The sequence below is a fragment of the Lentzea sp. NPDC037011 genome, assembly GCF_055607425.1.
In genome coordinates, this window is the sequence record NZ_JBVJRT010000026.1 from 1 (window position 1) to 47,467 (window position 47,467).

Annotated in this window: 51 protein-coding genes; 25 read left to right on the forward strand and 26 right to left on the reverse strand. The window is 71.5% G+C overall.

The window, feature by feature from the left end; all coding sequences use genetic code 11:
- Window positions 1–145: 145 nt before the first annotated feature.
- From meaB to ACZ7CH_RS40205, 4 genes are all read left to right on the forward strand, one after another.
- Complete coding sequence (gene meaB / locus ACZ7CH_RS40190) at window positions 146–1,138, forward strand: methylmalonyl Co-A mutase-associated GTPase MeaB (RefSeq protein WP_470376368.1); 993 nt, start codon at window positions 146–148, stop codon at window positions 1,136–1,138.
- 56 nt (window positions 1,139–1,194) lie between these two features.
- The gene (locus tag ACZ7CH_RS40195) at window positions 1,195–1,488 is read left to right on the forward strand and encodes a hypothetical protein (protein ID WP_360401648.1); all 294 of its coding nucleotides are present in this window, start codon (window positions 1,195–1,197) and stop codon (window positions 1,486–1,488) included.
- A 214-nt stretch (window positions 1,489–1,702) separates the two neighbouring features.
- A complete protein-coding gene (locus tag ACZ7CH_RS40200) occupies window positions 1,703–2,875 on the forward strand; it encodes a M20 family metallopeptidase (protein ID WP_360401651.1) in 1,173 nt (390 codons plus the stop codon).
- Window positions 2,872–4,146 (forward strand): amidohydrolase, encoded by a 1,275-nt coding sequence (locus tag ACZ7CH_RS40205; RefSeq protein ID WP_360401654.1) that lies wholly within the window; start codon window positions 2,872–2,874, stop codon window positions 4,144–4,146. Before ACZ7CH_RS40200 ends, ACZ7CH_RS40205 begins: the two co-directional genes overlap by 4 nt.
- A gap of 64 nt (window positions 4,147–4,210) precedes the next feature.
- On the opposite strand, the gene ACZ7CH_RS40210 is transcribed toward ACZ7CH_RS40205, so the two are convergent.
- Window positions 4,211–5,650 carry an alkaline phosphatase D family protein gene (locus ACZ7CH_RS40210; protein WP_470376369.1) on the reverse strand — a complete coding sequence of 480 codons (1,440 nt, stop codon included), beginning with the start codon at window positions 5,648–5,650 and terminating at the stop codon, window positions 4,211–4,213.
- A 28-nt stretch (window positions 5,651–5,678) separates the two neighbouring features.
- Window positions 5,679–7,376 carry a glycerol-3-phosphate dehydrogenase gene (gene glpD / locus ACZ7CH_RS40215; RefSeq protein ID WP_360401723.1) on the reverse strand — a complete coding sequence of 566 codons (1,698 nt, stop codon included), beginning with the start codon at window positions 7,374–7,376 and terminating at the stop codon, window positions 5,679–5,681.
- Between the two features lie 293 nt (window positions 7,377–7,669).
- Between glpD and ACZ7CH_RS40220 the strand changes: the two genes are divergently transcribed.
- Window positions 7,670–8,413, forward strand: a complete 744-nt coding sequence (locus tag ACZ7CH_RS40220; protein WP_470370107.1) for an MIP/aquaporin family protein — start codon at window positions 7,670–7,672, stop codon at window positions 8,411–8,413.
- Window positions 8,414–8,427: 14 nt separating this feature from the next.
- Entirely contained in the window at window positions 8,428–9,936 is a 1,509-nt protein-coding gene (gene glpK, locus ACZ7CH_RS40225) for a glycerol kinase GlpK (RefSeq protein ID WP_458430279.1), read from the forward strand.
- A 49-nt stretch (window positions 9,937–9,985) separates the two neighbouring features.
- Here the strand turns inward: glpK and ACZ7CH_RS40230 are convergent, their stop codons facing one another.
- The 5 genes from ACZ7CH_RS40230 to ACZ7CH_RS40250 form a co-directional block, all read right to left on the reverse strand.
- Window positions 9,986–10,513, reverse strand: a complete 528-nt coding sequence (locus ACZ7CH_RS40230; RefSeq protein ID WP_360401666.1) for a sortase domain-containing protein — start codon at window positions 10,511–10,513, stop codon at window positions 9,986–9,988.
- A gap of 64 nt (window positions 10,514–10,577) precedes the next feature.
- Window positions 10,578–11,276 (reverse strand): hypothetical protein, encoded by a 699-nt coding sequence (locus tag ACZ7CH_RS40235; RefSeq protein WP_360401669.1) that lies wholly within the window; start codon window positions 11,274–11,276, stop codon window positions 10,578–10,580.
- An 87-nt stretch (window positions 11,277–11,363) separates the two neighbouring features.
- Window positions 11,364–11,972 carry a class F sortase gene (locus ACZ7CH_RS40240; protein ID WP_470376370.1) on the reverse strand — a complete coding sequence of 203 codons (609 nt, stop codon included), beginning with the start codon at window positions 11,970–11,972 and terminating at the stop codon, window positions 11,364–11,366.
- Complete coding sequence (locus ACZ7CH_RS40245) at window positions 11,969–12,625, reverse strand: hypothetical protein (protein ID WP_360401675.1); 657 nt, start codon at window positions 12,623–12,625, stop codon at window positions 11,969–11,971. Before ACZ7CH_RS40245 ends, ACZ7CH_RS40240 begins: the two co-directional genes overlap by 4 nt.
- Before the next feature lie 80 nt (window positions 12,626–12,705).
- Window positions 12,706–14,109, reverse strand: coding sequence for an NAD(P)H-quinone dehydrogenase (locus tag ACZ7CH_RS40250; RefSeq protein ID WP_360401678.1), 1,404 nt, complete (start codon window positions 14,107–14,109; stop codon window positions 12,706–12,708).
- 109 nt (window positions 14,110–14,218) lie between these two features.
- Here ACZ7CH_RS40250 and ACZ7CH_RS40255 point away from each other — a divergent pair, with 109 nt between their 5' ends.
- Window positions 14,219–14,668 (forward strand): gamma-glutamylcyclotransferase family protein, encoded by a 450-nt coding sequence (locus ACZ7CH_RS40255; RefSeq protein WP_360401681.1) that lies wholly within the window; start codon window positions 14,219–14,221, stop codon window positions 14,666–14,668.
- Between the two features lie 118 nt (window positions 14,669–14,786).
- Here ACZ7CH_RS40255 and ACZ7CH_RS40260 read toward each other — a convergent pair whose 3' ends face one another.
- The 8 genes from ACZ7CH_RS40260 to ACZ7CH_RS40295 all read right to left on the reverse strand — a co-directional run bounded on the left by ACZ7CH_RS40260 (window position 14,787) and on the right by ACZ7CH_RS40295 (window position 21,473).
- Window positions 14,787–15,602, reverse strand: a complete 816-nt coding sequence (locus ACZ7CH_RS40260) for an ESX secretion-associated protein EspG (protein ID WP_470376371.1) — start codon at window positions 15,600–15,602, stop codon at window positions 14,787–14,789.
- Window positions 15,602–16,837, reverse strand: a complete 1,236-nt coding sequence (locus ACZ7CH_RS40265; protein WP_470370109.1) for a PPE domain-containing protein — start codon at window positions 16,835–16,837, stop codon at window positions 15,602–15,604. Before ACZ7CH_RS40265 ends, ACZ7CH_RS40260 begins: the two co-directional genes overlap by 1 nt.
- 1 nt (window position 16,838) lies before the next feature.
- A complete protein-coding gene (locus ACZ7CH_RS40270) occupies window positions 16,839–17,204 on the reverse strand; it encodes a transcriptional regulator (protein ID WP_360401690.1) in 366 nt (121 codons plus the stop codon).
- 97 nt (window positions 17,205–17,301) lie between these two features.
- Window positions 17,302–17,898, reverse strand: a complete 597-nt coding sequence (locus tag ACZ7CH_RS40275; RefSeq protein ID WP_470376372.1) for a DUF3558 domain-containing protein — start codon at window positions 17,896–17,898, stop codon at window positions 17,302–17,304.
- Window positions 17,899–17,904: 6 nt separating this feature from the next.
- On the reverse strand, window positions 17,905–18,471 hold the full coding sequence (locus ACZ7CH_RS40280; RefSeq protein WP_360401696.1) for a GNAT family N-acetyltransferase: 567 nt from the start codon (window positions 18,469–18,471) through the stop codon (window positions 17,905–17,907).
- Between the two features lie 10 nt (window positions 18,472–18,481).
- Complete coding sequence (locus ACZ7CH_RS40285; RefSeq protein ID WP_470376373.1) at window positions 18,482–19,279, reverse strand: HAD-IA family hydrolase; 798 nt, start codon at window positions 19,277–19,279, stop codon at window positions 18,482–18,484.
- Window positions 19,258–19,644, reverse strand: coding sequence for a DUF1707 SHOCT-like domain-containing protein (locus ACZ7CH_RS40290; RefSeq protein WP_360401702.1), 387 nt, complete (start codon window positions 19,642–19,644; stop codon window positions 19,258–19,260). The genes ACZ7CH_RS40285 and ACZ7CH_RS40290 overlap by 22 nt, the downstream gene beginning before the upstream one ends.
- Before the next feature lie 53 nt (window positions 19,645–19,697).
- Window positions 19,698–21,473 carry an acetyl/propionyl/methylcrotonyl-CoA carboxylase subunit alpha gene (locus tag ACZ7CH_RS40295; protein WP_360401705.1) on the reverse strand — a complete coding sequence of 592 codons (1,776 nt, stop codon included), beginning with the start codon at window positions 21,471–21,473 and terminating at the stop codon, window positions 19,698–19,700.
- Between the two features lie 134 nt (window positions 21,474–21,607).
- Between ACZ7CH_RS40295 and ACZ7CH_RS40300 the strand changes: the two genes are divergently transcribed.
- A complete protein-coding gene (locus tag ACZ7CH_RS40300; RefSeq protein ID WP_360401708.1) occupies window positions 21,608–22,264 on the forward strand; it encodes a hypothetical protein in 657 nt (218 codons plus the stop codon).
- Between the two features lie 3 nt (window positions 22,265–22,267).
- Here the strand turns inward: ACZ7CH_RS40300 and ACZ7CH_RS40305 are convergent, their stop codons facing one another.
- From ACZ7CH_RS40305 to ACZ7CH_RS40315, 3 genes are all read right to left on the reverse strand, one after another.
- Window positions 22,268–23,551, reverse strand: a complete 1,284-nt coding sequence (locus tag ACZ7CH_RS40305) for a dicarboxylate/amino acid:cation symporter (protein ID WP_360401711.1) — start codon at window positions 23,549–23,551, stop codon at window positions 22,268–22,270.
- Window positions 23,552–23,731: 180 nt separating this feature from the next.
- Window positions 23,732–24,331 carry a Maf family protein gene (locus ACZ7CH_RS40310; protein WP_470376374.1) on the reverse strand — a complete coding sequence of 200 codons (600 nt, stop codon included), beginning with the start codon at window positions 24,329–24,331 and terminating at the stop codon, window positions 23,732–23,734.
- A complete protein-coding gene (locus tag ACZ7CH_RS40315; protein ID WP_458430287.1) occupies window positions 24,291–25,724 on the reverse strand; it encodes an MFS transporter in 1,434 nt (477 codons plus the stop codon). The genes ACZ7CH_RS40310 and ACZ7CH_RS40315 overlap by 41 nt, the downstream gene beginning before the upstream one ends.
- Window positions 25,725–25,804: 80 nt before the next feature.
- Here ACZ7CH_RS40315 and ACZ7CH_RS40320 point away from each other — a divergent pair, with 80 nt between their 5' ends.
- Window positions 25,805–26,191, forward strand: a complete 387-nt coding sequence (locus tag ACZ7CH_RS40320) for a hypothetical protein (RefSeq protein ID WP_360401720.1) — start codon at window positions 25,805–25,807, stop codon at window positions 26,189–26,191.
- A gap of 58 nt (window positions 26,192–26,249) precedes the next feature.
- On the opposite strand, the gene ACZ7CH_RS40325 is transcribed toward ACZ7CH_RS40320, so the two are convergent.
- Together ACZ7CH_RS40325 and ACZ7CH_RS40330 are read right to left on the reverse strand one after the other, a co-directional pair.
- Window positions 26,250–26,486, reverse strand: coding sequence for an acyl-CoA carboxylase subunit epsilon (locus ACZ7CH_RS40325; RefSeq protein ID WP_360394872.1), 237 nt, complete (start codon window positions 26,484–26,486; stop codon window positions 26,250–26,252).
- Entirely contained in the window at window positions 26,483–28,129 is a 1,647-nt protein-coding gene (locus ACZ7CH_RS40330; RefSeq protein WP_360394875.1) for an acyl-CoA carboxylase subunit beta, read from the reverse strand. The genes ACZ7CH_RS40325 and ACZ7CH_RS40330 overlap by 4 nt, the downstream gene beginning before the upstream one ends.
- Before the next feature lie 117 nt (window positions 28,130–28,246).
- Between ACZ7CH_RS40330 and ACZ7CH_RS40335 the strand changes: the two genes are divergently transcribed.
- From ACZ7CH_RS40335 to ACZ7CH_RS40345, 3 genes are read left to right on the forward strand one after another with little or no spacing between them, the layout of a single operon-like run.
- Window positions 28,247–29,065 carry a biotin--[acetyl-CoA-carboxylase] ligase gene (locus ACZ7CH_RS40335; RefSeq protein WP_360394877.1) on the forward strand — a complete coding sequence of 273 codons (819 nt, stop codon included), beginning with the start codon at window positions 28,247–28,249 and terminating at the stop codon, window positions 29,063–29,065.
- A gap of 13 nt (window positions 29,066–29,078) precedes the next feature.
- Complete coding sequence (locus ACZ7CH_RS40340) at window positions 29,079–29,603, forward strand: PH domain-containing protein (RefSeq protein ID WP_360394880.1); 525 nt, start codon at window positions 29,079–29,081, stop codon at window positions 29,601–29,603.
- The gene (locus ACZ7CH_RS40345) at window positions 29,590–30,519 is read left to right on the forward strand and encodes a hydroxymethylglutaryl-CoA lyase (RefSeq protein ID WP_360394883.1); all 930 of its coding nucleotides are present in this window, start codon (window positions 29,590–29,592) and stop codon (window positions 30,517–30,519) included. Before ACZ7CH_RS40340 ends, ACZ7CH_RS40345 begins: the two co-directional genes overlap by 14 nt.
- Before the next feature lie 9 nt (window positions 30,520–30,528).
- Here ACZ7CH_RS40345 and ACZ7CH_RS40350 read toward each other — a convergent pair whose 3' ends face one another.
- A complete protein-coding gene (locus ACZ7CH_RS40350; protein WP_360394885.1) occupies window positions 30,529–30,966 on the reverse strand; it encodes a MaoC family dehydratase in 438 nt (145 codons plus the stop codon).
- 98 nt (window positions 30,967–31,064) lie between these two features.
- On the opposite strand from ACZ7CH_RS40350, the gene ACZ7CH_RS40355 reads away from it, so the two are divergent.
- The 4 genes from ACZ7CH_RS40355 to ACZ7CH_RS40370 are packed head-to-tail and all read left to right on the forward strand — an operon-like array spanning window position 31,065 to window position 34,753.
- The gene (locus tag ACZ7CH_RS40355) at window positions 31,065–31,547 is read left to right on the forward strand and encodes a YbaB/EbfC family nucleoid-associated protein (RefSeq protein WP_470376375.1); all 483 of its coding nucleotides are present in this window, start codon (window positions 31,065–31,067) and stop codon (window positions 31,545–31,547) included.
- Window positions 31,544–31,858 carry a WXG100 family type VII secretion target gene (locus tag ACZ7CH_RS40360; protein WP_360394889.1) on the forward strand — a complete coding sequence of 105 codons (315 nt, stop codon included), beginning with the start codon at window positions 31,544–31,546 and terminating at the stop codon, window positions 31,856–31,858. Before ACZ7CH_RS40355 ends, ACZ7CH_RS40360 begins: the two co-directional genes overlap by 4 nt.
- Window position 31,859: 1 nt before the next feature.
- On the forward strand, window positions 31,860–34,505 hold the full coding sequence (locus ACZ7CH_RS40365) for a TNT domain-containing protein (RefSeq protein WP_470376376.1): 2,646 nt from the start codon (window positions 31,860–31,862) through the stop codon (window positions 34,503–34,505).
- The gene (locus ACZ7CH_RS40370) at window positions 34,502–34,753 is read left to right on the forward strand and encodes a hypothetical protein (RefSeq protein ID WP_360394894.1); all 252 of its coding nucleotides are present in this window, start codon (window positions 34,502–34,504) and stop codon (window positions 34,751–34,753) included. Before ACZ7CH_RS40365 ends, ACZ7CH_RS40370 begins: the two co-directional genes overlap by 4 nt.
- Here the strand turns inward: ACZ7CH_RS40370 and hisN are convergent.
- A complete protein-coding gene (gene hisN / locus ACZ7CH_RS40375) occupies window positions 34,734–35,513 on the reverse strand; it encodes a histidinol-phosphatase (protein WP_360394896.1) in 780 nt (259 codons plus the stop codon). The two genes, ACZ7CH_RS40370 and hisN, sit on opposite strands and share 20 nt — an antisense overlap.
- 32 nt (window positions 35,514–35,545) lie before the next feature.
- On the opposite strand from hisN, the gene ACZ7CH_RS40380 reads away from it, so the two are divergent.
- Both ACZ7CH_RS40380 and ACZ7CH_RS40385 read left to right on the forward strand, forming a co-directional pair.
- The gene (locus ACZ7CH_RS40380) at window positions 35,546–36,220 is read left to right on the forward strand and encodes a response regulator transcription factor (RefSeq protein WP_360394899.1); all 675 of its coding nucleotides are present in this window, start codon (window positions 35,546–35,548) and stop codon (window positions 36,218–36,220) included.
- Window positions 36,220–37,494 carry an ATP-binding protein gene (locus ACZ7CH_RS40385; protein ID WP_458430292.1) on the forward strand — a complete coding sequence of 425 codons (1,275 nt, stop codon included), beginning with the start codon at window positions 36,220–36,222 and terminating at the stop codon, window positions 37,492–37,494. Before ACZ7CH_RS40380 ends, ACZ7CH_RS40385 begins: the two co-directional genes overlap by 1 nt.
- 1 nt (window position 37,495) lies before the next feature.
- Here ACZ7CH_RS40385 and ACZ7CH_RS40390 read toward each other — a convergent pair whose 3' ends face one another.
- The 3 genes from ACZ7CH_RS40390 to ACZ7CH_RS40400 form a co-directional block, all read right to left on the reverse strand.
- The gene (locus ACZ7CH_RS40390) at window positions 37,496–38,029 is read right to left on the reverse strand and encodes a GtrA family protein (protein ID WP_360394904.1); all 534 of its coding nucleotides are present in this window, start codon (window positions 38,027–38,029) and stop codon (window positions 37,496–37,498) included.
- Window positions 37,959–38,558 (reverse strand): GtrA family protein, encoded by a 600-nt coding sequence (locus ACZ7CH_RS40395; protein ID WP_360395657.1) that lies wholly within the window; start codon window positions 38,556–38,558, stop codon window positions 37,959–37,961. Before ACZ7CH_RS40395 ends, ACZ7CH_RS40390 begins: the two co-directional genes overlap by 71 nt.
- Before the next feature lie 89 nt (window positions 38,559–38,647).
- Entirely contained in the window at window positions 38,648–40,861 is a 2,214-nt protein-coding gene (locus ACZ7CH_RS40400) for a sigma-70 family RNA polymerase sigma factor (RefSeq protein ID WP_470376377.1), read from the reverse strand.
- Window positions 40,862–41,000: 139 nt separating this feature from the next.
- Here ACZ7CH_RS40400 and ACZ7CH_RS40405 point away from each other — a divergent pair, with 139 nt between their 5' ends.
- From ACZ7CH_RS40405 to ACZ7CH_RS40435, 7 genes are all read left to right on the forward strand, one after another.
- Window positions 41,001–41,768: a GGDEF domain-containing protein gene (locus tag ACZ7CH_RS40405; protein ID WP_470376378.1), complete on the forward strand. Its 768-nt coding sequence runs from the start codon at window positions 41,001–41,003 to the stop codon at window positions 41,766–41,768.
- 184 nt (window positions 41,769–41,952) lie between these two features.
- Complete coding sequence (locus ACZ7CH_RS40410) at window positions 41,953–42,333, forward strand: GntR family transcriptional regulator (protein ID WP_470370121.1); 381 nt, start codon at window positions 41,953–41,955, stop codon at window positions 42,331–42,333.
- Window positions 42,330–43,124 carry an ABC transporter ATP-binding protein gene (locus tag ACZ7CH_RS40415; RefSeq protein ID WP_360394914.1) on the forward strand — a complete coding sequence of 265 codons (795 nt, stop codon included), beginning with the start codon at window positions 42,330–42,332 and terminating at the stop codon, window positions 43,122–43,124. Before ACZ7CH_RS40410 ends, ACZ7CH_RS40415 begins: the two co-directional genes overlap by 4 nt.
- On the forward strand, window positions 43,121–44,041 hold the full coding sequence (locus ACZ7CH_RS40420; RefSeq protein ID WP_470376379.1) for a hypothetical protein: 921 nt from the start codon (window positions 43,121–43,123) through the stop codon (window positions 44,039–44,041). Before ACZ7CH_RS40415 ends, ACZ7CH_RS40420 begins: the two co-directional genes overlap by 4 nt.
- Before the next feature lie 99 nt (window positions 44,042–44,140).
- Window positions 44,141–45,340 (forward strand): 5-(carboxyamino)imidazole ribonucleotide synthase, encoded by a 1,200-nt coding sequence (locus ACZ7CH_RS40425; RefSeq protein ID WP_360394920.1) that lies wholly within the window; start codon window positions 44,141–44,143, stop codon window positions 45,338–45,340.
- A complete protein-coding gene (gene purE, locus ACZ7CH_RS40430) occupies window positions 45,337–45,831 on the forward strand; it encodes a 5-(carboxyamino)imidazole ribonucleotide mutase (RefSeq protein WP_470376380.1) in 495 nt (164 codons plus the stop codon). The genes ACZ7CH_RS40425 and purE overlap by 4 nt, the downstream gene beginning before the upstream one ends.
- Window positions 45,832–45,909: 78 nt before the next feature.
- On the forward strand, window positions 45,910–47,073 hold the full coding sequence (locus ACZ7CH_RS40435) for an acyl-CoA dehydrogenase (protein ID WP_470376381.1): 1,164 nt from the start codon (window positions 45,910–45,912) through the stop codon (window positions 47,071–47,073).
- A 70-nt stretch (window positions 47,074–47,143) separates the two neighbouring features.
- Here ACZ7CH_RS40435 and ACZ7CH_RS40440 read toward each other — a convergent pair.
- Window positions 47,144–47,467 (reverse strand): hypothetical protein (locus ACZ7CH_RS40440; protein ID WP_470376382.1); only part of this gene is annotated, 324 nt, incomplete at its 5' end.

Genomic DNA, 47,467 nt, shown 5'->3' on the forward strand with positions numbered 1-47,467 from the left:
ATGATCGTCGTCGGCGGCGTCATCCCGCCACAGGACTTCGACGAACTGCACGCCGCGGGAGCGGCGGCGATCTTCCCACCCGGCACCGTCATCGCCGACGCCGCCAAGGACCTCCTGGTCAAGCTCGCGGACCAGCTCGGCCACCATGGCTAGGGCGATCGACGTCGCCGAGTACGCGAAGGGTGTGCTCGGCGGCAACCGCAGCGTGCTCGCCAGGGCCATCACGCTGGTCGAGTCGACCCGCGCCGACCACCGCGCGCAGGCCCAGGAGCTGCTCGTCGAGCTGCTGCCGAAGTCCGGCGCGGCGGTCAGGGTCGGCATCACCGGTGTCCCCGGCGTCGGCAAGTCCACGTTCATCGACGCACTCGGCACGATGCTGGTCGAGCGGGGCCACCGGGTCGCGGTGCTCGCCGTCGACCCGTCGTCCACCCGCACCGGCGGCAGCATCCTGGGCGACAAGACGCGGATGGCGCGGTTGTCGGTGAGCCCGGACGCGTTCATCCGGCCCTCGCCGACCTCCGGCACGCTCGGCGGCGTCGCCCAGGCCACCCGCGAGACGATCGTGCTGGTCGAGGCGGCCGGGTTCGACGTGGTGCTGGTCGAGACGGTCGGCGTCGGGCAGTCCGAGGTGGCCGTCGCCAACATGACGGACTGCTCGCTGTTCCTCACCCTCGCCCGCACCGGCGACCAGCTCCAGGGCATCAAGAAGGGCATCCTGGAGCTCGCGGACGTCATCGCGGTCAACAAGGCCGACGGCGAGCACGAGCTGGACGCCCGCAAGGCCGCACGTGAGCTGGCGGGCGCGCTCAAGCTGCTGCGCGCGCCGGACGCGGTGTGGCACCCGCCCGTGCTCACCTGCTCCGGCCTCACCGGGGTCGGTCTCGACGAGCTGTGGTCCCGCGTGCTGGAACACCGGACGACCCTGAGCGAGGCCAGGGAGCTGGACGAACGCCGGCGGCGCCAGCAGGTCGACTGGACCTGGATGATGGTCCGCGACTCGCTGTGGCGGCAGGTGCGCGAGAGCCCGGCCGTGCGCGCGTCGGCACCCTCCCTGGAGGAGAAGGTCCGCAGCGGGGAACTCACCGCGACACTCGCCGCGGAGCAGATCCTGAAAGCCTTCCAGGCCGACGCTGGGTGAGTGCGTAACTAGTTTGGGTGACCTTCGATCGTGGTATTCGTTGTAGAGTTCAGGGCATGTCGAGGTTGCTGCTGGCCTGCGTGTTCGCGCTGATGGGCGTCTTCGGGATCGCCGGGACATCGGTCGCCGACGAGGGTGCGAACGCCCCCGCGGTGGTGGTGGCGCAGACGACGGCGAACCCCGGTCCGGCCCTCGACTCGCCGCAGGAGCCGTCCCCGGAGGTGCGGCAGGAGACCAAGCAGAAGCTGTGGATCGGCGGCATCGCGCTGGTGCTGTTCACGATCGTCTACTACCGCAACAAGAAGCGGTGGGCGGCGTGGAAGAAGGCGCGAGCGGCCAAGAAGGGCTGACTCGAGGACGTTCGAGGTGTGTTCGCCTGAGACGCCGCGTCCCATCTGATGGGACGTAATAGTCAAAGTTAAGCGTGCTTCTCGGCCATTTGCGTCATCGTTGATCGGTCAGACCGAAACTCGCTCGCCGCTCGGCGCAGCGCTGCGACCGGCCAGCCGGTTGATCATCATCAGCGCGTCGCGTCCTGGGGGCGGTGATGCAGGATGGTGGCAAATGGGTACCGACTTGAAGATCAGCACACGCTCGACCGTCGAGCGGTACTCCGACGCGCTGGTGGACCTGTCGCACTCGATCCACGCCGAACCGGAGCTGGCGTTCGAGGAGCACCGCAGCGCGGAGAAGATCACCTCCCTGCTGGCCCGCGAGGGTTTCAAGGTCGAGTCCGGTGTCGCCGGCCTGGACACGGCGTTCGTCGCGACGTTCGGCGACGGCGAGCTCGTGCTGGGACTGTGCGCCGAGTACGACGCGTTGCCCGAGGTCGGGCACGCGTGCGGGCACAACGTCATCGCTGCCGCTTCGGTGGGAACCGCTCTTGCGCTGCGTGACGTCGCCGACCGCCTGGGTGTCACCGTGAAGGTGATCGGGACGCCCGCGGAGGAGGTCGGTGGCGGCAAGGTGCTGATGCTGGAGCGGGGCGTGTTCGACGACGTCTCGTTCTCGATGATGGTGCACCCCGCGCCGTACGAGTCGTGCGCCGCGCGTTCGCTCGCCATCACCGACCTGGAGGTGCACTACAGCGGCAAGCCGTCACACGCGGCCGCCGCCCCGCACCTGGGCATCAACGCCGCCGACGCGGTCACCGTCGCGCAGATCTCGATCAGCCTGCTGCGGCAGCACCTCGAGCCCGGCCAGATGGTGACCGGCATCGTGACGAACGGCGGTACGGTCCCGAACGTAATACCCGCCCGCGCATCGGCGATGTTCGATGTGAGGGCGGAGAACCTGGAATCGTTGCAGCGCCTGGAGAACCGGATCCGGGACTGCTTCGGGGCCGGAGCGCTGGCGACCGGCTGCACCCATGAGGTCGTGCAGGTCTCGCCGATCTACGCCGAGCTGACCCCCGACCCGTGGCTCGCCGATGCCTACCGGCACGCGGCCACCGAGCTGGGGCGACGGCCGCTCTCCCGAGAAGAGGAAGCGGGCAGGAAGATCGGAAGCACCGACATGGGCAACGTCACCAGAGTGTTGCCCGCAATCCACCCGACCATTGCCATCGACTGCGGAGACGCGGTGAACCACCAACAAGAGTTCGCGACCGCCTGTGCGTCGGCATCGGCCGATCGCGCGATGCTCGACGGAGCACTCGCCATGGCCTGGACGACGATCGCGACAGCCACCGACCCCCAGCAGCGGGAACGCCTGCTGGCCAGCGGAGGTGCCGCATGACGGTCCTGGACTCCCGCCTTTCCGGCGCTGCGGTTTCTTCCTCCCCTGAGATGCTCGTCGACCCCACCGGGGTGAGCATGTCTCCTGTGGATGATCTCGGAGAGGGCCGCGGCCCCGCCTGGCTCGACGACTGGCTGAAGGCACACGCCTCGGACGTCGTCGCGTGGCGCCGCCACATCCACGCCCACCCCGAGCTCTCCCGGCGCGAGTACAACACCACCGAGCTGGTGGCGAAGCTGCTGCGCGAGGTGGGCCTCAAGCCCCGCGTGCTGCCCGGCGGCACCGGCCTGATCTGCGACATCGGCCGCGGTCCCCGCATCGTGGCCCTGCGCGCCGACATGGACGCCCTGCCGCTGCACGAGAACACCGGCTCGCCGTTCTCGTCCACTGTGGACGGTGTGTCGCACGCGTGCGGTCACGACGCCCACACCACGGTCCTGCTGGGCGCTGCGCTGGCACTGGCCTCCGCCACCGAGCTGCCAGGACGGGTGCGGCTGGTGTTCCAGCCGGCCGAGGAGGTCATGCCCGGCGGAGCGCTCGACGTGCTCGCCGCGGGTGGCCTCGACGGTGTGGAGCGGATCTTCGGCCTGCACTGCGACCCGCGCCTGCAGGTCGGCCGCATCGGCACGCGCATCGGCGCCATCACCTCCGCCTCCGACCTGCTGGAGCTGCGGCTTTCGTCACCGGGCGGCCACACGTCGCGGCCGCACCTGACCGCCGACCTGGTGCACGCGCTGGGCACGGTGATCACCGGCCTGCCGACGATGCTGTCCCGCCGCGTCGACCCGCGTTCCGGCACCGTGCTGGTGTGGGGTGCCGTCCACGCCGGTGAGGCGCCCAACGCGGTGCCGCAGGACGGCTTGGTGCGCGGCACCCTGCGCACCGGCGACCGCGACATCTGGGCCGAGCTGGAACCGCTGGTCAAGGACCTGGTGACCGGTCTGCTGCTGCCGACCGGCGTCGGGTTCGACCTGCACCACCGCCGCGGCGTCCCGCCCGTGGTCAACGAGCGGGAGTCGACGCAGATCCTGCGCGCCGGCATCGAGGCCGCACTCGGCGACGACGCGCTGGCCGGCACCGAGCAGTCCTCCGGCGGTGAGGACTTCGGCTGGTACCTGGAGCACGTTCCCGGGTCGTTCGCGCGGCTCGGCGTGTGGAACGGGGTGGAGAAGCAGCGGGACCTGCACCAGCCGACGTTCGACCTGGACGAACGGGCCCTGCTCGTCGGGGTGCGCGTGCTGGTCCACACGGCCCTGGCCGCCCTCGCCTAGCTGTGAAGGCGTCCGCAAGTACCTCCAACCACGTGGTTGGTGGTACTTGCAGACGCCGTTCGTGTCAGAGGACCTGGTCCACCTGAGCGGTGTCGTGCAGCGTCCGCCACGAGTGCGCGAGAGTCACCGCCGTGTTCGGGTCGCGCTTGTCGGTGAGGTAGTGCCAGTCCATCCGCACCTGCTCCGGCGTCACGGTCAGCACCTGCGCGCCGTGCGAGTCGAGCTCCACGAACTTCACGTGCGGGTTCAGGGCGCGGAACTGGGCCTCGATCTGCAGTGACGCGGAACGCGGCGGCACGCCGATGCGTTCGTCGAAGTTGTCCGAGGTCACCGAGGTCGAGACGAACTCCGTGGCGACCGTGCCCTCGCCGAACGGCACGTCGATCGCCCACGACGAGTGGATGTCGCCGGTCAGGAACACGGCGTTCTTCATGCCCGCGCGGTCGAGGGCGCGCAGCACGACCTCGCGGTCCGCGGGGAAGCCGTCCCACTGGTCGGTGTTCGTCGGCGGCAGGCCGGGCAGGGGCGGGATCTTCAGCGGGGCCAGCATCACCGAGTTGCCGACGAGCTTCCAGCGGGCGCGGCCGTCGGTCAGCGCGGACGTGAACCAGGCGCGCTGGGCGGTGCCCAGGATGGTCGTGTCGGTGCGGTAGCTGCGCAGGTCGAGCATGGTGAGGTCGGCGAGGCGGCCGAAGTGCAGGCGGCGGGTCAGCTTGCCCTCGCGGACCGGCATCCACTCGAAGTAGGCCTGCGTGGCCGCGGCCAGGCGGGCGCCCCAGGGGCCCTCGGTGGCCGGGTCGTGGACAGGGGAGCCGATGGACGAGGAATTTTCCGCCGACTCGTGGTCGTCCCAGGTCGCGATGACCGGGTGCGCCGCGTGCAGGGCCTGCAGGTGCGGGTCGGTCTTGTACTGGGCGTGGCGGGTGCGGTAGTCGTCGAGCGTCTCGCACTCGTGCTGCGGTTCGGTGACGCGGACGCCGGGCTCGAAGTACTCGTAGACGTAGTCGCCGAGGTGGATCACGGCGTCCAGGTCGTCACGGGTGGCGAGGTAGCCGTAGGCGCCGAAGTGGCCGGCGATCCAGTTCGCGCAGGAGACGACGCCGAACGTCAGCGAGCCGCAGTCGGCGGACGGGCGGGGAGCGGTCTTGGTGCGGCCGACGGGGGAGACCACGTCGGCGGCGGTGAAGCGGTAGTAGTAGCGGGTGGCCGGGCGCAGGCCGGAGACCTCGACCTTCACGGTGTGGTCGCGGTGGGCGCCGGTGAGGGTGCGGCCGCGTGCCACGACGTGCGTGAACGACGCGTCGCGGGCCACCTCCCAGCGGATCGGCCCGTCGGTGACCACGCGGGTCCACAGCAGCACGCCGTCCGGGTGCGGGTCACCGGAGGCGACGCCGTGCTCGAAGACGGGTGCGGTGGTGGCGTGCGCGGTGCCGGTGACGGCGGCACCAGCGGCACCGGCGGCGGCAGTGGCTTTCAGGAACGTTCGACGATCGACCCCGGGCATGCCGCCCAGCATGCCCGAGGCCGGCTCGTCAGCTCACGGGTTCGGTCAACTGCGGACGGGCCTCGGGAGCCGCGGCACGAACGGCGTCCGCAGCTTGGTCGTCCGCCTTCGTCTGCGAGGTGCGCTCGGACTCGACCCGCGCGTTGTAGACCTCGACCTCGCGCTTCACCGCGTCGTCGTCCCAGCCGAGGACCGGGGCCACCAGGCGGGCCACGGCCTCCGCGCAGTCCACGCCGCGGTGCGCGTACTCGATGGAGATGCGGGTGCGGCGGGTCAGGACGTCCTCCAGGTGCAGGGCGCCCTCGTGCGACGCCGCGTAGACGGCCTCGACCTGGAGGTAGTCGGGGGCCGCGGTGATCGGCTTGAGCAGCTCCGGGTTGCCCGCGGCCAGGCCGAGGACCTCGTGCACCAGCGAGCCGTAGCGGTCCAGCAGGTGGCGGACGCGGTACGGGTGCAGGCCGTGCCTGGCCGCGAGCTGGTCGGCCTGGTTGACCAGGGCGTGGTAGCCGTCGGCACCCACCAGCGGCACCTTGTCGGTGATTGACGGCTGAATGCGGCCCGGCACGTCGACCTGCGCCGCGTCCACGGCGTCGGCGCCCATCACGCGGTACGTCGTGTACTTGCCGCCCGCGATCGCCACCAGACCGGGCGCGACCCGTGCCACGGCGTGCTCGCGCGACAGCTTCGACGTCGAGTCGGACTCACCGGCCAGCAACGGGCGCAGACCCGCGTAGACGCCCTCGATGTCGTCGTGCGTCAACGGCGTCGCGAGCACGGAGTTCACGTGTTCGAGGATGTAGTCGATGTCGTGCTTGGTCGCGGCGGGGTGCGCGAGGTCGAGGTTCCAGTCGGTGTCGGTGGTGCCGACGATCCAGTGGTTGCGCCACGGGATCACGAACAGCACGGACTTCTCGGTGCGCAGGATCATGCCCGCCTCGGCCACGATCCGGTCGCGCGGGACGACGATGTGCACGCCCTTCGACGCCCGCACCCGGAACCGGCCGCGCGAACCCGAGAGCCGTTGCAGCTCGTCGGTCCACACACCGGTCGCGTTGATCACCGCGTGCGCCCGCACGTCGACCTCACGGCCGTCCTCGACGTCGCGGACCCGCACGCCGGACACGCGGTCCGCCTCCCGCAGGAAGCTGATCACCTGGGTCGACGTGCGCACGACGGCGCCGTAGTGCGCGGCGGTGCGGCCGACCATCATCGTGTGCCGGGCGTCGTCGGCCTGGGCGTCGTAGTAGCGGATGCCGCCGATCAGCGCGTCGCGCTTCAACGCGGGCACGAGCCGCTGGGCACCCGCACGGGTGAGGTGCTTCTGCCCCGGCACGGACCGGGCCCCGCCCATCGTGTCGTAGAGGAACAGGCCGGCCGCGGTGTACGGGCGTTCCCAGATCCGGTTGGTCAGCGGGTAGAGGAACGCGACGGGCTTCACCAGGTGCGGCGCGATCCGGGTCAGCATCAGCTCGCGCTCCCGCAGCGCCTCGCGGACCAGGCCGAACTCCAGCTGCTCCAGGTAGCGCAGGCCACCGTGGAAGAGCTTGGACGACCGGCTCGACGTGCCCGACGCCAGGTCACGGGCCTCCACCAGGGCCACCCGCAGGCCGCGCGTGGCCGCGTCCAGTGCCGCGCCGACGCCGACCACGCCACCGCCGACCACGACGACGTCGAACGTCTCGGACCCCAGGCGCTGCCACGCCTCCTCGCGTTCGGCGGGGCCCAGCCCGCCGGTGACCGGAGGGGCGACGGGGGTCTGCGGTGCTTCAGCTGCGTCCTTGCTCGTGGCCACGACGGATGCCTCCCCTGTGCCGACTCGCGGATCACGTTACCTGCAGTCACCGACCTCCGCCCACGGGCGAGCGCACCGGGTCCCAACGGCCTGAAAACGGCCGGCGAACCCACCTCGCGTGGACAACTGATCAGCCCGGTAATAGCGTCCGAGCACGTTGCAGGCGGGCAGCGCGGCCTGACCTCCGGGTGTGCGCTCCTCCTGGCCGCAGACGAAGGAGGCCGACGGTGGGTGCAGGCTCGATCTTCGTGTGGGAGGTGCTGGGGACGGCGGTCCTCATCCTCCTGGGCACCGGTGTGGTCGCGAACCAGGTGCTCAAAGACACGCTCGGCAACAGCACGGGGTTCCTGTTCGTCAACGTCGGCTGGGCGTTCGCGGTCTTCGCGGGTGCGAGCATCGCGAACCCGAGCGGTGCGCACCTCAACCCCGCCCTCACGTTCGGGCTCGCCATCGCGGGCAAGACGCCGTGGGGTGACGTCCCGTTCTACGTCCTCGGGCAGATGGCCGGTGCGATCATCGGCGCGATGCTCTGCTGGGCGACCTACAAGCTGCAGTTCGACACCCACGACGAACCGCAGAACACCCTGGGCATCTTCGCCACCGGGCCGACCGTGCCGAACGCGCTGTGGAACACGGTCTCCGAGGTCATCGGCACGTTCGTGCTCGTCGCCTGGGTCCTGCTGTCCCCGTCCGCGAAGGCCGCCGAGGGCGGACTGCCGCAGTTCGGCAACTCGGCGCTCGGCTACGCGGGCGTGGCGTTCGTGGTCCTGGTCATCGGCACGTCGCTCGGCGGCCCCACCGGGTACGCCATCAACCCCGCTCGCGACCTCGGTCCGCGCATCGCCTACGCCTTCCTCATGCCCATCCGCAACAAGGGTGGCGCAAACTGGGGCTACTCGTGGGTGCCCGTCGTCGGCCCGCTGGTCGGCGGCGCACTCGCGGCGTTGCTCTACCTGGTTCTCCCGGTCTGAAAGGACACACGCGCATGACCCAGTACGTGGCCGCGATCGACCAGGGCACCACGTCGACCCGCTGCATGATCTTCGACCACTCCGGGCGGGTGGTGTCGGTCGACCAGAAGGAGCACGAGCAGATCTTCCCGAAGGCCGGGTGGGTCGAGCACGACCCGAAGGAGGTCTGGCAGAACACCCGCCAGGTCGCCGCCGGCGCGCTCGCGAAGGCCGACCTGACCACCGCGGACATCGTCGCCGTCGGCATCACCAACCAGCGCGAGACCGCGGTGGTGTGGGACCGCAACACCGGTGAGCCCGTCTACAACGCCATCGTCTGGCAGGACACCCGCACCGACCGGATCGTCACCGAGCTCGGTGCGCTGGGCGGCGGCCAGGAGCGCTACCGGGCCAAGGTCGGCCTGCCGCTCGCCACCTACTTCTCCGGCCCCAAGGTCCGCTGGATCCTCGACAACGTCGAGGGCGCCCGCGAGAAGGCCGAGGCGGGCGACCTGCTGTTCGGCAACATGGACACCTGGGTGCTGTGGAACATGACCGGCGGGGTGAACGGCGGCGTGCACGTCACCGACCCGACCAACGCCTCCCGCACCATGCTGATGGACCTCGACACGCTGCAGTGGGACTCCTCCATCGCATCCGACATGGGCATCCCGATGTCGATGCTGCCGGAGATCCGGTCCTCCTCCGAGGTCTACGGGCAGGTGCGGGAACGCGGCGCGCTCGCCGGCGTGCCGATCGCGGGCATCCTCGGCGACCAGCAGGCGGCGACGTTCGGGCAGGCCTGCCTCTCGCCCGGCGAGGCCAAGAACACCTACGGCACCGGCAACTTCATGCTGCTCAACACCGGCACCGAGAAGGTGATGAGCGAGAACGGCCTGCTGACCACGATCTGCTACAAGATCGGCGAGGCGGCACCCGTGTACGCGCTGGAGGGCTCGATCGCCGTCACCGGCTCGCTGGTGCAGTGGCTGCGCGACAACCTCGGCATGATCGGCGACGCGGCCGAGGTCGAGCGGCACGCGCGGTCGGTCGAGGACAACGGCGGCGCGTACTTCGTGCCCGCCTTCTCCGGCCTGTTCGCGCCCTACTGGCGCTCCGACGCCCGCGGCGCGATCGTGGGCCTCACCCGGTTCGTCAACAAGGGTCACCTGGCGCGCGCGGTGCTGGAGGCGACCGCGTTCCAGACGCGCGAGGTGCTCGACGCGATGAACGCCGACTCGGGCGTGGACCTCACCGCGTTGAAGGTCGACGGCGGCATGGTCGTGAACGAGCTGCTGATGCAGTTCCAGGCGGACATCCTGGGTGTGCCGGTGATCCGGCCGGTCGTGGCCGAGACGACCGCGCTGGGCGCCGCTTACGCGGCCGGGCTCGCCGTCGGGTTCTGGAAGACCGAGGACGACATCCGCGAGAACTGGGCGATGGACAAGCAGTGGGAGCCGCAGATGGACGACTCCCGCCGCACGTCGGAGTACGCGAACTGGAAGAAGGCCGTCACGAAGACCTTCGACTGGGTCGAGGACTAGGAGTCACGGCACGGCGAGTTCGTGCCGGACGACCGGCACGAACTCGCCGTCAAACAGCGTGCACGATCACGTTGTCGCGGGTGCCGCACGTGATCAGCCGCAGCCCCTGCTGGTCCGCGTCCTTCGCCACGGCCTCGGCGAAGTAGTCGTCGCGGATGACCCGCTCGGTGCGCGTCACCGTGAACCGCGCCACCGAACCGTCCTTCTTGGACACCTCGACGACGTCGCCCTCTGCCAGGTCGTTCAGCCGGTAGAACACGCCGCGGGCCCCGTTGCTCTCGATCCGCCCGACGATGATCCACTGCTTCGGTTGCGTCTGGTGCCAGCCGGCCTGCATGCCCTCGTTGGCCGGGGGCATCTGCACGGCGCCGTCCGCGCCGAGGGGCAGCTGGATCAGCGAGGACCGCACGCCGATGCGCTCGACTCTCAGCTCCATCGGATCCGAGTTGCCGAGCGGCGACACCACCGGCGGCGGTGCGCTCTCGCTCGTCGCAGCCGTCGGCTTCGGCGCCGGCTGCGAGCAGGCGGTGCCGGCCAGGGCCACGCTCAGCACCGCGATCAAGACACGAGTCCCCACGAACCCATTGACGCACATCCGGTGGTCAGGTTGCTCGTCCGGCCAGGACAGTGCCGAACTGTGATCAGGCCGTGCCGCCTCCACCGGTCTGCGGCGCGCCCTTGGGCTTCACGATGGGCGGCTTGGGCTTGGCCGTGGGTGCTGCCGGAGGCGTCGTGGAGGTCGTCGGGGTGGTCGGCGGGGCCTTGACGGTGAACGTGTTCACGAAGGTCTGGTTCTTGTAGCAGTGGACCGTCGCTTCGTACGTTCCTGGCGTGCCGGTCGCCTTGCCTTCGCCGTGCGCGCTGCCCCCGGGGTTGTTCGGGAGGCTGATCGGTGCGACGAAGCCGTTCGACTCGGCGGTGGGGCAGAACGAGTACCCGGTGACCTGCACCTTGATCGTCTCGCCCGGCGCGTACACCTCCTTGTCGAGGAACCGGCCGTCGAACGGGGGCACCGGCGGCTGCGGCTTGTCCAGCCGGTAGCGCACGACCCCCTGTGCGCTGGTGCCCTTGCACTCCAGGTACGCCGCGAACGGGCCCTGCACGTCGGCGAACCTGCCGCGCAGGGTGGCCAGGTCGAACGTCGCGAAGCCGGGCGACGTGAGCGACGTCGGACCGCCGGGACAGGTGCCCTCCTCGATCGTCGCGGTGAACTCGGAAGCGTGCGGGAAGACCTCGCCCCCCAGCGAGAACTTCGGCGTGACGTCCTCCTGGGCAGCGGCGATCGGCGTGAGCGCGAACACCACGCCGACGGCCGCGAGCGCGGCAACTGACCTGATCATGGCTGTCTCTCCCCCCTCGGGCACATGGACTGCTGGTACCGAACACGCCCGAGCGGGCGGTTCGGTTGCCGACAGGCGGCCTTTTCCTCAGATCAGCGTCGCGTAGACGATGATGTTGTCCCGGTAGCTGTGCGCGGCCTCGTCGAAGCTGCCCCCGCAGGTGATCAGCCGCAGCTCGGGTTCGGCGGTGTCGCCGTAGACGGCCTCGGTGGGGAAACCGGCCTTGGCGATCTGCTCGGTCTTGCGCACGCGGAACCTGGCCGTGGTGCCGTCCTTCCTGGACACCTCGACCTCGTCACCGGCGACCAGTTCCTTGAGGCGGAAGAAGATCCCCGGCTTCTTCAGCCCGTCGACGTGACCCAGCAGGATCGCGGGACCGGCCTCGCCGGGAGTGCGTGCGAGCCGGTACCACCCGGCCTGCATCGGCTGTTCGACCGGCGGCACCTCGACCGTCTCGTCGGCGTTCAGACCGAGCGGGACGAGTGACGACGTGGCACCGATCTTCGGGATGCGCACCTCGGTCGGTTCCGACGGTGGCATGCCCTTCTCGGCGACCGTTCGTGCCGCGGAACCGGTCGGGTGCGCCGGTGAACCGGTCGGCGGCGGGATCGTCCGCGGTTCTGCCGCGGGAGGGGTGGCACAGGCGCTGAGCAGCGCCAGTGCCACCACCACGACCGCGATGGCGAGCCGCTTCACCGGGCCGTGCCCCCGCCGCCGGTCTGCGGCGCGCCCTTGGGCTTCACGATCGGCGTCTTCGGCTTCGCCGCGGGCTGTCCGGCCTTGGCCTTGACCGTGAACTTCCTGGTCGCGGTCTGGCCGGAGCACTGCATCGACGCCTCGTAGGTCCCCGGCGTGTCGACGACCTTGCCGCGACCGTTCCGCAACGATCCCTCGGTCTTGTAGACGATGTCGATCGGCTCGACGAACCCGGCGGACGTCACCGGGCCCGTGCACATCGCCGTGACCTGCCGGTGCACGTCGATGGTGCCGCCCGCCTCGACCACGTCGTCCGGGAAGAAGTAGAACGTCTCGACCACCCTGAACTTGACCGTGACCGGCTTGCCCCCGCAGGTCGCCGTGGCCTCGTACTCACCGTTCTGGTCGACAGCGGTCCCGCGACCTGCGAGGAGGTTCGGCTGGTTCTTCTCGAGCTCGATCGGCGCGGCGAAACCCTTCGAGGTGACCGGTCCGACGCAGTTGTGCCCCTGGTCAGCGGTGACCCCGACCGGTGCGCCCGGCAGGTACTCGCTCCTGTCCAGGGTGAACCCGGCGTTCTCCTGCGCACCCGCTGCATGTGCGAATGCGAACGTGGCTCCGAGCGCGACGACGGTCGCGAAAATGCGCTTCATCTGTTTCTCCCCCTGAGTGGAACTCGCACCCCGAAGACGCCCCGGAGGGCGCCTCGGTTGCCGGGGGAGGTCTGAGCTACCTAATCGAGATCGTCGTGCCGCATGAGCTGGCGGCCGGACTCGGTGATGGAGCCCGAGAGCGACGGGTAGACGGAGAACGTCGTCGCGAGGTGCTCGACGGTCAGCTGGTTCTGCACGGCCAGCGCGATCGGCAGGATCAGCTCGCTCGCGTTCGGCGCCACCACGACACCGCCGATGACCACGCCGGTGGCCGGGCGGCAGAACAGCTTCACGAAGCCTCGGCGCAGACCCTCCATCTTGGCGCGGGGGTTCGTGGCGAGCGGCAGCATGATCGTGCGGGCCGGCACCTCGCCCGAGTCGATCGCCTGCTGGCTGATGCCGACGCTCGCGATCTCGGGGTTGGTGAAGACGTTCGCGGCGACCGTCTTGAGCTTGATCGGGCTGACGCCCTCGCCCAGCGCGTGCCACATGGCGATGCGGCCCTGCATGGCGGCGACCGAGGCGAGCAGCAGCACACCGGTGCAGTCGCCGGCCGCGTAGACGCCGCTGACGTTCGTGCGGCTGACCCGGTCGACCGGGATGTAACCGCCGCGCCCGAGCTCGATGCCGATCTTGTCGAGACCGATGTCGTCGGTGTTCGGGACGGAACCGACGGTCATCAGGGCGTGCGACGCCTCGATCGTGCGACCGTCTTCCAGGTGGATCAGGACGCCGTCGCCGACGTTCTCGACCTTGTCCGCGCGCGCGTGCTTGACCACGGCCGTGCCGCGCTCGGCGAACACGTCCTCCAGCACCGCGGCCGCGTCCGCGTCCTCGTGGGGGAGCACCCGGTCCCGGCTGGAGACCATCGTCACCTTCACGCCCATCTCGGTGTAGGCGCTGGCGAACTCCACACCGGTCACACCGGAGCCGATGACGGCCAGGTGCTCGGGCAGCTCGGGCAGGTCGTAGATCTGCCGCCAGGTCAGGACGCGCTTGCCGTCCGGCTCGGCGCCCTGCAGGACGCGCGGGGTGGCACCCGTTGCGATGAGCACCACATCGGCGGTCAGGACCTCCTCGGCACCGTCCGGGGTCGTCGCGACCACGCGGTGCTGGGCCAGCCCCTTCGAACCGTCCGCGAACCGGGCCCGGCCGTTGATCAGCCGCACGCCCTCGCGCTGCAACCGCGCCCGCACGTCGGCGGACTGGGCGAGGGCGAGCCCCTTCACCCGGCCGTGCACGACCGGCAGGTCGACCGCCGCCTGGTCGTTGTTGGTCTGGATGCCCAGCTCACCGGCGTTGCGGAAGGCGCTGCGGGCCCCCGCCGACGCGATGAAGGTCTTCGACGGCACGCAGTCGTACAGCACGCACGCGCCACCCGCCCCGTCGGTCTCCACCAGGGTCACGTCAGCGCTGTGCTGAGCCGCAACCAGGGCTGCCTCGTAACCTGCGGGTCCGCCGCCCATGATGACGATGCGGGTCACGATCAGTTCCCTTCTGCGTGCTTGCTGGCCGGGACAACCGTACGCGTTGTCGCGAACCGCCGTGTCGCCAGGACCGAAAGCTGATCGTCGAGTCGCTACTCTGTCGGACGTGCCGCTCTATGCCGCGTACGGGTCGAACATGGATCCGAACCAGATGATGGAGCGAGCCCCGTACTCCCCGCTCGCGGGGACCGGCTGGCTCGTGGGTTGGCGTCTGACCTTCGGCGGCGAGGACCTCGGCTGGGAGGGTGCGCTCGCCACCATCGTCGAAGAGCCGGACCAGCAGACGTTCTGCGTGCTCTACGACGTCTCACCGCGCGACGAGTCGCGCCTGGACCGGTGGGAGGGGGCGCTCGGGCTGTACAAGAAGATCAGGCTGCGGGTGCAGACCCTCGAAGGGTCCGTGGTGGCCTGGCTGTACGTCCTCGACGCGTACGAGGGCGGCCTGCCCTCCGCCCGGTACATCGGCGTCGTGGCGGACGCGGCCGAGGCCGCCGGCGCTCCGCACGACTACGTCAACGACCTGCGGACCCGCCCCTGCCAGGGCATCGGCCCCTAGCTCCCTCTCCCTGCGCGCCCCGCGCCGCTGCCCTCACGCGGGGCCCTTTCGTGCGCTCACAGCGCACGAAAGCTCCCCGCGTGCACCTCAGCAGGCGGGCGAAGGGGCGCGTGACGGGTCAGGACGGCCGGCCGGTGGCCTCTTCCAGCAGCTCCACCAGGTGGTGGTGCAGCCGGCGGTAGTCCACCGGGGTGATCGTCGACCACGGCGGCCTGCCCTCCGAGGCCCGGCGCATCTGCAGGTAGCGGCCCTGGGGCGTGTCGTAGAACGAGACCACCCGGTCCGGCCGCACCCGCTTGCCCCACTTGTCGCGGGCCGCCGCGCCGAACTGGCCGCGGTGCGTGGCGTCGCGGACCATGTCGGCCAGCGCGTGGGCGTCGTCGGCGCGCAGGCCGCGGGAGCGCAGCTCGGCCTCCAGGTCCTCGGGTGAGGCCGCCGAGGAGGCCGCCGCGTCCAGGTCCGCCGACGGCAGGGTGATGGAGTGGCCCTCCCCGGCCGGCGCGGACGGCAGGACGGTCAGGGCCTCGCGGGGCAGCCCGTCGGCCTCCGCGGGGCGCAGCAGGAGCTGGCCGCCGTCGAGGACGGCGAGCACACCGGCCTGGCCCTTGCCGGCCGCCAGCAGGCGGACGCTGCGCTCGTGCAGCCAGAGGCGGGCGTCGATCTCCCGCTGCGGGCGGTTGAGCACGTGCAGCAGGTCTTCCAGGGTCGGGTCCAGCGACCGCGGGCCACCCAGGCCGCGGGCGCCGAGCTGGCGCCAGACCTGGTCCTCGAGCACGCGGCGTTCCTCGCGGGTCTTGCCCGGTGAGGGCACCTTGAGCACCAGCGGCATCGTCTCCAGGCCGAGGTGCTCCCAGAGGACGTCGAACTCCAGCGCGGAGATGACCACCGGGTCGCGCGTGTCACTCGTCCCGAGGTCCAGGCCCAGCAGCGTCATCAGTCGGTCGTGCTCTCCCCGATCACCGGCAGCGCGTAGCTGCCGATCCCGTAGATGTCATCGCGTTCGCGCAGGTAGTCGGCGGCCTTGTGCTCAAGGTCCTCTTCGTCCTCGCCCTTGCGCGGGCCCATGCCGCCGAACGGGTCGTACGACTGCGGCAACGGCACGGAGCGCTGGTGCACGCGGTCGTTGTTCTGCCCGCCGACGGTGCCCAGCGGGCCCATCGACGAACCGTGGGCGCCACCCGCGTTGTTGACCGTCGCGGTGTGGCCGACCATCTGGCCGACGGCCGCCGACGACGACGCGGTCGCGCCCTCCTCCATCTCCTTCACCTCACCGGTGCCGGCCGAGGACGACGAGCGGTTGCCGGTGCGCTGACCGGGCACGGCGCCCGTGGTGCCGACGCCGGCCGCGCCGGTGCCCGCCGGACCGGACGTGCCCGCGGTGCCGGCCGGGCCGGCCGAGGACAGCGACGTCGAACCGGTGCCCCTGCCCGTGGTCGCCGCGGGCGACACGCCCGAGCTGCGGGTCGTGGTGCCCGGAGCGGTGCCGCTGCCGCCACGCGGGGGCGCGGTGGTCGAGCCGCGCGAGCCGGAGCCCGTGCGGGTGCGCGGACCGGTGCCCGTGCCGCCGTGCGGGCCGAAGACCCAGCCACCGGGCGTGTGCACGCCGGGGCCGCTGCTCGACGTGATGCCCGAGGCGCTGATCTGCAGCTGCGGCGGCTGGGTGAACTGGCCCAGCGTCGAGGTGTTCGCCGTCGTGGACGACGCGTAGGTGGCCATGACCTCACGGGCGCGGCGCTCCGCGGAGTCCGCTGCCGCCTCCTGCTGCTCGTGGTCGGTCTGGCCGCCGAAGAGGTGCACGATGCCGCTGACCAGCGCGTTCGGCTGCTCCGCCGTCACCTTCACAGGGGCGGGCATGTCGGCGCGGGCCTTGGCGATGTGGTCGGCCTGCAGCTCGGCCGAGTAGCGCATGACGTCGGCTCCGCCGCGGGCGCCGTCGGCCCAGGCGGCGAGCGGGTTCATGCCGGCGGCGGCCTGCTCGGCCGCCCTGCCCTGCCACCGGGCGCCGGACTTCGCGATGCCGCGGTGCAGGTCGTCGTTGATCTCGCTCAGCGCACTGGACACACCGGCCCAGCGCTCGACCGAGGTGTGCGAGGCAGCAGCGCCGGGACCGGCGTGGATGCGCGCGTAGAGTTCCTCGTGGCTGTAGCCCTGCCAGCGGTGCTCCACCATCTCAGCAACCACTCTTCCCCATCAGGCCCGTGTTGTCGCCCTCGACCACGCGGTACTGGCGTTCGATCTGGTTCAGGTTGTCCATCGCCGTCTTCAGCTGCCGCTGGTAGTTCTGCAGCGCCTCAAGGGCGGAGTCGCCGTCGGTGACCGACCGCTCGTTGAACTTCTCCGCTGCCTCGGCGCTGACCGGGTCGCCGGCCCACGGGCGGACCCGGAACTCGGTGACGGCGAGCTCGATCTGCTTGTCGAGCTTCGTCAACGCGGCTGAGAAGGTGCTGCGCAACGCGGGGATCGCGTCCGGCTCCACGTTCAGCTCGTGCTGGACGGGCGGCGAGGAGTCAGCCCCGCTGCGTCCCCCTGGCGGCATGGTGGAACCTCCGGCGGTTGTGCTTGCAAGCGCTCAGCCACTCTAACCACCGAAGGTAACGCTGTGGAGTGCAACGGGTGACTTCCCCCCGTGTGGGTCAGCGCTTCTGGGTCAAACTGGCCATCGCGGCCTCCGCCACCCGCTGGGCCCCGAGACACAAATGATCTTGTTGCGCGCCACTGGAATTGCCACCGTCGCGGAACATGACGTCGAGGAACTGGCCCTCGGCGACGTCGACCTCGACGTTGCAGACGTCGTCGATCCCGGGTGTGCGGACAGTAATCGCCGCGAACCCCTCGATCGCCCCGATGACGTACTCGACCTGGGCGTTCTCCGAGATCCACACGTCGGCGCCGGAGACTAGGACGAGCGCGAGGCGGGCGACGTTGCCGCTGGTCGTGCTGCGGATCGAGCACGCCTTCGCGCCGTTGAAGCTCGTCTCGACGTACGGGTTCGGCGGGCTGTCCAGGCTCAGCGCCGTGCGCTGGTCGGCGGTCAGCACCGCGCACGGGTCGACCTCGTCCAGCGGGACCGCCAGCGGCCGGGGCGGCAGGGACGGCCTGGTCGCCGAGGACGTGGGCGCGGGCGGCGGGGCACTGCTGTCGCCGGAGCTGCGTTCAGGCCCGGTCGTGCACCCGGTCAGCGCCAGCGCCAGCACCACCACCGCGGCGGTGAGGAGCGCTCGGATCCGCATGGCCGGTCACCGTAGCTGCTCCGGGAAGGGGTCCGTGGCCAGGCGAGACCAGAGCAACATGTCTTCTCGCTGCTCATCGACTATCGCCTCGTCGCGAAGTCGACCCTCCAGGGTGAACCCGCACTTCTCCGCGACGCGCTGCGACGCCTTGTTCGACGCCGCGTGCCGGTAGGCGACCCGGTGCACGCCCAGCCCGCCGAACGCGAACGCGAGCGTCGAGTTCAGCGCGATCGTCAGCACGCCACGGCCGCGGTGCTCCGGCTGCGTCCAGCAGGTGATCTCGCCGAGCCCGAACTTCAGGTCCAGGTCGCGGATCACCACACCGGCCAGCAGCTCGGCCGTCGTCGCGTCGCACACCGCCCACGAGACGCGCTGCTCGTAGGTCCAGCCGTTGGTCAGGTAGTCGACGAAGATCTCGGCCGCCGCCTCGTTGTGCAGCCCCATCCTCGGCATGTACCGGCGCGTCTCCTCGTCGGCGAACGCGGCCGTGATCGCCGGGACGTCGTTGATCCGGTCGTCCCGCCGGAACGCCCTCAGGTAGTACTCGCCGGCGTTGATCTCGACTGCTTCCACGCGGGTGAGGCTAGTGCTCCGCGGCGAACCCGTCGTGCCGCTCCGCCAGCTCGTCGAGCTCGTCGCGGTGCGCGGAGGCGGGGGAGCCGTCCGGTGCGGTGGTCAGCTCGACCACCCAGTCCACGTCCTCGGCGTCGTCCTCACCGGCCAGCATGTCCCGGTGCACCCGCGCGGGCGCCCAGCCCTCTCCCAGCAGCTCGGTGGCGAGCTCCTCGGCCTCGTCGCGGTCGGGCAGCACCAGCAGCACGGTCGGCGGGACCAGCCCGCGCGTGGCCAGCGCCACCCGCAGCGCCCGCACGTCCGGCACGTGCACGCCGTCCAACCCGGCCGCGGTCGCCGCGACGGCGTTCTCCTCGCTGTCGTCGCAGAACACCGCCGTGGTGCGGCCGAGCTCGTCGAGCACTCGCCGGTAGATCGCGGGGTCCGGCTTCGCGACGCCCAGGCGGGAGGAGTTGAAGACCGCGTCGAACTCCCCGTCGAGCCCGAGCAGGGCCAGGTCCGCCTCCAGCCGCGTGGTCGCGTTCGACAGCAGCGCCACGAAGCACTGCCGGCGTGCCAGCCGGGCCAGGTGCAGGGCCTCGGGAACGACCTCACCGCCCGCCGCCCACGCGTCGACCCGTTCGCGGGGGATCGTCCTGGCGATCTCGTCCTGCCACTGCGCGTCGGTGATCTCACCGGTGACGGCCCGGTGCAGCAGACCGGGCTCGAACGCGACGGCGGCGATGTCCGGCGGGGTCGGTGGATACGCGCGCAGCACCCCGTCGAGGTCGAGCAGCAGCAGCGGTTTCACCGCCGGCGCCCGTTCCACTGCCCCCACAGGATCGCGACGGCGGGGATGAGCAGGAAGATCAGCGGGTTCTTGACGAGCACGAAGAACGCGATCACCACGGCGACCCCGACCACCGGCACCACCGCGCCCTCCCAGCGGCGCGCGGGCACGGCTGAGGGCTGGTCGAACATCGGCGTCGGCACGGCGAACTGCGGCCGCGGGTCCGGCAGGTCGCGGAACTGCGCGAGCAGCTCACCGCGGGTCTTCGCGGTGGTGATCCGCGCGGACCGCTCGCCGTACTCGTCCACGTCGATGCGGCCCGCGCTCATGTGCTCACCGAGCACCTGCAACGCCTGGCTGCGCTCGGTGTCGCCGATGCGGATGTCCCGTGCCGGGTCGCTCACCCCTCAATGGTAGGCGAGCCCCCACCCTGCTTCCCCCGCAGATGCTTGAGCTGTCAGTCCTTCAGCTCGCAGATCACGGTGCCCTGGGTGATCGGGTCACCGGGCGCGGCCGCCAGCCCCGTCACGGTGCCCGCCTTGTGCGCCGTCACCGGGTTCTCCATCTTCATGGCCTCCAGCACCACGATCAGGTCCCCGGCCGCGACGGTCTGCCCGTCCTCCACGGCCACCTTCACGATGGTGCCCTGCATCGGCGCCGCCACCGCGTCACCGGACACCGCCGCCGACCCGCCGCCCGCGCGCTTGGCCTTCGCCGGCTTCTTCACGGCGGCACCACCGGCGGCCGGACGCGCGCCCACCGCGAGGTCACCCGGCAGCGACACCTCCAACCGCCGCCCGCCGACCTCGACCACCACGGTCTGCCGCGGCGCCTCCTCGGCGGCGGCGTCCGCGCCACCGGAGAACGGCGGGATCCGGTTGTCGAACTCCGTCTCGATCCACCGCGTGTGCACGGTGAAGCCCTCGGGCTTCTCGGCGGTGAACGCCGCGTCGCGCACGATCACGCGGTGGAACGGCAGCACGGTCGCCATGCCGTCGACGACCATCTCGTCCAGCGCGCGCCGGGCCCTCGCCAGGGCCTCCTCGCGGGTCTCGCCGGTCACGACCAGCTTGGCCAGCAGCGAGTCGAACTGCCCGCCGATCACGGAACCGCTCTCCACACCGGCGTCCACGCGCACGCCCGGCCCGGACGGCGCCACGAACGTGGTCACGGTGCCCGGCGCCGGCAGGAAGCCGCGGCCGGCGTCCTCACCGTTGATCCGGAACTCGATCGAGTGCGCGCGGGGCGCCGGGTCCTCGGTGTACCGCAGCTTCTCGCCCGCGGCGATGCGGAACTGCTCGCGCACCAGGTCGAGGCCCGTGGTCTCCTCCGACACCGGGTGTTCGACCTGCAGCCGGGTGTTGACCTCCAGGAACGAGATCGACCCGTCGAGGCCCACGAGGTACTCGACGGTGCCGGCGCCGTGGTAGCCGGCCTCCAGGCAGATCGCCTTGGCCGACGAGTGGATGGTGGCGCGCTGCTCGTCGGTCAGGAACGGCGCGGGCGCCTCCTCGACGAGCTTCTGGTGGCGGCGCTGCAGGGAGCAGTCGCGGGTGCCGACGACGATCACGTTGCCGTGCGTGTCCGCGAGCACCTGGGCCTCGACGTGGCGCGGCTTGTCCAGGTACCGCTCGACGAAGCACTCGCCGCGGCCGAACGCCGTGACGGCCTCGCGCACCGCGGAGTCGAACAGCTCGGGGATCTCCTCCAGCGTCCGCGCGACCTTCAGGCCGCGGCCACCGCCGCCGAACGCGGCCTTGATCGCGATCGGCAGGCCGTTCTCCTCGGCGAACGCGATGATCTCGTCGGGGCCGGACACCGGGTCCTTGGTGCCGGGCACCAGCGGCGCGCCGGCGCGCATCGCGATGTGCCGCGCGGTCACCTTGTCGCCGAGGTCGCGGATCGCCTGCGGGGTCGGGCCGACCCAGACCAGGCCCGCGTCCAGCACGGCCTGCGCGAACTCGGCGTTCTCGGACAGGAAGCCGTAACCGGGGTGCACGGAGTCGGCACCGGACTGCGCTGCGGCGGCCAGCACCTTCTCGATCGACAGGTAGCTCTCGCCGGGGGTGTTCCCGCCGAGCGCGAACGCCTCGTCGGCGAGCCGGACGAACGGCGCGTCCCGGTCGGGGTCGGCGTAGACGGCGACGCTCGTCAGCCCGGCGTCCTTGCAGGCGCGGATGACCCGGACGGCGATCTCACCGCGGTTGGCGATGAGGACCTTGCGCAGCGACACGGCGTCGTACCTCCTGCTGGGACCGGCAATTACGGCTCTGGCTGGTGCCGCAGTCTACGGAAACCGGTGAACGGGGAGAGGGAGAGACGGCTCACTTCACATCCATCGTGGGCCCATCCGCCACAATCTGCTCTGTGGGTGCAGCCAGGTCCTCGCGGGTGGTCGCCGTCGTCGCTGCCGCCGTGGTCGTCGCGGGGCTGGTGTTCGCCTACTCCCAGCGTCCCGACCACACCGGTTCGGGCCAGTCCGGCAGCGGCGGGGGAATGCGCTGCGGCACCACCGTCTGCCAGTCCGTCGTCGGCAGGTCGGTCGGCGGCGACATGGTGGAGCTGCTCGGCGGCACCGGCGGCGGGCGGATCAGGGTGACCGGGGAGACCGGCACGTTCATCTTCGAGATGACCACCGCCGAGGCGGGCGCGACGATCACCGCCGACTCGTTGCTGTGCCACGCGTCGGCGGTCAGCGTGTGCCTGGTGCGCGGCCCGCACAACGACGAGGTGCTCGGCGAGGTGCTGGTCCGCAAGAACGGCACGTGGTCGCGCATCCAGACGACGTACCTGGCGAGCGCGGCCTACCTGGGGCTGCACGACGTCGACGAGGACGGCGTCGCGGACATCGTCGCCGCGCAGCTCGCGTGCGGCGGTCAGTGCCGCGACGCGTTCGTGCAGGTGTTCAGCGCACTCGGTCCGGACATCGGCTGCACGCAGGCGGCGCCGGCGCGGGAGCAGCTGCCAGGCTGGCCCGCACCGGCGCCGAGGTTGTCCCAGCTCCGTCCCTGCACCGACGCCTAGGCGTCAGGCGTTGATCAGTTCCTTCTCGGCGGGAGCGCCGTCCTCGATCAGGCCCTCGCTGCGGGCGACCACGACCGGCACGGTGATCTGCCCGGCCACGTTCGTCGCGGTGCGCATCATGTCGAGGATCGGGTCGATCGCGTAGACCACGGCCACACCGGTCGCGATCACCTGCGGCGGCAGGCCGATGACGCCCAGCGTCAGGGTGAGCATCGTGTACCAGCCGGTGGTGCCGGCGGTCGCGAACGCGCCGAACACGGCCACCGCGACGATGCCGACGTACTGCCACACCGAGAGCTGGATGCCGAACAGGTTCGCGATGAAGATCGTCGCGACGGCCGGGTAGACCGCGGCGCAGCCGTCCATCTTGGTGGTGGTGCCCAGCGGCACGGCGAAGTTCGCGTACTCCTGCGAGACGCCGAGGTCCGTGGCTGCCTTGCGGGACAACGGGAGCGTGGCGCCCGACGAGCGGGACACGAACGCGAACTGGATGGCCGTCCACGACTTGCGGAAGAACTCGACCGGCGAGACCTTGCCGACGAACTTCAGCAGCACCGGGTAGACGACGAACAGCACGATCGCGGTGCCGAGGTAGACGGCGACGATCAACGAGAACAGCGGCCGCACGAACGAGTTGCCGTACGTGGCGACGGCGTTGCCGATGAGGCCGAAGATGCCGATCGGGGCCAGCAGGATGATCCAGCCGACGACCTTCTGCACGATGTCGAAGAACGAGCGGACCAGGTTCGTGAACGGCGCGGCCTTGTCGCCGAGCGCGTAGGCCGCGAAGCCGACGAGCACCGCGATGAACACGACCTGCAGCACGTCGCCCTCGGTGAAGGCGCTGAAGATGTTCGACGGGACCAGGTTGTCGAGCAGCGCGCTCCACGAGCCGGACGCGCGCTTGGCGAGCTTGTCGACGGCACCGGCGGCGGGTTCGATCTGTACGCCCTGGCCGGGCTTGAGGACCGCGCCGACGGCGAGGCCGATCAGCACGGCGACCAGCGACGTGATGCCGAACCACAGGAACGTCTTGCCGCCCAGGCGCGCGGCGGTGCGGCCGCCGCCGAGGTGCCGCAGCGACGCGATGCCGACGACGATCGCCGTGAACACGAGCGGGATGACGGTGAGCTGGAGCAGCTTGGTGAAGTTGCCGCCGATCCAGGCGAGCACGGGTGCGAGCCACGTGCCCTTCCCGAGCCAGCCGGCCAGCGCGCCGAGGACGAGCGCGGCGAGCACGGTCAGGCCGAAGACCTTGGGTTTGCGGTATGTCTGGACGATCGACACTGGAACATCTCCTGGGCAGGGATGAGCGAAAGGGGGCTGGGGGCGGTCAGCCCGTACAGCCCGTGCTCGTCCTGCGTCCGTGGTCGATGGTCCGACGACGCGTCAAATACTCGTTCACCGCGTACCCCCAACGCGTCCGCTGGGGGCAATCTTCCCTGTTGGGAGGAAGTGTGACCAGGGCTACCAGAGTGTGGACACCGGAACACCCAACCGGCCCAGCAGCCGCCGGGTGAGCGGCAGGCTGATGCCGATCACCGAGGTGTGGTCGCCGTCGATGCCGTCGATGAACCAGCCGCCCAGCCCGTCGATCGTGAAGCCGCCCGCGACGTGCAGCGGCTCACCGGTCGCGAGGTAGGCCTCCAGCTCCTCGGCGGCCGGCGTGCCGAACCGCACGGTCGTCGACTCGGCCGCGGACGCCCGGCCGACCACCTCCCCGCCGGACACCCGCAGCACGGTGTGCCCGGTGATCAGCACACCGCTCTTGCCGGCCACCCGCCGCCACCGCTCCCGCGCGACCTCGACCGTGCCCGGCTTGCCGACCAGTTCGCCCTCGAACAGCAGCATCGAGTCGCAGCCGATCACCACGCACTCGTCGTCGTGCTCGACCGCCTCCGCCTTGGCCGCGGACAGCGCGACCACCGTCTCCTCGGGCGTCGGGTCGGTGAGCGAGGAGACCAGCGCGTCCTCGTCGACACCGGACACGCGGACGACGGGCTCGATGCCCGCCGCCCGCAGCACGCTAAGACGAGCGGGGGACTGGGAGGCCAGGATCAGGTGCACGCCCGGAGTCTGGCACGGGCGGTGCGCTCCCCGGGGGTGTGGTCGCCGGGGTCACGGGCCGGAAGGCCACCGCGGCGACCAGCCCGACCAGGAGCACCGCGATCAGCATCCAGAACGTCGCCCGCACCGCCGTGGTGAAGTCGCCGGTCGCGGCCAGCACCACCTGCAGCACCGCGCCCATCGCGGCGCTGCCCAGCACGTTCCCGAACTGCCGCGAGGTGTTGTAGATGCCCGAACCCGCACCGAGCAGCGACCGGTCGACCGTGCGGATGGAGATGTTCGTGAGCGGCGAGTACACCAGCCCCATGCCGACGCCCAGCGCGACGAGCGAGGGGACCAGCACCCACTGGTTGCCGTCGTGCAGGAGGAACGTCATCGTGCCGATGCTCACCGCCAGCAGCACGAACCCGCTGATCGGCAGCACCTTGGCGTTCGCCCGGTTCGACCAGCGCCCCGCGAAGATCGCCGTGGTGCCGGACATCAGCGACGCCGGCGCCGTGACCAGGCCCGCCATCAGCGGCGACAGCTTCGGCACGGTCTGCAGGAACAGCACCAGCGCCACGAAGAAGGCGGTGACCGTGAACCCGATGGCGATGTTCGCGACGTTGCCGAGCGAGAAGTTGCGGTTGCGGAAGATCCGCAGCGGCAGCAGCGGCTCCGGGTTGCGCGGGGCCGCCTGCCAGAGCACGAACGCCACCAGCACCACCACCCCGGCCACCACGACCTCGGGGATCGTGACCGGTCCCGCGACCCGCCCCCACCCGTAGTGCTCGCCGTTCTGGATGCCGAACACCACGAGCCCGAGCCCCGCGCAGCACAGCACCACGCCCAGCACGTCGAACCGGTGCGCCCGGCCGGGCCGCAGGTCCGGCACCCACAGCGCGAGCAGGACCAGTGCGACCACCCCGATCGGGATGTTCACGAAGAAGATCCACTGCCACCCCAGGTGCGTGACCAGCACACCGCCCAGCAGCGGTCCCGAGACCGTGGCCAGTCCCGCGACCGAGCCCCACGTGCCCAGCGCGGCACCCCGCCGGTCCGCCGGGAACAGGTGCGTGATGAACGCCATCGTCTGCGGCGTCATGGCCGCGGCCCCCAGCCCCTGCACCGCGCGGGCGGCGATGAGCGCCGTGGAGCTGCCCGCGAGCCCGCACGCCAGCGAGGCGAGCACGAACAGCAGCAGCCCGATCAGGTAGAGCCGCTTCGGCCCGTACCGGTCACCGAGCCGGCCGGTCATCAGCAGCGGCACGGCGAACGCCAGCAGGTAGGCGCTGTTCACCCAGATGATGTCGTTCAGCGAGGCACCGAGCCCGGCCTGCATCGAGGGCATCGCGACGTTGACGATCGTGGTGTCCAGCAACGTCATGAAGAAACCGACGCAAAGGGCGTACACGGCACGCCAGGCAGCCCGGTCTGCTGATTGCGTAGGACTACTGATGCGCGCTCTCCTCTTCCGTCGGCACCCTCGGTGGGGTGAAGCGCTGGGTGCTTGTCCTCACCGAACGCGGTCCCGATCGCGAAGGCAAGCGCAGACGGACCGCCGCACTCCTCGTCGCGCTCGGCGCCCTCCTCGGCGCCGGTGCCGTCGGAGGCGTGCTCGCCAGCGATCCCATCGGCTACGGCGTACCCGTCTGGCCGTTCGCCAACCCTGCCGACCGCGCGGAGAACGCGTTGCTGGCACAGGTCGAACCCGCGCTGCGGTCCCGGCAGCCACTGCCCACACAGGACGCACAGGTGCTGCGCACGACCGAGTCGTACGGCAGCGTGTTCTGGACGTTGAAGCTGAGGGTGGACGGTGAGGAACGGTGCCGGGAGGTGGCCGTGGGCCTCGACTTCACGAGCCGCCGCGTTCCCTGCTAGCCAGAAGGCGTCTGCAAGTACCACCGACTGGCAGTCGGTGGTACTTGCAGACGCCGGATCAGCCGGGGAGACCCGAGGCGCGCCACGCCCCCGGCCCGTGCTGCAACGGCCTGCGCACCCGCCGGGCGGGGTTGGCCCACTCCGACCGCGGCGCCGGCGCGTCCTCGACCGGCCCACCCGCGGCCAGCCCGGCCACGACGACCGTCAGCGCCGCCAGCTCGTAGTCGTCCGGCGCGCCCTTGACGACCCGCAGCAACGGCCGTTCGGGAGCGGCCTGCTCGTCCGCGGCGCTCACAGCGGGATGTTCCCGTGCTTCTTGGGCGGCAACGTCTCCCGCTTGTCCCGCAGCATCGACAACGCCCGCGCCACGTACCCGCGCGTGTAGGACGGCGGGATCACCGAGTCGACGTACCCGCGCTCGGCGGCCACGTACGGGTTGCACAGCGCGTCCTCGTACTCCTGCTGCAACCGGCCGCGCAACGCGTCGACGTCCTCACCACCGGCTGCCGCAGCGGCCAGCTTCTTGCGGTGCACGATGTTCGCCGCGCCGGACGCACCCATGACGGCGATCTGCGCGGTGGGCCACGCGAGGTTGATGTCGGCGCCGAGGTGCTTGGAGCCCATGACGTCGTACGCGCCGCCGTAAGCCTTGCGGGTGATGACGGTGACGAGCGGGACGGTGGCCTCGGCGTAGGCGTAGATCAGCTTGGCGCCGCGGCGGATGATGCCGTTCCACTCCTGGTCGGTGCCGGGCAGGAAGCCGGGCACGTCCACGAACGTCAGCACCGGGATGTTGAACGCGTCGCAGGTGCGCACGAACCGCGCGGCCTTCTCGGAGGCGTCGATGTCGAGGCAGCCGGCGAACTGGGTGGGCTGGTTCGCGACGACGCCGACGGAGTGGCCGTCCACGCGGCCGAAGCCGACCAGGATGTTCGGCGCGAACAGCGGCTGGACCTCCAGGAAGTCGCCGTCGTCGAGCACGCGGTTGATGACCTCGTGCATGTCGTACGGCTGGTTCGCGGAGTCCGGGATGAGCGTGTCCAGCGCGCGGTCGTCGTCGGTGATCGAGTCGGAGATCGAGCCGGCGGCCAGGGTGGGCTCGAACGCGGGCGCGTCGGACAGGTTGTTCGACGGCAGGTACGAGAGGAGCTCCTTCACGTACGCGATCGCGTCCTCCTCGTCGCTGCCGAGGTAGTGCGCGTTGCCGGACCTGGTGTTGTGCGTGCGGCCGCCGCCCAGCTCCTCGAACGTCACGTCCTCGCCGGTGACCGTCTTGATGACGTCCGGACCGGTGATGAACATGTGCGAGGTCTGGTCGACCATCACCACGAAGTCGGTCAGCGCGGGGGAGTAGACGTGCCCGCCCGCGTTCGAGCCCATGATCAGCGAGATCTGCGGGATCACGCCGGACGCGCGGACGTTGCGGGTGAAGATCTCGCCGTACAGGCCGAGCGAGACGACGCCCTCCTGGATGCGCGCGCCGCCGCCCTCGTTGATGCCGATGATCGGGCGGCCGGTCTTGATCGCCAGGTCCATGACCTTGACGATCTTCTCGCCGTAGACCTCGCCGAGCGAGCCGCCGAACACCGTGACGTCCTGGGAGAACACGCACACCGGACGGCCGTCGACGGTGCCGTAACCGGTCACCACGCCGTCGCCGTACGGGCGGTTGGTCTCCTGCCCGAAGTTCGTGGAGCGGTGCCGCGCCAGCTCGTCCAGCTCGACGAACGAGCCGGGGTCGAGCAGGAGGTCGATGCGCTCGCGGGCGGTCTTCTTGCCCTTCGCGTGCTGCTTCTCGACCGCGCGCGCCGAGCCGGCGTGGACCGCCTCGTCGTTGCGCCGGTAGAGGTCAACGAGCTTGCCCGCGGTGGTGTGGACGTCGGGAGCGCCTGAAGCGTCGCCGGGGACGCTTCCGATCGGCTCGGTCGCACTGCTCATGGGCTCGCAGCCTAACGAGACCATTGCTGAACTGCCCCGTGCAGTTGTCCAGGTCACGGCAACCTGTTGGTCGTGTTCGATCGCACGTACCCTCTTCCGTTCCAATAGCCTGGCGCGATGGACACCGCACTCGACGCCGAAGCGCTGCGCGCGCGGCTGGTCGCACCCCACGGTCCGTACGCCGCGCTCGACGTCGTGCAGACCACCGCCTCCACGAACGCGGACCTCACCGCCGCCGCCGTCGCGGGCGCGCGGGACCGCTCCGTGCTGATCGCGCTGGAGCAGAGCGCGGGGCAGGGCCGGCGCGGGCGCAGCTGGTCGTCGCCGGAGGGCGGGCTGTACGTCAGCGTGCTGTTCCGGCCGGCGGACGTGCCGGCGCAGCGGCTGCCGTGGCTGAACCTCATCGCCGGACTGGCGCTCGTGCGGGTGGCCCACTCGACCGGGGTCGAGGCGGCGCTGAAGTGGCCCAACGACCTGCTGCTCGGCGCCAAGGGCGAGAAGGGCGCCGGAATCCTGTCCGAGATCACCGCGGGCGTGGAGCCGGCCGTCGTGGTCGGCATCGGCCTGAACGTCGCGGCCCTGCCGGACGACGTGCAGCCCGCGCCGGGTGGGCTCGCCCCGACGTCGCTGGCCGACGTGGGCGCGAGCGAGCTCGACCGCGGCGAGCTGGCCTTCCGGTTGCTCGTCGAGCTGGCGGGGCTGGAAGGCGTGTGGCGCAAGAACGGTGGCGACGCCGTGGAGTCCGGTGTGCTGGAGGAGTACCAGGAGCACTGCGCGACCGTCGGGCAACGCGTGCGCGTCGAGCTCGCCGGTGGCGTGCAGCTGGAAGGCACGGCCCAGCGGATCGAGCCCGACGGCACCCTCGTCGTGCGCGGCACCGACGGCGTCGACCACGGCGTGTCCGCTGGTGACGTGGTGCATTTGCGCCCTGCGTAGCTAGGGTTGTCCCATGGCCTACCCCGACGACCTGCTGAGCTCCGGCGAGCACGTCGTGATCCACCGGCGCCCGCACTGGAAGGTGCTGGTCCTCCCGGTGTTCTGGCTGCTGGTGGTGGTCGTGCTCGGCACTTACCTGGCCGGGCTCGTCGGTGACCTGTCGTGGGCGGGCATCGCCTGGACCGTGCTGGCGGTCGTCGCGCTGCTGCTGGTCGTCGGGCTGACGCTCGTGCCGCTGGCCCGCTGGCGGACGACCCACCTCGTGATCACCTCGGACCGGGTGATCTACCGCGAGGGCGTGGTCAAGCGCACCGGCCTGGACATCCCGCTGTCGCGGGTGAACAGCGTCCGGTTCGAGCAGAGCCTCGTCGACCGCGTGCTCGGCTGCGGCACCCTGGTCGTCGAGTCGGCGTCGGACGCGCCGATCCCGATCGACGACGTACCGTCCGTGGAGAAGGTGCACACCTTGCTGTACCGCGAGATGAACGACAACCCCGAAGACGACTTCGAGCAGAGGACCATCAATGGGCGCGCGTGAGGTCGGCCTGCCCGACGTGGTCGGCTCCGGTTCGCTGCCGTCGTCGGTGACGATCTGGGAGGTCGGCGCGCGGGACGGCCTGCAGAACGAGTCCGCGGTCGTGCCGGTCGAGGTGAAGATCGAGTTCCTCGACCGCCTGGCGACCGCCGGTCTGTCCGTCCTGGAAGCCACGTCCTTCGTGCACCCGAAGTGGGTGCCGCAGCTGGCCGACGCCGCCGAGCTGCTGGCCGGCCTCGACCGCAGGGCCGGGGTCACCTACCCGGTGCTGGTGCCGAACGAGCGCGGCCTCGACCGCGCACTGGAGGCCGGCGTCACGCACATCGCGATCTTCGCGTCGGCCACCGAGACGTTCGCCTCGCGCAACCTGAACCGGACGCTGGACTCGCAGTTCGAGATGTTCGAGCCGACGGTGACCCGTGCGCTGGCGGCGGGCCTGTCGGTGCGCGGGTACGTGTCGATGTGCTTCGGCGACCCGTGGGAGGGCGCGGTGCCCCGCTCCCAGGTCGTGGCCGTCGGCGAACGGCTGCTGGACCTGGGCTGCTCGCAGCTCTCGCTCGGCGACACGATCGGTGTCGCCACGCCGGGCCAGGTCGAGGCGCTGCTGGGCGAGTTCCGCGACGTCTCCCGGCTCGCCGTGCACTTCCACGACACCTACGGCCAGGCGCTGTCGAACACGCTGGCCGCGTTGCGGTGCGGCGTCACGACCGTGGACTCGTCGGCCGGTGGGCTCGGCGGGTGCCCGTACGCGGAGTCGGCGACCGGGAACCTCGCGACGGAGGACCTGGTGTGGATGCTGGACGGGCTGGGCGTGAAGACCGGCGTGGACCTCGACAAGCTGGTCGAGACGTCGGTGTGGATGGCGGAACGGCTCGGGCGGCCGAGCCCGTCGCGGGTCGTGCGGGCGCTGGCGGGGTAGCGGGTCCGGTCAGCCGCGGGTGCCGAACATCCCCGTCGACTCGAACCGGTAGACCAGCTCGCCGCCGCGCAGGGCCGACCCGCGCATCTCCACGAGCCCGAGTCCCGGCCGGCTCTTCGACAGCCGCGCGCCGAGGACCTCGACCTCGAACGCGAGCCGGTCGCCCGCGAACACCGGCGCGAGCCAGCGCAGCTCCCGCACCCCCGGCGAGCCCTGCCCGGTGGAGTTCGAGAGGACCTTGTCGACGTAGACGCGCATCCAGAGGGACGCTGTGTACCAGCCGGAAGCGGACAACCCACCGAAAATCGAGTCGCGGCCAGCCTCTTCGTCCAGGTGGAACGGCTGCGGGTCGAACTTCCGGGCGAAGTCGACCATCTCGTCCCGGTCGACGACCACCTCGCCGAGCGGGATGATTCGGCCTGCCGGCAGATCCTCGAAGGCGAACACGTCGTTGATCGTACGTAACTGAAGTCGCCGGGAACCGATCTAATGGCAACGGCGTCCAAGCAGCCCGAGCCCAGGGCTATGCGTGTGAGGGGGACTCGGTGGACGACCACCGTGCGCAGGTCGAGGAGCTGATGGCCGACTACCGGCGCAGCCGCGAGCAGCTGGCGTCCGTTCAGCGCGAGCTGGCGACCGTGGCCGGGCGGGCGAGCAGTCCGGACGGGACGGTCACGGCGACGGTGGGCGGCCGCGGCGAGCTCACGGCGCTGGAACTGTCCGAGGTGGCCTACCGGCGGCACCGGCCGGAGCAGCTCGCCGAGCTGGTCGTGCGCACCGTGGCCGCCGCTGCCGCGCAGGCCGCCGAGGGCACCTACCAGGCGTTGAGCGCCGTGCTGCCCGCCGCCACGGACCCCGCGGCGCTGGTCGCGGGCACCGCGGACCTCAAGCCGGACGAGTACGGGCTCGACGACAACCGGGCGGTCCTGGGTCAGCAGCCCGCGCACCGGCGCGTGGACGACGACGAGGACAACGAGCAGCGCGAGAGCTGGCTCGACTCCGAGCTCATCAACAGGAGGGCGCGATGACCGGGTACGACGCCGATCTGGGCCGGCTCGACGCCGGTGCCGGCGAGCTGCGCGGGTTCGCCGCGCAGGCCGGTGAGGTCACGGGTGCGCTCGAGAAGACGCTGTCGGCGCTCGGTGCCTGCTGGGGCGACGACGCGGCCGGGCGCAGCTTCGCCGACTCGCACGTGGGTCCCGCGAACTCCACGGCCGCGGCGCTGACCTCGGTCGCGACCACGTTCGGCGGCGTCGGCGACAAGTTCGCCAAGACCGCGGAGACGTACCGGCACGTCGAGGAGAGCAACGCGACCGCGATGAGAAGGTTGGACGGCTGACATGGGCATCGAGCTTCCCGCCGAACTCGCCGAGGTCGCCGCCAAGGCAGGCGTCTCGTGGCCCAAGGCGGACGAGGACAAGCTGCGCGCCAGTGCCACGGCCTGGCGCGAGGCCGGCGACAAGATCACCCGGCTGGGTGCCTCCGCCGACGGCGCCGCCGGCCGCGCGTTCGAGAGCCTGCACGGCGCGACCGGTGACGCCGCACGCGGTACGTGGACCAAGGTCGTGGCACCCGACGGCGACCTCCAGCGCGCCGCGAAGGGCTGCCACGCCGCCGCCGCACGCCTCGACCACGCCGCCAAGCAGGTCGGTGCCGCCAAGGTCGAGATCGTCCGCGAGCTCGTGACGCTCGCGAAGAACAACGACGCCGCCAAGGCCGCCGCCGGTACCGGCAACCAGACCGCGCTGCTCGGCCTCGAGACGCTGATCCGCGGCGCCGCGGCCAACGTCGCGAACCTGACCAACACCCTGACCTCCGCCATCCGCCTGGACAGCGGGGTCGACATGGGCCAGGCCGGCCAGCCGGTCAACACCGCGCCCGGCTCCCACGGCCCCGGCCTGAACCTCGGTGGCGCTCCCGGCGGTCTGCTCGGCGGCGTCCTCGCGCCCGTCGGCGAGGTCGTCACCGGTGTCACCGCCCCGGTCGCCGAGGTCGTGTCCGGCGTGACCGCACCCGTGGCCCCCGTGGTCGGCGCGGTGACGGCACCGGTCGCACCCGTGCTCGGCGCGGTCACCGCCCCGGTCGCCCCGGTGGTCGGCGCCGTGACCGACGTCGCCGCACCCGTCCTCGACGCCGCGGCCCCGGTCACCGCACCGGCCGCCGCCGTCGTGGCGCCCGTCCTCGACGCGGTCCCCGGTGGCCGCGAGGCCGCCGCACCGGTCCTCGACGCGGTCGACGGCCCCGGTGACGGGCACGGCCGCGGTGAGGGTCGCGGTGAGGGCCACGGTCCCGCCCAGGGTGGGGGCCAGGGTCCTGCCGACGGTCCCGGCCGCGGTGGCGAAGGCCCCGGCCGCGGCCAGGGCCCGCAGGTCCTGCCGCAGGTGCTCGGCCCGGTCGCCGACGTCGTCGCCCCGGTCGCGCAGCACGCCGCCGACGCCATCCCGAGCGTCCACGGCAGCCTCGGCCCCGTCGCCGAGGGCACCACGCAGGCCGCGGGTGCCGCGGTCCTCGACCGCCCGTTCACGCCCGATCTGCACAACCAGCCCGCGGCCCCGCAGACCGGTGCCCCGAGCGCTCCGAACGCACCCGCCGGCCCGGGGATGAGCGGCCCGTCCGGCCCGTCCGGCCCGTCCGGCCCGATCGGCGGACCCGCCGGTGGTGTCGGTGGCGCGGTGGGTGGTGCTGCCGGTGCCGTCGGCGCGGCTCCGGCCGCGGCGGCCCACGCGGGTGCCGCGGTCGCCGGTCAGCAGGGCCAGGCCGGTGCGACCGGCCAGGGCCAGCAGGGTCAGGGCCAGCAGGGTGCCAAGGTCGGCGCTCAGCCCGGTGCCCAGGCCGCAGCCCAGGGCACGGCTCAGCCGGGTGCCCAGTCCGGCCCCGGCGCGCAGTCCGGTCCGGGTGCGCAGTCCGCGGCGGGCAAGGCGGGTGCGCCCGGCGCGGCAGGTGCCGCGGGTGCGGCGGGCCAGGCCTTCGGCAACCAGCCGGGCCAGCTCGGCACCCAGACCGGCCAGAGCGGTCCCGGCCAGACCTCCCAGTCCGGCCAATCCAGCCAGTCCGGCAGCCAGCCCGGTCAGGGCCAGCCCGGTGCCAAGGACGGCCTCTCCAAGGACCCGGCGAAGGACGCCCTGCTCAAGGACGGCTTGCCCGACCCGGCCGACGACGCGCCCGGCGGTGCCGCGACCGGTGGCTCCACCGCACCGAACCCCGGCGACACCCTCGTCTCGGCCCCGGTGGCCCCCGGCGTGGACCTCGGCCAGCAGTCGAGCCCGATCGCCGACCGCCTGGAGAACCGCGACCAGTCGCAGGCACTGGCCGGTGCGCCCGGCATCGCCTACGACATCGCCCGCCACGCCTACACGGCGGCCGCGGTCGGCAGCTGGTTCATGGCGGTCTTCCTCAGCGCGGGCCAGCCCCCGCGACTGGCCCCGAAGCCCGCACGACAGCTGCCCGCGCCGAAGCAGGAGGAGACCGAGCCGGTCGCCCGGTTCGCCCCGCAGGACCACCCGCGGGCGGACCTGGTCGACCCGTCCACCCCGCGGCCGTTCGCGCCGACCGGTGGGCTCGGCGCGGACCACCCGGTCGTGCAGGCCCTGCTGGAGGGCTACGACCCGTTGGCGGGCATGCACGAACGCGACTGGGAAGCCCTGTTCCTCACCGAGGACGGCGAGCCGAGGTGGCCCGCCGAACGCGAGGGCGGCTACGAGGCCAGCCAGCCGGAGGTGCTCCAGGCGGGCGCGGAGCTCGACCGGTTCGGCACGCCGGAGGGCCGGGTCCTGAGCACCGCGGGCACGCCGTACGCGGAGCGGTCCCTGCCGCCGCACAGCGCCGGACAGGGCTACCGCCGCTACCGGGTCGTCCGCGACCTGCCCGTCCACCGCACGATCAGCGCACCCTGGTTCGGCCAGCCCGGCGGCGGCGCGCGGTACCGCACCACCCACCCGGTCGCCGACCTCGTCGCGCTCGGCTACCTCACGGAGATCACCGCATGAACGTCGAGACGCTGCCCGAGTGGCTGACCAGGATCGGTGTGCCGGACGACGTCGTCAGCATCGGCGAGGAGGCGGACCAGCGCTGGTGCGTCCTCACCGAGGACGGCTACGAGGTGTTCTGGCAGGAGCAGGGCAACCGGTACGACTGGGCCAGGTTCGACGACGAGAGCGTGGCGTGCCACTACCTCTTCGGCCGCCTCGCCTGGGCCCAGGTCGCACGCGGAACCCTCACGGCGCCAACAGCGTGAGAGCGGCCTCGTGCAGGTGGCCGTTCGACGTCAGCACGTTGCCGGCGTCGTAGCGCTCCTCACCCTCCAGTGAGGTGAAGCGGCCACCCGCCTCGGTCACCAGCACCTGGAACGGCGCGATGTCCCACGGGTTCGCGACCGCTTCCGGGGCCAGGTCGATCGCGCCCTCGGCGACCAGGCAGTGCTGGTAGAAGTCGCCGAACGCGCGGCTCTCCCAGGTGGCGTCGACCAGCCGCAGGTACGACTCGCGGGTGCGGTACCGCACCCACGTCTTGAGGTCGGTCGTCGAGACGTAGGCGTCCTCCAGCTCCCGCACCCCGGACACGGAGATCGCCCGCTCACCGGCGGCGTCGGAGGCGAACGCGCCCCCGCCCGCGGCGGCCCACCAGCGGCGGCCCAGCGCGGGGGACGACACGACGCCCACGACCGGCACGCCGTCGACGACCAGGGCGATCAGCGTCGCCCAGATCGGCACGCCGCGCAGGAAGTTCTTGGTGCCGTCGATCGGGTCGAGCACCCAGACCCGTGCGGCGTCCAGCGTGCCGCCGCGTTCCTCGCCCATGACGACGTCGTCGGGGCGTTCGGCGGTGAGCAGCGCGCGGACGGCGTCCTCGACGGCGATGTCGGCGTCGGTCACGGGGGTGCGGTCCGGTTTGCGCTCCACGGCGAGGTCGTGGGAGCGGAACCGGGTGGCGGTGATCGCGTCGGCGGCGTCGGCGAGGCGCAGGGCGAGTTCGAGATCAGCATCGTGGCGTGACACGCGGCGATCGTTCCACGAATAGTCTGATTGCCGTGAGCGTGGTGTTGCTGGCCGAGGACGACCCGGCCATCGCGGAACCGCTCTCCCGCGCGTTGACGCGGGAGGGCTATTCGGTGCAGGTCGTCGGGGACGGGCCGAGCGCCTTCGACGCCGCGATCACCGGGGGCATCGACCTCCTGGTGCTCGACCTGGGACTGCCCGGCATGGACGGGTTGGAGGTGTGCCGCAGACTCCGGCAGAACGGCAGGGGCATCCCGGTGCTGATGCTCACGGCCCGTGCCGACGAGGTCGACTTCGTGGTCGGCCTGGACGCGGGCGCGGACGACTACGTGGCCAAGCCGTTCCGCTTGGCGGAGCTGATGGCCCGCATCCGCGCCCTGCTGCGCCGCCGCGCGCCCGGCACGCTGGAGGTCAACGGCGTGCGGGTCGACCTGGCCGCGCGCAGGGTGACCGTCGACGGCGGGGAGGTCCAGCTGGCGAACAAGGAGTTCGAGCTGCTCAAGGTGCTGATCCAGCGCGCTGGTCAGGTCGTGAGCCGCGACGAGATCCTCTCCGAGGTCTGGAACGACCCGGACCTCAAGGGCAGCAAGACGCTCGACATGCACATGTCGTGGCTGCGGCGGAAGCTCGGCGACGGCACCCCGAACTCCGCGGAGAAGCGCATCGCGACCGTGCGCGGCCGCGGTTTCCGCTTCAACGCCGACTGATGCGCCGCCGGATCCTGCGGGCGATCCTGCTCGCCGTCGCCGTCACCGGGTTCGTGCTCGGCCTCCCGCTGGGTTACTCGGCGCTGACGCTCGTCGAGGACAGCGCCCGCGGTGACCTCACCGAACGCGCCCAGAGCATCGCGACCAAGCTCGACGACCAGATCGCCGGCCGGCAGGTCCTGGACGTCGAGGCCGTGAAGTTCGCCGTTCCCACCGGTGGCCGCCTCACCGTGGTGTCCGGGGGCGCGACGACCGTGACGGGTCCGTCGCCCGGTGCCGACCCGCTGACCGTCGAGCTGACGATCGCCCAGCAGGGCACCGTGCGGCTGGAGATCCCCTCCGGTCCCATGCACACCACGCAGTACCAGGTGGCGGGCCTGGTGCTGCTGCTGCTCGCGCTCTCCGTCGGCACCGGCACGGTCGTCGCGCTGGTGACGGCGCAGACGTTGTCGCGGCCCCTCATCTACGTCGCGACCCGTGCGTCCCGCCTCGGTGCCGGCGACTTCCGCGAGGACGGCCAGCGCTTCGGCATCCCCGAGCTCGACGCCGTCTCCGAGGCCCTCGACACCTCCGCCACCGCCCTCGCCCGCCTCGTCCAACGCGAACGTGAGCTCGTCGGTGACGTCTCCCACCAGCTCCGCAGCCGCCTGACGGCACTGCAGCTGCGCCTGGAGGCCCTTGCCGAGCACCCGGAACCCGACACGGCCGCCGAGGCCCGTGCCGCCCTCGAACAGGCCGAACGCCTGGCCGCCGTCCTCGACGAGCTCCTCGCCGCCGCCCGCGCCGCCCGTGCCGTGGATGCGGAACCGCTGGAGATGCGCCCCGCCCTGACCGCCATCGCCGAGGAATGGCGTGAACAGGTCAAGAGCCAGGGCCGTGCGTTGCGCGTCCGTGTGCCCGATGGCCTGCTCGCGCGCGCCACGCCCGCTCGTCTGCGCGAGGCCATCGGTGTACTGCTCGACAACGCCCTGCGCCACGGCGAGGGTTCCGTCGTCGTCTCCGCGCGAGGGGAGGAGGGCACGGTCGTGGTCGAGGTGTCCGACGGCGGCGCCGGTGTGCCGGATGAGCTGGCCGCGCACATCTTCGAGCGTGGCGTGTCCGGCGGTGGCTCCACGGGCGTGGGCCTGGCGCTGGCCCGCGCGCTCGTCGACGCGGACGGCGGGCGGCTGGAGCTGTCGACGGCACGGCCCGCGACGTTCGCGGTGTTCCTGCCGGTCCCGAAGGCCAAGGACGTGGTCGGCATCCCCTGGAAGGCGCCGAGCACGCCCCGGTAGCTCAGGAGTGGCCGAGCGCCTGCTCGTCGTCGAGGGGGCGCTGGTTGCGGGCGTTCTCCTCGGGGAACACCCACTTCTTGTACCCGTACCAGCGGAACGCCATCGCGACCAGCGTGCCGACGATCTGCGCGCTGAGGAAGTCCGCCAGCTCCTCCGTCACCCGCGTGACGTGCGGCTCCTGGAGGTCGAACAGGTAGCGCGACACCCACAGCGGCGCCGAGTTCAGCACGATGCCGATCCCGTTGACCAGGAAGAACAACGCGGCCTCGTGGTGCCGTTCACGGCCGCCTCGGGTGCGGAAGGACCACTCGCGGTTCAGGACGTACGACACGATCGTGGCGACCAGGGTCGCGATGATCTTCGCCGTCACCGGGTGCGATGGGAGCACCAGGGTCTTGATGCCGAAGAACAGCACCGTGTCGATGATGAAGCAGGTGCCCCCGACCAGGGCGAACTTGACCAGTTCACGATGCTTCAGCGCGATCGACCGGATCGGTTCCGGAAACCGGGAGACCACTGTTTCGGATAGTGACACGAGACGAGTCTACGGAGATCGGGTGAACTCGCCGGTCAGGCCGGGCACCGGCGTCCGGGAACACCCACCGGCGCATGGCCCAGAACTTGAACCCGGTCGCGAGCAGCATGCCGATGATCGAGCCGGACACGAAGTCGGCGATCTCCTCGGTCAGTGCCGGCACGGCCGGCGCCTGCAGGCCGAACAGGTGCCGCGACAGCCACAGCGGCAGGATGTTGATCGCCACGCCCAGGCCGCTGACCAGGAAGAACAGCGCCGCCTCGTGGTGGCGCTCGCGGCCGCCGCGGGTGTGGAACGACCACTCGCGCGACAGCACGTACGAGGCGATGATCGCCACCAGCACGCCGATGACCTTGGCCGTGACGACCTTGTCGGTCAGGATCGTCAGCTTCAGCGCGTACCAGACGCCGTTGTCGATGAGGAACGTCGTGCCGCCGACGACGGCGAACCGGATCAGCTCACGGTGCTTGTTGATGAGGAACCGGAGAGGTTCGGGGAACCAGCTCAGGACCTTGCGAGCGATCGGCAGCACCGCGCCAGCTTACGGATCAAGGTAACGGCCATCGCCCCGGGGTGTTACTTTCCGCAACGTCCGGATTGATCTGGAATGTCCGGAAATCAGTGTTCAGGCGTCCGGCACGGCCACGGCAGGAGGTCCGGGATCAGCGGCAGCCGCCACACCGGCGGCGGTTGGCACGGCTCCGACGTGGGTGGTGGCGTCGTGGGCGGAGTGGTCGTGGGCGGCACCGGCACCGTGGTCGACGGCGGTGTGGACGGCAGCGGCAGGGTCGGCACCGGGACCGGAGGCACTGCCGGGGTGGTCGGTTCGACCGGCGTGGACGGCTCGGTCGTCCGGCCCGGCTTCGTGGGCTCGGTCGGCTTCGCCGGCTCGGTCGTCGGCACGGGGGCCGGGGCCGGTGGCTCCACCGGGTCGACCGGCCAGTGGTCCGGCCGGCCCTTCACCGGCACGGTCACCGACTTCGTCGCGTTGCCCAGGGTGGCGGTCACGGTGATCGACCCGCCCCGGTGCGGCAGCCCGAACGCCCACGCGGACATCCGGAACTTCGCGCCCTGTTCGAGGTCCGCGACGCAGCGGAGGACGTTCTTGTCCGTGCGCGTGCAGTCGCGGTACGGCGTGAACACCACGACGTCGGACGACGCGGACAGCTCCAGCTTCAGCGTGCCCGGCCGCGGTCCGCGGTTGCGCACCTGGACGTCGACCCGCGGGTCCCAGAACACCTGGTGCCACGTCGAGGCGGTGAGCTCGATGTCGTCGTTGACCGGCGGCACCTCGACGCCGACGCTGACGTTCACGCTGATCGCCGTGCCCGCGCTGACGGCGCCGGTGATGACGCCGGTCACCGCCTCGGGCGTGGCGCGCAGCCGGAAGAGGAACGTCGCCTGCCCACCGGGGGCGATGCCCTGCGGGGTCGTGCAGGTGATCACGCCGCTGCCGGCCGGGCAGTTCACGGTCTGGTCGGCGGCGCCGTCCGGTTGCAGCAGGCGCGCGGCGAACGACGAGGGCCCGCCGGTCGACAGCACGCCCGGCGGCAGCGTGAGCACCATGCTCGCGGGCGGTGCCGCGGTGCCGCCGGTGTTGCGGACGGTGATCGGCAGGTCCTTGGCCTCCTCGCCGGGCGTGAGCGTGAACCCGGTCGGGACGGTCGGGGTCAGCACGGCGGGCGGCGGCGGAGCCGGCTCCTCGGCCGGTGGCGCCTGCGGCGGCGGGGCGGGGACCGGCGCTTCGGGTGCCGGTTCCGGAGTCGGGACCGGCGCCGGCGGAGACGGCGGAGGTGGCGGGACGGGCGTCGGCACCTGGACCGCGGGCGGGGGCGGCGGCTGGACGACCGTCTGCGCGGGCGGCGCTTCGGCCTGCACCCGTGCGGGAGCCTGCTCGCCGCCACCGGAGGCGAGCGCGATCGCGACGGCGGCCACCACCGCGACGGCGGAACCACCGATGGTGAGCAGCTGGCGGGGCAGCGCGGCACCGGCCGCGCCCGCGCCACCCGCGGCGGCACCGGCGCCGACGGCGACCTTGGTCGCGCCCGCGACCGTGAGGTAGGTGGCGGCACCCGCGCCCAGCACCAGCGGGGCGACGAACCCGCGCAGCGCGCCGTTGACGTCGGCGAGCTCCGCGGCCAGCGAACGGCACCGGTAGCACTCGTCGAGGTGCGCCTCGACCTGCGTCGCCTCGCGCCTGGACAGACCGGCGCGGGTCCACGCGCCGAGCCGGTCGACGGTCGCCTTGCAGCGCTCGGCGTCGGTCTCGGCCAGGTGCATCTGCAGGTACTGCTGCTTGAGGCCCTCGCGGGCGCGGTAGGCGAGCGCGGACACGCCGTTGGCCGTCAACCCGAGCAGCGGGCCGACCTCGGCGGGTGACTGGCCCTCGATCTCGGTGTGCCAGAGCACTGTCTGCCAACGCTCGGGCAACGCGGCGAACGCGCGCGCTGCGAGCGACCGTTCCAGACCGGCGACCGCGGTGTCGCTGAACGCCACGGGCGGCGCGACGTCGGTCATGTCCTCGGTGAGGTCGACCTTCTTGTCGCGGCGGGTCTTGTCGTAGGCGGTGTGCCGCAGCGCGGTCAGCAGGTACGCGCGGAACGCCGAGTCGGGGCCGCGGCCGGCGCGCAGCGTGTCGAGCACCTTCGCGAAGGCCTCCGACACCAGGTCGTCCGCCTCGGCCTGCGAGCGGGCCAACTGGCGGGCGAGGTTGTAGGCCGCCGAGACGTGCCGTTCGTACAACTGGCCGTAGGCGTCGATGGTCCCTCCGCGCACGGACTCGATGAGTTCCGCGTCGCTCGGGCCCTGGACGTCTGCAGGAACGGTCGCCAAGATTCTTTCCCCTCCTCGCGCGCCCAGTGTGACCTACGGCCCGCGGAAGAGTCATCTCAATCCCCCGCGAGGGTTGCGTCACGAGCCGGGCACGGGCGCGTCTCCCACCTGGAATCCACGGAGAAGGGAGACGGACCGGGTGGGAGTCGCACAAGCGGAACGCCTGCTGAAGGCCAGATGGCGGACCGCCACGATGGCCGCGGGCTGGGCGTTCCCCGCAGACTGGCCGCTCGCCGAGGTCGACGAGGTGTGCGCGGCGGTGTCGGAGGGCACCGACCCCTCCGACGCGCTCGTGCGGCTCGGCCGGGCTCGTGCCGAGGCGGGTGCCGGTCTCGGCGAGACGCTGCTCGACCTGGCGGCGCTGCACGCCGTGCTGACCGACGAGTCGCACGTCGTGTCGCCGGACGTCGACGCGCTCCCGTCGCGGATGGTGCGCACGACGGCGCTGGGGTGGGCGGACGTGGTGACGAGGCAGGCGGGCGACTGCGCGGCCGAGGACCCGCTGACCGGGCTGGCCACCACCGCCTACCTGCGGACACGGCTGGGCGAGGTGTACCGCGAGACGCCGGTCGTGCCGCTCGACTACGCGCTGGTGCTGCTGCGCCTCGACACGCACCGCGCCACGGGCTGGTCCCGCGTGGTCGCGATGACGCTGGCCTCCGACGCCCTGCGCACGGTCTTCGACGGCGGCGAGACCCTGGCGACCCTCGGCCCGAGCGTGGCCGCGGTGCTGGCCCGCCGCGACGAGACCCTCGCGCGCCGCGTCTCCAACCTGCGCGTCCTCAGCGCGGACCGGCTCGCCGACGACCCGCACGTCAGCCCGGTCGGTCCCGCGAAGGTGTGGACCGAACGCCTCCCCGACACCCACTCCCAGGCCTGCGCCCTCCTCACGTCGCTCGGACGCTGACCCCCTGTCCCGCGCCCGCGCGCTCCCCGTTCCCCACCGTCACGCGGGGACCCCACGTTCCCTTCTGGGGAACGCGGGGCCCCCGCGTGCGCTCCTGGAGTACGAAAGCTCCCCGCGTGCACTTCACAACGGCGCGAGAAGTGTTCTATTGTCTTAGTTCAGTAGCACAATCTGGGGAGCGTGTGTGGTCGAGTTCCACGTCGACCGCGGCAGTGGCCTTCCGGCGTACCTGCAGCTGGGGCAGCAGGTCAGGGAGGCCATGAGGCTCGGCTGGTTGCAGCCGGGCGACCGGTTGCCGACGGTCCGCGACGTCGTCGCGCGCAGCGGGGTGAACGCGAACACCGTGCTGAAGGCCTACCGCGAGCTGGAGCTCGCCGGTCTCGTCGAGGCCCGCCAGGGCTCCGGCACCTTCGTCAAGGCGTCCCTGGGGTCCGCCGCCCCCGAGGACCTGGACCCGCTGCGGGTCACGCTCGCCGGCTGGGTCGCGGGGGCACGCGCCGCCGGGTTGGAGGACGACGACATCTACGCGCTGCTGCGCGAGGTGCTGAGCAGGGGAGCGCAATGAGCGTGGTCGCGGCCGAAGTCTCGAAGTGGGCCATCCGTGGCGTCTCCTTCGAGCTGCCGCCGGGCAGCGTCACCGCCGTGGTCGGCGCCAACGGTTCCGGCAAGTCGACGCTGCTGAACGTGCTGGCCGGGCACCTGCCCCCGGAGTCGGGGCACACGGCGGTCGCGGGCCGCGTCGCGTACGTGCCGCAGCACAAGCCGATCTACCGCAACTTCAAGGTGGCGGACGTCCTGCAGTTCGGCCGGCGGATGAACGCGGTGTGGCACAACGACCTCGCCGACGCGTGGCTGACCAGGTTCAAGGTGCCGCGACGGCTGCAGATGGGCGACCTCTCCGGCGGCCAGCGCACCCACGTGACGCTGGCGCTGGCGTTGGGCGCGCGCCCGGACGTGCTGCTGCTGGACGAACCACTGTCCGAACTGGACCCGTTGGCGCGCCGCAGGGTCATGAGCGCGTTGCTGACCGAGGTTTCCGACAACGGCATGACGCTCGTCTTCTCGACGCACGTCGTCGCCGAGATCGGTGGCGTCGCCGACCGGTTGCTGCTGATGCACGACGGCCGCGTGCTCGTCGACGGCGACACCGACGAGCTGCTGGAGGAGCACGTCCTCTACACCGGCCCGCACGCCTCGCAGCCACCGGTGGAGGGACCGGTGGTGCTGGCCAGGCACGGTCAGGCGCAGTCGACGTTCCTGGTGCGCTCCGGCGGTGCCCGGGTGGACGAGCCGTGGACCGCCCGGTACGTGACGCTGGAGGAGCTGGTCGTGGCACACCTGGAGCGTGCGGCGTGAACGCGGAGACGATGATCTGGCTGACGTGGCGCCAGCACCGCTGGGCCATCACCACGACCTCGGCCCTCGCCCTGTTCGCGGCGTACGGGCTCGTGTCGGCGGAGCTGCGGCACTTCCAGGTGACGATGACGCTGGCCGCGTTCTACGGCCTGGTGGTGCAGCTCGGGTTCGGCGCTGTCGTCGGGGCGTTCTGGGGTGCCCCGCTGCTGGCCCGCGAGCTGGAGGAACGCACCTACTTCGTGGCCTGGGGCCAGGACGTCACGCCCGCGCAGTGGTTGCGCGGCAAGCTGGTCGTGCTCGGCCTGCTCGCCGCGGTGCTCGCCGCGCTGGTCGGCGTCGGCGACGGCCTGGGCGGCAGCGAGGACCGGTCGTGGCCGATGTTCGAGGCGAACTGGGTGGTGCAGGTCGGGTACGCGCTGCTGGGCCTCGCCATCGGCGTCCTGGCCGGTCTGCTGACCCGGCACACGCTCACCGCCATGGCCGCGACCCTCGTCTGCTACACCGTCGTCCGGACCGTGCTCGCCGTGGTGGCCCGCGACCGCTACCTGCCGGTGCACCGCTCGATCGCGCGCTGGGACCAGAACCCGGCGGTGCCGAACGACGCGTTGAAGATCGGCGACGGCTTCGTCGGCCGCGACCTGGAACCGGTGCCCGTGCCCGACCAGTGCGCGGGCCTGGTCCCCAACGGCTGCATGCGCCGCACCGGCTCCGCCATCGGCACCTACACCGACTACCAGCCGGCGGACCGCATCGACGTCTTCCGCTGGATCGAGTTCGGCGTCTGCGCGGCACTGGCCGCGGCGGCGTTGTGGCTGACGTTCCGCTTGCTGCGCAACGGCGGCGGCTGGCGACCCTCGCGTTCGCACCGCCGTGACGTCTCGACGGCTCCGGTCGCCCCCGCCCCGGCGCAGGGGTAGGCCGGTCCCGCTCGCCTGCTGAACGGCTCCACTGGGGGTGTGGCCGTTCAGCAGGCACCGTTCGGCGGTTGCGGAACGTGCAGGTAGGCTGCCTGAACCGTGGACTCCCGTACCCGTCTCCCCGTCGTCGGAATGATCGGCGGCGGGCAGCTCGCCCGCATGACCCACCAGGCCGCGATCCCGCTCGGACAGTCGCTGCGCGTGCTCGCCGTCTCGGAGAACGACCCCGCCGCCCTCGTGGCGCGCGACGTGGTCCTCGGCACGCACACCGACCTCGACGCGCTGCGCTCGTTCGCGAAGGGCTGCGAGGTGGTCACGTTCGACCACGAGCACGTGCCCGGCGACCACCTGCGCGCGCTCGTCGCCGAGGGCGTGAAGGTGCACCCCGGCCCGGACGCGCTGCAGTACGCGCAGGACAAGCTGAAGATGCGGGTGCGGCTGGCGGAGCTGGGCCTGCCGGTGCCGCCGTTCACCGAGGTGAACGACGTCCGCGACGTGCTGCGGTTCGGTGCCGAACACGGCTGGCCGTGCGTGCTGAAGGCGGTCCGCGGCGGCTACGACGGCCGTGGCGTGTGGATGCTGAACACCCCGTCGGGCGCCGAACGGGTCGTGCCCGAGCTGCTGGAGGCCGGGACACCGCTGATGGTCGAGCAGTGCGTGCCGATGCGCCGCGAGCTGGCCGCCGTGGTGGCGCGCTCGCCGTTCGGCCAGGGCGCCGCGTGGCCGGTCGTCGAGACCGTGCAGTCCGACGGCATCTGCGTCGAGGTCCTCGCCCCCGCCCCCGCGCTGGACGGTGACGAGGCCCAGGAGCTGGCCCTGAAGGTCGCCGACGCGCTGGGCGTCGTGGGCGTGCTGGCCGTGGAGCTGTTCGAGACCGCCTCCGGCGTCGTCGTGAACGAGCTCGCCATGCGCCCCCACAACTCCGGCCACTGGTCCATCGAGGGCGCCCGCACCTCCCAGTTCGAACAGCACCTGCGCGCGGTCCTCGACTACCCCCTCGGCCGCACCGACCTGATGGCCCCGGCCGTGGTGATGGCGAACGTGCTGGGCGCCACCGAACCGCCCGCCATGGGCCCGGACGAGCGCGTGCACCACCTGTTCGCCCGTTTCCCGGACGCGCACGTGCACCTCTACGGCAAGGAGGAACGGCCGGGCCGCAAGGTCGGCCACGTGACGTTCCTCGGCAACGACATGACGACGGTCCGCACGCGCGCACGGCTGGCGGCGGACTGGCTGTCCACCGGCGTCTGGTCGGACGGGTACGACATCCACGGCGAAGAGAAGCGGAGCGCGCAGTGAGTGCGGTTCAGGTTGGCGTGATCATGGGCAGCGACTCGGACTGGCCGGTGATGAAGGCCGCCACCGAGGCACTGACCGAGTTCGACGTGCCGTTCGAGGTGAGCGTCGTTTCCGCCCACCGCACCCCGCAGCGCATGCTCGACTACGCGTCCTCCGCGGCGTCGCGCGGTCTGCGGGTGATCATCGCCGGCGCGGGCGGCGCCGCCCACCTGCCCGGCATGGTGGCCTCCGCCACGGTGCTGCCGGTCATCGGCGTCCCGGTGCCCCTGAAGTACCTCGACGGCATGGACTCGCTGCTCTCGATCGTGCAGATGCCCGCAGGCGTCCCGGTCGCGACCGTCTCGGTGGGTGGAGCGCGCAACGCGGGCCTGCTGGCCGTGCGGGTGCTGGCTTCGTCCGATGTGGCGTTGCAGGAGCGCATGGCCCGCTTCCAGGCAGAACTCGAGCAGCTCGTACTAGACAAGGACGCGGCTCTGCAGAAGTCCCTCTGAGTGCTCAACGGCACAGCGGCGCCCGGTGTGAACGGGCGCTAACATCGTGCCGAGTACTCGCTACCGGGAGGTAACAAGGTGAACCCGAGCTTCGGCACCTACCAGCTCGCCGAGGAGCACGAGGCGCTGCGAGAGGCCGTCCGCTCGCTCGCCGAGAAGGAGATCAAACCGTACGCGGCCGAGGTCGACGAGAACGAGCGCTTCCCGGTGGAGGCCCACAACGCCCTGGTCAAGGCCGGCTTCGCCGCCGTCCACGTCCCCGAGTCCTACGACGGCCAGGGCGCCGACTCCGTCGCCACCTGCATCGTGATCGAGGAGGTGGCCCGCGTCTGCGCGTCCTCCTCGCTGATCCCGGCGGTGAACAAGCTCGGCACCATGCCGATCCTCCTGTCGGCCTCGGAGGAGCTCAAGCAGCTCGTCATGCCGTCCATCGCCTCCGGTGAGGCCATGGCTTCCTACGCCCTGTCGGAGCGCGAGGCCGGCTCGGACACCGCCTCGATGCGCACGCGTGCTCTGCTGGACGGCGACCACTGGGTGCTCAACGGCACCAAGTGCTGGATCACCAACGCCGGCGAGTCCACCTGGTACACGGTCATGGCGGTGACGGACCCGCAGGCGGCCAAGAAGTCCGCCGGCATCTCGGCTTTCGTGGTGCACAAGGACGACCCCGGGTTCTCCGTGGGCCCCAAGGAGCGCAAGCTCGGCATCAAGGGCTCGCCGACCCGGGAGATCTACTTCGAGAACTGCACGATCCCTGCCGACCGGATCATCGGTGAGCCGGGTACCGGCCTGAAGACGGCTCTTCGCACTCTGGACCACACGCGTCCGACGATCGGTGCGCAGGCCGTGGGCATCGCGCAGGGTGCCCTGGAGGCCGCGGTCGCGTACGTCAAGGACCGCAAGCAGTTCGGGAAGTCCATTTCGGACTTCCAGGGCGTGCAGTTCATGCTCGCGGACATGGCGATGAAGATCGAGGCCGCGCGGCACATGGTGTACGTCGCCGCTGCGAAGGCTGAGCGTGGTGAGCCGAACATCGGGTTCATCACCGCTGCGGCCAAGTGCTTCGCGTCCGACGTGGCCATGGAGGTCACCACCGATGCCGTGCAGCTGTTCGGTGGGGCGGGGTACACGCGGGACTTCCCCGTGGAGCGGATGATGCGGGACGCGAAGATCACGCAGATTTATGAGGGCACGAACCAGATCCAGCGTGTTGTGATGTCGCGCGCGGTTCTGAACGGCTGAGTTCTTCGGCTTTGTGGTGACGGCTTGGCGGCCGGGCTGATGGTCCGGCCGCCGAGCCGTTTTTTGTTGCCTACTCGGGTATTGGGGGGAGTGGGCCGAAGGTCTCCGCCGGCAGGCGGTCGATGTGGCCGTCGCGGACGACCTGCCATCCGAGCCAGCGCCAGGCGCCGTCGGTGCAGCCGGCCAACTCGTCGGTTCCTGCTTCGAGGACGGCGAACTCTTCTTCGGGGAAGAACACCAGGTAGGTGCCTACTTGCTGGCCGGTGATGGGGTCCCAGATGCGTGCGGTGTTGTCGTCGCTGCCGGTGAGGATGCGGGTGCCGTCGGGGGACCAGGCCACGGAGTTGACCGGGCCGGTGTGTTTGGTGAGTGTGTGGAGTGTTTGTCCGGTGGT

Bases quoted from the DNA above. Each gene is read 5' to 3' on its own strand.
- ACZ7CH_RS40210 (WP_470376369.1), bottom strand. From the start codon at position 5,650: ATGCCCGGGGTCGATCGTCGAACGTTCCTGAAAGCCACTGCCGCCGCC.
- ACZ7CH_RS40345 (WP_360394883.1), top strand. From the start codon at position 29,590: ATGGGCGCGCGTGAGGTCGGCCTGCCCGACGTGGTCGGCTCCGGTTCG.
- glpK (WP_458430279.1), top strand. From the start codon at position 8,428: ATGACCCAGTACGTGGCCGCGATCGACCAGGGCACCACGTCGACCCGC.
- ACZ7CH_RS40365 (WP_470376376.1), top strand. From the start codon at position 31,860: ATGGGCATCGAGCTTCCCGCCGAACTCGCCGAGGTCGCCGCCAAGGCA.
- ACZ7CH_RS40340 (WP_360394880.1), top strand. From the start codon at position 29,079: ATGGCCTACCCCGACGACCTGCTGAGCTCCGGCGAGCACGTCGTGATC.
- ACZ7CH_RS40360 (WP_360394889.1), top strand. From the start codon at position 31,544: ATGACCGGGTACGACGCCGATCTGGGCCGGCTCGACGCCGGTGCCGGC.
- ACZ7CH_RS40270 (WP_360401690.1), bottom strand. From the start codon at position 17,204: ATGCCGCCAGGGGGACGCAGCGGGGCTGACTCCTCGCCGCCCGTCCAG.
- ACZ7CH_RS40205 (WP_360401654.1), top strand. From the start codon at position 2,872: ATGACGGTCCTGGACTCCCGCCTTTCCGGCGCTGCGGTTTCTTCCTCC.
- ACZ7CH_RS40415 (WP_360394914.1), top strand. From the start codon at position 42,330: ATGAGCGTGGTCGCGGCCGAAGTCTCGAAGTGGGCCATCCGTGGCGTC.
- ACZ7CH_RS40370 (WP_360394894.1), top strand. From the start codon at position 34,502: ATGAACGTCGAGACGCTGCCCGAGTGGCTGACCAGGATCGGTGTGCCG.
- meaB (WP_470376368.1), top strand. From the start codon at position 146: ATGGCTAGGGCGATCGACGTCGCCGAGTACGCGAAGGGTGTGCTCGGC.
- ACZ7CH_RS40260 (WP_470376371.1), bottom strand. From the start codon at position 15,602: ATGACGCTGCTGGGCCTGGACCTCGGGACGAGTGACACGCGCGACCCG.
- ACZ7CH_RS40275 (WP_470376372.1), bottom strand. From the start codon at position 17,898: ATGCGGATCCGAGCGCTCCTCACCGCCGCGGTGGTGGTGCTGGCGCTG.
- ACZ7CH_RS40330 (WP_360394875.1), bottom strand. From the start codon at position 28,129: ATGAGCAGTGCGACCGAGCCGATCGGAAGCGTCCCCGGCGACGCTTCA.
- ACZ7CH_RS40245 (WP_360401675.1), bottom strand. From the start codon at position 12,625: ATGAAGCGCATTTTCGCGACCGTCGTCGCGCTCGGAGCCACGTTCGCA.
- ACZ7CH_RS40265 (WP_470370109.1), bottom strand. From the start codon at position 16,837: ATGGTGGAGCACCGCTGGCAGGGCTACAGCCACGAGGAACTCTACGCG.
- ACZ7CH_RS40385 (WP_458430292.1), top strand. From the start codon at position 36,220: ATGCGCCGCCGGATCCTGCGGGCGATCCTGCTCGCCGTCGCCGTCACC.
- ACZ7CH_RS40235 (WP_360401669.1), bottom strand. From the start codon at position 11,276: ATGATCAGGTCAGTTGCCGCGCTCGCGGCCGTCGGCGTGGTGTTCGCG.
- ACZ7CH_RS40335 (WP_360394877.1), top strand. From the start codon at position 28,247: ATGGACACCGCACTCGACGCCGAAGCGCTGCGCGCGCGGCTGGTCGCA.
- ACZ7CH_RS40200 (WP_360401651.1), top strand. From the start codon at position 1,703: ATGGGTACCGACTTGAAGATCAGCACACGCTCGACCGTCGAGCGGTAC.
- ACZ7CH_RS40195 (WP_360401648.1), top strand. From the start codon at position 1,195: ATGTCGAGGTTGCTGCTGGCCTGCGTGTTCGCGCTGATGGGCGTCTTC.